General features: G+C 63.1%; 55 protein-coding genes and 1 tRNA gene (1 of these 56 cut by a window edge). 33 read left to right on the top strand and 23 right to left on the bottom strand.

The features are described from left to right. Positions 1-962: the 3' portion of an alkane 1-monooxygenase gene (locus BMI89_RS09330; protein ID WP_078570709.1), read on the top strand. It extends 181 nt beyond the left edge of the window; 962 of the gene's 1,143 nt are visible here — the last part of the coding sequence; its start codon lies off the left edge, out of view; it ends in the stop codon at positions 960-962. 66 nt (positions 963-1,028) lie between these two features. Here BMI89_RS09330 and BMI89_RS09325 read toward each other — a convergent pair whose 3' ends face one another. Beyond that, the gene (locus tag BMI89_RS09325) at positions 1,029-1,664 is read right to left on the bottom strand and encodes an alpha-ketoglutarate-dependent dioxygenase AlkB (protein ID WP_078570708.1); all 636 of its coding nucleotides are present in this window, start codon (positions 1,662-1,664) and stop codon (positions 1,029-1,031) included. Between the two features lie 182 nt (positions 1,665-1,846). Between BMI89_RS09325 and dnaK the strand changes: the two genes are divergently transcribed. The 3 genes from dnaK (at position 1,847) to radC (ending at position 5,857) form a co-directional block, all read left to right on the top strand. Then, the gene (gene dnaK, locus BMI89_RS09320; RefSeq protein WP_078550926.1) at positions 1,847-3,763 is read left to right on the top strand and encodes a molecular chaperone DnaK; all 1,917 of its coding nucleotides are present in this window, start codon (positions 1,847-1,849) and stop codon (positions 3,761-3,763) included. A gap of 74 nt (positions 3,764-3,837) precedes the next feature. Beyond that, positions 3,838-5,001, top strand: a complete 1,164-nt coding sequence (gene dnaJ, locus BMI89_RS09315) for a molecular chaperone DnaJ (protein WP_078570707.1) — start codon at positions 3,838-3,840, stop codon at positions 4,999-5,001. A gap of 115 nt (positions 5,002-5,116) precedes the next feature. Further along, entirely contained in the window at positions 5,117-5,857 is a 741-nt protein-coding gene (radC, locus tag BMI89_RS09310; RefSeq protein ID WP_246832004.1) for a DNA repair protein RadC, read from the top strand. On the opposite strand, the gene BMI89_RS09305 is transcribed toward radC, so the two are convergent. Further along, positions 5,848-6,810 (bottom strand): hypothetical protein, encoded by a 963-nt coding sequence (locus tag BMI89_RS09305; protein ID WP_143593870.1) that lies wholly within the window; start codon positions 6,808-6,810, stop codon positions 5,848-5,850. The genes radC and BMI89_RS09305 overlap by 10 nt on opposite strands. Positions 6,811-7,044: 234 nt before the next feature. After that, the gene (secA, locus tag BMI89_RS09300) at positions 7,045-9,756 is read right to left on the bottom strand and encodes a preprotein translocase subunit SecA (RefSeq protein ID WP_078570705.1); all 2,712 of its coding nucleotides are present in this window, start codon (positions 9,754-9,756) and stop codon (positions 7,045-7,047) included. Between the two features lie 181 nt (positions 9,757-9,937). Between secA and BMI89_RS09295 the strand changes: the two genes are divergently transcribed. From BMI89_RS09295 to BMI89_RS21220, 4 genes are all read left to right on the top strand, one after another. Beyond that, positions 9,938-10,852 (top strand): peptidylprolyl isomerase, encoded by a 915-nt coding sequence (locus BMI89_RS09295; protein WP_078570704.1) that lies wholly within the window; start codon positions 9,938-9,940, stop codon positions 10,850-10,852. Between the two features lie 20 nt (positions 10,853-10,872). After that, the gene (gene argJ / locus BMI89_RS09290) at positions 10,873-12,252 is read left to right on the top strand and encodes a bifunctional glutamate N-acetyltransferase/amino-acid acetyltransferase ArgJ (protein WP_078570703.1); all 1,380 of its coding nucleotides are present in this window, start codon (positions 10,873-10,875) and stop codon (positions 12,250-12,252) included. Continuing rightward, positions 12,249-12,647, top strand: coding sequence for an 8-oxo-dGTP diphosphatase MutT (gene mutT, locus BMI89_RS09285; RefSeq protein ID WP_078522238.1), 399 nt, complete (start codon positions 12,249-12,251; stop codon positions 12,645-12,647). The genes argJ and mutT overlap by 4 nt, the downstream gene beginning before the upstream one ends. Positions 12,648-12,796: 149 nt before the next feature. After that, positions 12,797-12,925: a hypothetical protein gene (locus BMI89_RS21220; protein ID WP_256365680.1), complete on the top strand. Its 129-nt coding sequence runs from the start codon at positions 12,797-12,799 to the stop codon at positions 12,923-12,925. An 80-nt stretch (positions 12,926-13,005) separates the two neighbouring features. Here BMI89_RS21220 and infB read toward each other — a convergent pair whose 3' ends face one another. The 6 genes from infB to pip form a co-directional block, all read right to left on the bottom strand. Next, positions 13,006-15,522, bottom strand: a complete 2,517-nt coding sequence (infB, locus tag BMI89_RS09280; RefSeq protein WP_078570702.1) for a translation initiation factor IF-2 — start codon at positions 15,520-15,522, stop codon at positions 13,006-13,008. After that, complete coding sequence (locus tag BMI89_RS09275) at positions 15,519-16,148, bottom strand: RNA-binding protein (protein WP_078541598.1); 630 nt, start codon at positions 16,146-16,148, stop codon at positions 15,519-15,521. The genes infB and BMI89_RS09275 overlap by 4 nt, the downstream gene beginning before the upstream one ends. 29 nt (positions 16,149-16,177) lie before the next feature. Continuing rightward, the gene (gene nusA / locus BMI89_RS09270) at positions 16,178-17,797 is read right to left on the bottom strand and encodes a transcription termination factor NusA (RefSeq protein ID WP_078570701.1); all 1,620 of its coding nucleotides are present in this window, start codon (positions 17,795-17,797) and stop codon (positions 16,178-16,180) included. Between the two features lies 1 nt (position 17,798). Beyond that, positions 17,799-18,380, bottom strand: a complete 582-nt coding sequence (rimP, locus tag BMI89_RS09265) for a ribosome maturation factor RimP (protein ID WP_078541597.1) — start codon at positions 18,378-18,380, stop codon at positions 17,799-17,801. Between the two features lie 139 nt (positions 18,381-18,519). Further along, positions 18,520-18,987, bottom strand: a complete 468-nt coding sequence (locus tag BMI89_RS09260; protein ID WP_078570700.1) for a TspO/MBR family protein — start codon at positions 18,985-18,987, stop codon at positions 18,520-18,522. 29 nt (positions 18,988-19,016) lie between these two features. Then, a complete protein-coding gene (gene pip, locus BMI89_RS09255; protein ID WP_078570699.1) occupies positions 19,017-19,988 on the bottom strand; it encodes a prolyl aminopeptidase in 972 nt (323 codons plus the stop codon). Between the two features lie 67 nt (positions 19,989-20,055). Here pip and ubiG point away from each other — a divergent pair, with 67 nt between their 5' ends. Then, positions 20,056-20,799 (top strand): bifunctional 2-polyprenyl-6-hydroxyphenol methylase/3-demethylubiquinol 3-O-methyltransferase UbiG, encoded by a 744-nt coding sequence (gene ubiG, locus BMI89_RS09250; protein ID WP_078570698.1) that lies wholly within the window; start codon positions 20,056-20,058, stop codon positions 20,797-20,799. A 130-nt stretch (positions 20,800-20,929) separates the two neighbouring features. Here the strand turns inward: ubiG and mog are convergent, their stop codons facing one another. The 3 genes from mog to BMI89_RS09235 form a co-directional block, all read right to left on the bottom strand. Then, complete coding sequence (gene mog, locus BMI89_RS09245) at positions 20,930-21,466, bottom strand: molybdopterin adenylyltransferase (protein ID WP_078550935.1); 537 nt, start codon at positions 21,464-21,466, stop codon at positions 20,930-20,932. Beyond that, positions 21,463-22,692 (bottom strand): argininosuccinate synthase, encoded by a 1,230-nt coding sequence (locus BMI89_RS09240; protein ID WP_078570697.1) that lies wholly within the window; start codon positions 22,690-22,692, stop codon positions 21,463-21,465. The genes mog and BMI89_RS09240 overlap by 4 nt, the downstream gene beginning before the upstream one ends. A gap of 105 nt (positions 22,693-22,797) precedes the next feature. Continuing rightward, positions 22,798-23,913, bottom strand: a complete 1,116-nt coding sequence (locus BMI89_RS09235) for a DUF3450 domain-containing protein (RefSeq protein WP_168176787.1) — start codon at positions 23,911-23,913, stop codon at positions 22,798-22,800. Between the two features lie 224 nt (positions 23,914-24,137). Here BMI89_RS09235 and BMI89_RS09225 point away from each other — a divergent pair, with 224 nt between their 5' ends. Next, positions 24,138-24,941 (top strand): hypothetical protein, encoded by an 804-nt coding sequence (locus BMI89_RS09225; RefSeq protein ID WP_078570695.1) that lies wholly within the window; start codon positions 24,138-24,140, stop codon positions 24,939-24,941. Positions 24,942-24,979: 38 nt separating this feature from the next. Continuing rightward, positions 24,980-26,227 carry a threonine ammonia-lyase IlvA gene (gene ilvA / locus BMI89_RS09220; RefSeq protein ID WP_078570694.1) on the top strand — a complete coding sequence of 416 codons (1,248 nt, stop codon included), beginning with the start codon at positions 24,980-24,982 and terminating at the stop codon, positions 26,225-26,227. Between the two features lie 213 nt (positions 26,228-26,440). On the opposite strand, the gene BMI89_RS09215 is transcribed toward ilvA, so the two are convergent. Then, positions 26,441-26,770, bottom strand: coding sequence for a histidine kinase (locus tag BMI89_RS09215; RefSeq protein ID WP_078570693.1), 330 nt, complete (start codon positions 26,768-26,770; stop codon positions 26,441-26,443). Positions 26,771-26,920: 150 nt separating this feature from the next. On the opposite strand from BMI89_RS09215, the gene BMI89_RS09210 reads away from it, so the two are divergent. Beyond that, positions 26,921-28,231: a SpoIIE family protein phosphatase gene (locus tag BMI89_RS09210; protein ID WP_078570836.1), complete on the top strand. Its 1,311-nt coding sequence runs from the start codon at positions 26,921-26,923 to the stop codon at positions 28,229-28,231. A gap of 55 nt (positions 28,232-28,286) precedes the next feature. Here BMI89_RS09210 and BMI89_RS09205 read toward each other — a convergent pair whose 3' ends face one another. Continuing rightward, the gene (locus BMI89_RS09205) at positions 28,287-28,727 is read right to left on the bottom strand and encodes an NUDIX hydrolase (RefSeq protein ID WP_078570692.1); all 441 of its coding nucleotides are present in this window, start codon (positions 28,725-28,727) and stop codon (positions 28,287-28,289) included. A gap of 97 nt (positions 28,728-28,824) precedes the next feature. On the opposite strand from BMI89_RS09205, the gene BMI89_RS09200 reads away from it, so the two are divergent. From BMI89_RS09200 to BMI89_RS09175, 6 genes are all read left to right on the top strand, one after another. Further along, a complete protein-coding gene (locus BMI89_RS09200; protein ID WP_078570691.1) occupies positions 28,825-29,853 on the top strand; it encodes an Hsp33 family molecular chaperone HslO in 1,029 nt (342 codons plus the stop codon). Further along, on the top strand, positions 29,846-30,439 hold the full coding sequence (locus tag BMI89_RS09195; RefSeq protein WP_078570690.1) for a CoA pyrophosphatase: 594 nt from the start codon (positions 29,846-29,848) through the stop codon (positions 30,437-30,439). The genes BMI89_RS09200 and BMI89_RS09195 overlap by 8 nt, the downstream gene beginning before the upstream one ends. Next, on the top strand, positions 30,436-31,575 hold the full coding sequence (locus tag BMI89_RS09190) for a CCA tRNA nucleotidyltransferase (RefSeq protein ID WP_078570689.1): 1,140 nt from the start codon (positions 30,436-30,438) through the stop codon (positions 31,573-31,575). The genes BMI89_RS09195 and BMI89_RS09190 overlap by 4 nt, the downstream gene beginning before the upstream one ends. A gap of 43 nt (positions 31,576-31,618) precedes the next feature. Then, a complete protein-coding gene (locus BMI89_RS09185; protein ID WP_078570688.1) occupies positions 31,619-33,445 on the top strand; it encodes an ABC transporter ATP-binding protein in 1,827 nt (608 codons plus the stop codon). 39 nt (positions 33,446-33,484) lie between these two features. Then, complete coding sequence (locus tag BMI89_RS09180) at positions 33,485-34,705, top strand: class I SAM-dependent RNA methyltransferase (RefSeq protein ID WP_078570687.1); 1,221 nt, start codon at positions 33,485-33,487, stop codon at positions 34,703-34,705. A gap of 62 nt (positions 34,706-34,767) precedes the next feature. Next, a complete protein-coding gene (locus BMI89_RS09175) occupies positions 34,768-35,268 on the top strand; it encodes a L,D-transpeptidase family protein (RefSeq protein WP_078570686.1) in 501 nt (166 codons plus the stop codon). A 72-nt stretch (positions 35,269-35,340) separates the two neighbouring features. On the opposite strand, the gene BMI89_RS09170 is transcribed toward BMI89_RS09175, so the two are convergent. Beyond that, positions 35,341-35,856, bottom strand: coding sequence for a CAP domain-containing protein (locus tag BMI89_RS09170; protein WP_078570685.1), 516 nt, complete (start codon positions 35,854-35,856; stop codon positions 35,341-35,343). 168 nt (positions 35,857-36,024) lie between these two features. On the opposite strand from BMI89_RS09170, the gene BMI89_RS09165 reads away from it, so the two are divergent. Continuing rightward, a complete protein-coding gene (locus BMI89_RS09165) occupies positions 36,025-36,630 on the top strand; it encodes a L,D-transpeptidase (protein WP_078541579.1) in 606 nt (201 codons plus the stop codon). A 76-nt stretch (positions 36,631-36,706) separates the two neighbouring features. On the opposite strand, the gene BMI89_RS09160 is transcribed toward BMI89_RS09165, so the two are convergent. After that, positions 36,707-37,027 carry a hypothetical protein gene (locus tag BMI89_RS09160; protein WP_078570684.1) on the bottom strand — a complete coding sequence of 107 codons (321 nt, stop codon included), beginning with the start codon at positions 37,025-37,027 and terminating at the stop codon, positions 36,707-36,709. Between the two features lie 147 nt (positions 37,028-37,174). Beyond that, positions 37,175-38,230, bottom strand: a complete 1,056-nt coding sequence (gene hemH / locus BMI89_RS09155; protein ID WP_078570683.1) for a ferrochelatase — start codon at positions 38,228-38,230, stop codon at positions 37,175-37,177. 113 nt (positions 38,231-38,343) lie between these two features. On the opposite strand from hemH, the gene otsB reads away from it, so the two are divergent. Further along, positions 38,344-39,090 (top strand): trehalose-phosphatase, encoded by a 747-nt coding sequence (gene otsB / locus BMI89_RS09150; RefSeq protein WP_078522212.1) that lies wholly within the window; start codon positions 38,344-38,346, stop codon positions 39,088-39,090. A 14-nt stretch (positions 39,091-39,104) separates the two neighbouring features. Further along, positions 39,105-40,451 (top strand): trehalose-6-phosphate synthase, encoded by a 1,347-nt coding sequence (locus BMI89_RS09145; RefSeq protein WP_078570682.1) that lies wholly within the window; start codon positions 39,105-39,107, stop codon positions 40,449-40,451. On the opposite strand, the gene BMI89_RS09140 is transcribed toward BMI89_RS09145, so the two are convergent. Further along, positions 40,443-41,279 (bottom strand): methyltransferase domain-containing protein, encoded by an 837-nt coding sequence (locus BMI89_RS09140; RefSeq protein WP_078570681.1) that lies wholly within the window; start codon positions 41,277-41,279, stop codon positions 40,443-40,445. The genes BMI89_RS09145 and BMI89_RS09140 overlap by 9 nt on opposite strands. On the opposite strand from BMI89_RS09140, the gene BMI89_RS09135 reads away from it, so the two are divergent. Genes BMI89_RS09135 through BMI89_RS09120 form a run of 4 tightly spaced genes read left to right on the top strand, consistent with a single transcriptional unit; the run spans position 41,278 to position 43,604 of the window. After that, complete coding sequence (locus BMI89_RS09135; RefSeq protein ID WP_246832003.1) at positions 41,278-42,036, top strand: ComF family protein; 759 nt, start codon at positions 41,278-41,280, stop codon at positions 42,034-42,036. The two genes, BMI89_RS09140 and BMI89_RS09135, sit on opposite strands and share 2 nt — an antisense overlap. 35 nt (positions 42,037-42,071) lie before the next feature. Beyond that, positions 42,072-42,329, top strand: coding sequence for a glutaredoxin 3 (grxC, locus tag BMI89_RS09130; protein WP_078570679.1), 258 nt, complete (start codon positions 42,072-42,074; stop codon positions 42,327-42,329). 4 nt (positions 42,330-42,333) lie between these two features. After that, complete coding sequence (locus tag BMI89_RS09125; protein WP_078570678.1) at positions 42,334-43,161, top strand: carbon-nitrogen hydrolase family protein; 828 nt, start codon at positions 42,334-42,336, stop codon at positions 43,159-43,161. Between the two features lie 53 nt (positions 43,162-43,214). Then, a complete protein-coding gene (locus tag BMI89_RS09120) occupies positions 43,215-43,604 on the top strand; it encodes a MarR family transcriptional regulator (RefSeq protein WP_078541755.1) in 390 nt (129 codons plus the stop codon). Positions 43,605-43,844: 240 nt separating this feature from the next. Here BMI89_RS09120 and BMI89_RS09115 read toward each other — a convergent pair whose 3' ends face one another. The 3 genes from BMI89_RS09115 to BMI89_RS09105 all read right to left on the bottom strand — a co-directional run bounded on the left by BMI89_RS09115 (position 43,845) and on the right by BMI89_RS09105 (position 46,352). After that, positions 43,845-44,948 carry a site-specific DNA-methyltransferase gene (locus BMI89_RS09115; RefSeq protein WP_078550956.1) on the bottom strand — a complete coding sequence of 368 codons (1,104 nt, stop codon included), beginning with the start codon at positions 44,946-44,948 and terminating at the stop codon, positions 43,845-43,847. 113 nt (positions 44,949-45,061) lie between these two features. Continuing rightward, entirely contained in the window at positions 45,062-45,697 is a 636-nt protein-coding gene (locus BMI89_RS09110) for a ribonuclease HII (protein ID WP_078570677.1), read from the bottom strand. A gap of 103 nt (positions 45,698-45,800) precedes the next feature. Beyond that, positions 45,801-46,352 (bottom strand): hypothetical protein, encoded by a 552-nt coding sequence (locus BMI89_RS09105; protein WP_078522204.1) that lies wholly within the window; start codon positions 46,350-46,352, stop codon positions 45,801-45,803. 168 nt (positions 46,353-46,520) lie between these two features. Here BMI89_RS09105 and BMI89_RS09100 point away from each other — a divergent pair, with 168 nt between their 5' ends. From BMI89_RS09100 to BMI89_RS09080, 5 genes are all read left to right on the top strand, one after another. Further along, on the top strand, positions 46,521-46,802 hold the full coding sequence (locus BMI89_RS09100) for a hypothetical protein (RefSeq protein ID WP_078541754.1): 282 nt from the start codon (positions 46,521-46,523) through the stop codon (positions 46,800-46,802). Beyond that, on the top strand, positions 46,774-47,478 hold the full coding sequence (locus BMI89_RS09095) for a hypothetical protein (protein WP_246832002.1): 705 nt from the start codon (positions 46,774-46,776) through the stop codon (positions 47,476-47,478). Before BMI89_RS09100 ends, BMI89_RS09095 begins: the two co-directional genes overlap by 29 nt. A 62-nt stretch (positions 47,479-47,540) precedes the next feature. Further along, the gene (gene nspC / locus BMI89_RS09090; protein ID WP_078570675.1) at positions 47,541-48,635 is read left to right on the top strand and encodes a carboxynorspermidine decarboxylase; all 1,095 of its coding nucleotides are present in this window, start codon (positions 47,541-47,543) and stop codon (positions 48,633-48,635) included. Between the two features lie 51 nt (positions 48,636-48,686). Continuing rightward, positions 48,687-49,934, top strand: a complete 1,248-nt coding sequence (locus tag BMI89_RS09085; RefSeq protein WP_078570674.1) for a saccharopine dehydrogenase family protein — start codon at positions 48,687-48,689, stop codon at positions 49,932-49,934. 130 nt (positions 49,935-50,064) lie between these two features. Next, positions 50,065-50,682, top strand: a complete 618-nt coding sequence (locus BMI89_RS09080) for an outer membrane beta-barrel protein (protein WP_078570673.1) — start codon at positions 50,065-50,067, stop codon at positions 50,680-50,682. Between the two features lie 56 nt (positions 50,683-50,738). Here BMI89_RS09080 and BMI89_RS09075 read toward each other — a convergent pair. Next, positions 50,739-50,815, bottom strand: a tRNA-Arg gene (locus BMI89_RS09075). A 329-nt stretch (positions 50,816-51,144) separates the two neighbouring features. Between BMI89_RS09075 and BMI89_RS09070 the strand changes: the two genes are divergently transcribed. Further along, on the top strand, positions 51,145-52,173 hold the full coding sequence (locus BMI89_RS09070; protein ID WP_256376242.1) for a LacI family DNA-binding transcriptional regulator: 1,029 nt from the start codon (positions 51,145-51,147) through the stop codon (positions 52,171-52,173). A 33-nt stretch (positions 52,174-52,206) separates the two neighbouring features. Here the strand turns inward: BMI89_RS09070 and BMI89_RS09065 are convergent, their stop codons facing one another. Continuing rightward, entirely contained in the window at positions 52,207-53,028 is an 822-nt protein-coding gene (locus tag BMI89_RS09065; protein ID WP_078522201.1) for an ABC transporter permease, read from the bottom strand. A 131-nt stretch (positions 53,029-53,159) separates the two neighbouring features. Here BMI89_RS09065 and cysQ point away from each other — a divergent pair, with 131 nt between their 5' ends. Together cysQ and BMI89_RS09055 are read left to right on the top strand one after the other, a co-directional pair. Further along, on the top strand, positions 53,160-53,954 hold the full coding sequence (gene cysQ, locus BMI89_RS09060; protein ID WP_078570672.1) for a 3'(2'),5'-bisphosphate nucleotidase CysQ: 795 nt from the start codon (positions 53,160-53,162) through the stop codon (positions 53,952-53,954). Beyond that, complete coding sequence (locus BMI89_RS09055; protein ID WP_078570671.1) at positions 53,954-54,754, top strand: manno-octulosonate cytidylyltransferase; 801 nt, start codon at positions 53,954-53,956, stop codon at positions 54,752-54,754. Before cysQ ends, BMI89_RS09055 begins: the two co-directional genes overlap by 1 nt. The last annotated feature ends 64 nt before the right edge of the window (positions 54,755-54,818 follow it).

The following is a 54,818-nucleotide window of genomic DNA, read 5'->3' as shown; positions in this document are numbered from 1 at the left end:
AGCCCGACACCGAGACGCCCGAAGCCGAGCTGTTCTGGTATCGCGCGATCACACTGATCTGGTTCCCGATACAGGCGACAGTGATCTTCGGCACGATCTGGTGGGTGACGCATACCGATCACCTGAACGACTTCGAGATCGTCGCCCTGATGTTCGGCACAGGCGTGATCTCGGGCACGATCGGCATCGTCTACGCCCACGAATTGCTGCATCAGAAAAGCAAGCTGGAACGCTGGCTGGGCGATCTGCTGCTGGCGAGCGTCCTTTACTCCCATTTCCGGACCGAGCATCTCCTGGTCCATCACCTCTGGGTCGGCACGCCGCGCGATGCGGTCTCGGCGCGCTACAACGAGGGGTTTCACCGCTTCTTCTGGCGGGTGATTTTTGAGTGCCCCCGCTCCGCATGGAAGGCGGAGAAACTGAAGTTGAAGCGCGCGGGTCGCCCGGTCTGGCACCGCTCCAACCCGTTCTGGCGCTACGGCACATTGCAGGCGCTGGCGCTGATCGTGGCGGCGCTACTGGGTGGCTGGATGGGGCTCGGTCTGTTCCTGCTGCAGGCGCTCTTCGCGGTCTGGCAGCTGGAGCTGACCAACTATGTCGAGCATTACGGCCTGACCCGCCAATACAAGGGCGAGGGGCGCTATGAGCATGTTCTGCCCCGTCATAGCTGGAACGCCGATCACATGGCCTCGAACTGGCTGCTGATCAATTTGCAGCGCCATTCGGATCACCATTACAAACCCGACCGCCGCTTCCCGCTCCTGCAGACCTACGATGCCGAAGAAGCCCCGCAGCTGCCCTTCGGCTATCCCGGCATGACGGCGCTCGCGATGATCCCGCCGCTCTGGCGTCGCCGGATGAACCCGCGCGTCCGGGCGTGGCGGCGCAAATACTACCCCGATGTCGAGGACTGGACGCCCTACAACAAGGGCACCACCCCGCTGCCGCGCGGCTCTTTCTGAGGCGCCCCTTCCTCTTGGCAGAAATATCCCCGCCGGAGGCTCCTGCGGCTGCAACACGCGCAGGCGTCAGGTCACGACGCGCATCGTCAGGTTGATCCGCCCGCCCTTCGGCATCAGCGGCGAGGTGCCGGGCTTCACGCGGTCGATTCCATGATAGAGCAGCCGCGCCTCGCCCCCCATCACCATCATGTCGCCCGAGTGCAGCCAGATACTTTCGGTCTTTCCCCCTCGCGTGCGGTTGCCGATGCGAAACAACCCGTCATCGCCCAGCGAGACCGAGACCACGGGCTGATCGAAATCCTGCTCGTCGCGGTCCTGATGCATCCCCATCTTCGCACCTTCGCCGTAAAAATTGATCAGGCAGCATTCGGGGGCGCGGGGCGTGCCCGAAACCGCCTCCCAGATATCGAGGATCGGCTGCGGGATCTCCGGCCAGGGCTGGCCGTCGGGATGGGTCTCCGAATAGCGGTAGCCGCGCCGGTCGGAGATCCAGCCGAAGCGCCCGGCGGAGGTCATGCGCACCGACATCGGCTTGCCGTAGGGTGTCATCGGCGAGAACAGCGGCGCCTGCGCCACGACGCCGCGCAGCGTCTCGATCAGCGCCTTCTGCTCGTCGAGGTCCAGCCAGCCGGGATAATGCCGGAAGCCGCGAATCTCCTGCGGATCGGGCCGAGATATTGCGTGTTTCGGATTTTCTGTCATTTTCTCACCCTCTTCCTCGGGGGAGCCTTCTTGCAGCCCGATTTTCCCCTCCTTATATACGCTTCGAAGCCGAAGGCGGCTCACACCGCCAGATAGCAGAACATGAAACCGAAACCCAAGGGATAGGGGCCGGGGGCCTGAATGGACCCGTTCCCCGTCATATCGCCAAGAGAGGTAACATCATGGGTAAAGTCATTGGTATCGACCTCGGGACTACGAACTCCTGCGTCGCCATCATGGATGGCGCACAGCCCCGAGTGATTGAAAACTCCGAAGGGGCGCGCACCACCCCCTCGATCGTCGCCTATACGGACGACGAACGTCTGGTCGGCCAGCCGGCGAAACGTCAGGCGGTCACCAACCCCTCGAACACCGTTTTCGCTGTTAAGCGTCTGATCGGTCGCCGCACCACCGATGCGGAAGTCGAGAAGGACAAGAAACTCGTTCCTTACAACATCGTCGACGGCGGCAATGGCGACGCATGGGTCGAAGTGAAGGGCGACAAGTACTCCCCCGCACAGGTTTCGGCCGTGATTCTTCAGAAGATGAAGGAAACCGCCGAGAGCTATCTGGGTGAGGAAGTCACGCAGGCCGTCATTACCGTGCCCGCCTACTTCAACGACGCTCAGCGTCAGGCCACCAAAGACGCCGGCAAGATCGCCGGTCTCGAAGTGCTGCGCATCATCAACGAGCCGACCGCGGCTGCGCTGGCCTATGGCCTCGACAAGAAAGAATCGAAAACCATCGCGGTCTATGACCTTGGCGGCGGTACCTTCGACATCACCATCCTCGAGATCGACGACGGTCTCTTCGAAGTGAAATCGACCAACGGCGACACGTTCCTCGGCGGTGAAGACTTCGACATGCGCATCGTCAACTACCTCGCTGACGAGTTCAAAAAAGAGCATGGCGTCGACCTCACCAAAGACAAGATGGCGCTGCAGCGTCTGAAGGAAGCTGCCGAGAAAGCGAAGATCGAGCTGTCGAGCTCGAGCCAGACCGAGATCAACCAGCCCTTCATCTCGATGGGCAAGGACGGCACCCCGCTGCACATGGTCATGAAACTGACCCGTGCGAAGCTGGAAAGCCTCGTGGGCGACCTGATCAAGGCCTCGCTGAAGCCCTGCGCCGCCGCGCTCAAGGATGCCGGCGTCTCCAAAGACGAGATCGACGAAGTCGTGCTCGTCGGCGGTATGACCCGTATGCCGAAAGTCGTGGAAGAAGTGACCGGCTTCTTCGGCAAAGAGCCGCACAAGGGTGTGAACCCGGATGAGGTCGTGGCGCTCGGTGCGGCCATTCAGGCCGGCGTTCTGCAAGGTGACGTGAAAGACGTCGTCCTGCTCGACGTGACCCCGCTGTCGCTCGGCATCGAGACGCTGGGTGGCGTGTTCACCCGCCTGATCGATCGCAACACGACGATCCCGACGAAGAAGAGCCAGGTGTTCTCCACCGCGGAAGACAACCAGAACGCAGTGACGATCCGGGTCTTCCAGGGTGAGCGCGAGATGGCTGCCGACAACAAGATGCTCGGCATGTTCAACCTCGAGGACATCCCGCCGGCCCCGCGCGGCATGCCGCAGATCGAAGTGACCTTCGACATCGACGCGAACGGCATCGTGTCCGTTTCGGCGAAGGACAAGGGCACCGGCAAGGAGCAGAAGATCACGATCCAGGCGTCCGGCGGTCTGACCGACGACGAGATCGAGAAAATGGTTCAGGACGCCGAGGCGAATGCCGACGCGGACAAGTCCCGCAAGGAACTGGTCGAAACCAAGAACCAGGGCGAATCGCTCCTGCACTCGACCCGCAAGTCGCTCGAAGATCACGGCGACAAGGTCGATGCCTCGACCGTCGAAGCGATCGAACTGGCGGCCAACGCGCTTGAGGAAGCCCTCAAGACCGAGGAAGCCGGCAAGATCAAAGGCGCGATCCAGAACCTGACGGATGCGGCGATGAAACTCGGCGAGGCCATCTACAAGGCCGAGCAGGAGAAAGCCGGTCAGGGCGAGAGCTCCAACGACGAAGACAGCCCGCGCGATGTCGATGAAGATATCGTCGACGCTGACTTCGAAGATCTGGGCGAGGACGAGCGCAAGTAATTGCGCATGGAATGTCGGGCGGGCCTGCCTTTTCTAAGGGCGGGCCCGCCTGCGTTCCGCCAAGGGGGTAACCAATGGCAAAACGCGACTATTACGACGTTCTGGGAACTGCCAAAGGCGCCTCGGCCGAAGAGATCAAGAAAGCCTATCGCAAGAAGGCGAAAGAGCTTCATCCCGATCGCAATTCCGACAATCCCGATGCCGAGGCCCAGTTCAAGGAAGTGAACGAGGCTTACGACGTCCTCAAGGACGCCGAAAAGAAAGCAGCGTACGACCGGTTCGGTCATGCGGCATTCGAAGGCGGCATGGGCGGCGGGCGTCCGGGCGGCGGCTATGGCGGCGCGGGCGGTCAGGGCGACTTCGCCTCGGCCTTCTCCGACGTCTTCGAAGACCTGTTCGGTGATTTCATGGGCGGCGGCAGAGCCGGTCCCGGCGGTGGGCGTTCGCGCGCGCAGCGGGGCTCCGATCTGCGCTACAACATGCGCGTCACGCTCGAAGAGGCGTATCGCGGCACCCACAAGACGATCAACGTGCCAAGCTCGGCCGCATGTACCGAGTGTAACGGCTCCGGTGCGGAAGGCGGCTCCGAGCCGCAGACCTGTCCGACCTGTTCGGGTCTGGGCAAGGTGCGCGCGCAGAACGGCTTCTTCACGGTCGAGCGGACCTGCCCGACCTGTGGTGGCCAGGGCCAGGTGGTGAAGAACCCCTGCAAGGTCTGCCATGGTGCAGGCCGGGTGGAGGTCGATCGCCAGCTTCAGGTCAACATCCCTCCGGGGGTCGAGACCGGCACCCGCATCCGTCACGCCGGCGAAGGCGAGGCGGGGCTGCGCGGTGGTCCGTCGGGCGATCTCTACATCTTCATCGAGGTCCAACCGCACGCGATCTTCGAGCGCGAAGGCACCGATCTGCATTGCCGCGTGCCCGTCAGCATGGCGACCGCAGCCCTTGGCGGCGAAGTCGAAGTGCCGACGATAGATGGCGGCCGAAGCCGTGTGAAAATCCCGGCCGGCAGCCAATCGGGTCGGCAGATGCGCCTGCGTGGCAAAGGGATGCCCGCGCTGCGCGGCGGCGGGGCCGGCGACATGTTCATCGAACTGGCCGTCGAAACCCCGGTGAACCTGACCGCACGGCAGAAGGAAATCCTCAAGGAGTTCCAGGGGATCGAAGCCGAGAACAACCCGGAAGGCGCGAGTTTCTTCAAGAAAGTCAAAAGCTTCTGGGATGGCATGACCCAGTGATCATTTGGAAAAGGCGCCTTCGGGCGCCTTTTTTCTTGTCCGGCTCGCAATCGATTAAGGCTTTCTTCAATCCGAATCGTTCATGGTCTGTTTCATGGACCAGATGCCCCATCATATGCAGGAACCTCCGCTGCCGTTGTTCAACGGCGGCACCGCGATCCGTCCGCCGCCGGGCGCGTCCAAGCCGTCCTATCTGTTCGATCATCGACAACGGCTGCGCACGCGGTTCATGGAAGGCGGCGCGCAGGCCCTGCCCGATTACGAACTGCTCGAACTGGTGCTGTTTCGCGCGATCCCCCGGCGGGACGTCAAACCCCTCGCCCGTCGCCTGATCGAAACCTTCGGCGATTTCGGGCGGGTGGTCTCTGCCCCGCCTCACCGCCTGCGCCAAGTGACCGGCGTGGGCGAGGCCGTGGTGATCGAGCTGAAGCTGGTGGAGGCCTCGGCGCAAAGGCTCGCACGCTCGAAGGTGATGCATCGACCGGTGCTCAGCTCGTGGCAGGCGCTCGTCGATTACTGTCACATGGCAATGTCCCATGCCGAGACGGAGCAGTTTCGCCTTCTGCTGCTGGACCGGAAGAACGCGCTGATTGCGGATGAGGAACAGGGCCGCGGCACGGTTGATCATGTTCCCGTCTATCCGCGCGAGGTGATGAAGCGCGCGCTGGAGGCCAATGCCTCGGCGCTGATTCTGGTGCATAATCACCCCTCCGGAGATCCGACCCCGTCGGAGGCGGATATCGCCCTCACACGGCAGATCGACGAGGCGTCGAAACTCTTCGGCATCGTGCTTCACGATCACCTGATCCTCGGTAAGGACTGCGAGATCAGCCTGCGGTCGGAGGGTTACTTCTGAGCGGTCAGGCCCTGAGACTCGAACCCGTCAAGCGGCAGAACCACCGCGCCGCCATCGGAGGGACAGGCGGGCAGATCGAGAGAGATCGGCATCGCCGCGGTCCCGGTGCCATGCATCCGCATCAGCCGACCGCCGACCGACTTGCCGCAATCGTCAACTGACAGCGTCGCCTCGAGTTGCAGCTTGAGCGCGGTGAGCGTCTTGGGGGCGGTATAGATTTCGATGCGTTTGCCGTCTGCGGAGGTGAAGCTTTGCATATAGCCGCCCAGCGAGGTGTCCGGCGTGCGCGGCTTGGTCACGTCGAGATGGCCTGCATCGTCGAACTGCGCCCCGTTCTCATAGGCGTTCAGATGCAACGGGCTTTGTGCATCGGTCACCCAGATCGCGCGGTTGATCTTATCGAGCCCCGACGCCGCGGCCTCGACCTGTGCGATCGTCGATCCACCGGTGGTGACTTTCAGCGACGTCGTCGGCGCGAGCAAAGGCAGGATAGCCGAGAAAGCCCCGGACTTATCGGTTTGCCCGGCGATCGAGAGCGACGCATCGCGGATCGCCAGTTTCGTATCGGGATGGCACGGCGCGCTCAGCTCAAGCTTGGTCAGCCCATCGCCTGCGGGGGTCACCGACAGGACGGCATGCCCGCAATCGGCCGCGTCGGTTTTCAACGGCATCGGTTGCGGAAGCGAAGAGGTGAACCGGTCGCCCGATGTGCGCACCGTCGCAGGCACGATGCCGACGCCGGAATCCGTCGCGAAATGATAGACGGGAGGGTTGCGAAGTACGGTTTTCGAAATGAGCTGAACGCGCGGTTCCTCCCGCGGCTCGACCCGATTTCTCCAAGTCTCGCGGCTGACCGAGCTTGCCACCAAAGACGCACCGAGTTGCGGACGTGGACCCACGCTTTGCATCACATGACCCGTCGCGGCGGCGAGCAGGAACGTCGCTCCGATCATGGATATCTTGCGAATGGTGCGCATCGCCGCCTCGAACTGGGGTCTGTCTTAGAAAACTGCTTAATAATTTTCTAATGACCGAAAGCGGCGAAGCTGCGGCGCGAATTGGGAAATAGTGCCTCTCACGCGGCTGGCGCAGGGGGTGAACCTGCCAAGAGAGTCAATGACTCCAACAAGATATGGAAAAGGCGGCCGAAGCCGCCTCAACTTTGCCACATTCGCGTCAGAGTTGTGTCAAACTAGCTGCCCGTGGCAATGCTTGAACTTCTTGCCCGACCCGCAGGGGCAAGGATCGTTGCGCGAGGGATCGCCCCAGGTCGCCGGATTCGTCTCGTCGAATCCCGGCAGCGGTTCGCCCACCACCTCGACCTCGGGCACCGCCTCGGCCTGGACTTCCGCCGACGCTTCGGTCGGTGCGGGCTGCTGCTGTTGCGCCTGCATCATCTGCGCCTGCTCTTCTTCGGTGAGCGGACGGATGCGGGCCAGCTGCTGCGTCACGTCCGAGCGCAGGCTGTCGAGCATGATCTCGAACAGCTGGAAGCCCTCGGTCTTGAATTCCGACAGCGGATCGCGCTGCGCATAGCCGCGGAAACCGATGGTCTGGCGAAGCTGATCGAGCGTGACCAGATGCTCGCGCCATTTCGCGTCGATGATCTGCAGCAGGACCTGCTTTTCGATCATCTGCATCGTGTCGGCGCCGAACGCCTCGGCCTTCTCGGCCATCAGCGTATCGGTCGCTTCCTCGAGACGCTCGGTGACAACTTCCTGATCGACGCCCTCTTCCTCGGCCCATTCCGCAAGCGGCACGTCGAGGTTCAGCTGTTCGATCACCTCTTGATGCATGCCTTCGACATCCCATTGATCGGCATAGGATTTCGGCGGCATGTAGCGGTCCACGAGATCCTCGATCACCTGCACGCGCATGTCGCGGGTGATCTCGCCGACCTCTTCGGTTTCCATGATTTCGCGACGCTGCGAGAAGACCGCTTTCCGCTGGTCGTTCATCACGTCATCGAATTTCAGAAGCTGCTTACGGATGTCGAAGTTGCGGCCCTCGACCTTCGCCTGCGCGCGCTCGAGCGACTTGTTCACCCACGGGTGGACGATCGCTTCGCCCTCTTTCATGCCCAGCTTGGACAGAACCGAATCGAGCTTGTCGGAGCCGAAGATCCGCATCAGATCGTCTTCCAGCGAGAGGAAGAACAGCGAGCGGCCCGGGTCGCCCTGACGGCCCGAACGGCCGCGGAGCTGGTTGTCGATGCGGCGGCTTTCGTGGCGCTCGGTCGCGAGAACGAACAGGCCGCCCGCTTCCAGAACCTTCGCCTTTTCCTCGGCGGTCGCCGCGTCGATCCGCTTGCGAACCTCTTCGGGATCCGCATCGGGATCCGCCGCGAGTTCGTCCTGCACGCGCATCTCGACATTACCGCCGAGCTGAATGTCGGTCCCGCGGCCTGCCATGTTGGTCGCGATGGTCACCGCGCCCAGACGACCGGCCTCGGCGACGATGGTCGCTTCCTGCTCGTGCTGGCGGGCGTTCAGGACGTTGTGCTTGATGCCGGCCTTCTTGAGCATGTCCGAGAGCATCTCGGACTTCTCGATCGAGGTGGTGCCGACGAGCATCGGCTGACCCTTCTCGTTGGCTTTCTTGATCGCCTCGACCACGGCGTCGTATTTTTCCTGCGCGGTGCGGTAGACGCGGTCGTGTTCGTCTTTCCGCGCGATCGGGCGGTTGGTCGGGATCTCGACCACGCCGAGCGAGTAGATCTCGGCGAATTCCTCGGCCTCGGTGGCCGCGGTGCCGGTCATGCCGCCGAGCTTGTCGTAGAGGCGGAAGTAGTTCTGGAAGGTGACCGAGGCCAGCGTCACGTTCTCGGGCTGAATCTCGACGCCTTCCTTGGCTTCGATCGCCTGATGCAGGCCTTCCGAAAGGCGGCGGCCCTTCATCATGCGGCCGGTGAATTCGTCGATCAGCACGACCTCGCCCGATTGCACGACGTAGTTCTGATCCTTGAAGAACAGCTTATGGGCGCGCAGGGCCTGGTTCACGTGGTGCACGATGGTCGTGCTTTCCGGATCGTAGAGCGACTGGCCCTCGGGCAGAACGCCCCCCTCCAGGAGGATGTTCTCAAGGAAGTCGTTGCCCTCTTCGGTGAAGGTCGCGGTGCGGGCCTTCTCGTCGATGGTGTAATGCTCTTCGCTCAGGCTCGGGATGAACTTGTCGAGCGTGATATACAGCTCCGAGCGGTCGTCGGAGGGACCCGAAATGATCAGCGGCGTCCGCGCCTCGTCGATCAGGATCGAGTCGACCTCGTCGATGATCGCGTAGAAATGGCCGCGCTGCATCATCTGGTCGACCGAGGTCTTCATGTTGTCGCGCAGATAATCGAAGCCAAGCTCGTTATTCGTCGAATAGGTGATGTCGGCGGCGTAGGCCTGCTTCTTCTCGGGCTCGGCCTGGAAGGGCACGACGACGCCGGTGGTCAGACCCAGCGCGCCATAGACCTTGCTCATCCATTCCGCGTCACGTCGTGCGAGATAGTCGTTCACGGTGACGACATGTACGCCCTTGCCGGCGAGCGCGTTCAGATAGGCCGGGAAGGTCGCGACGAGGGTTTTCCCTTCGCCCGTCTTCATCTCGGCGATGTTGCCCTGATGGAGGAAGATGCCGCCGACGAGCTGCACGTCGAAGGCCCGCAGGCCGAGTGCACGCTTCGCGGCTTCGCGACAGTTGGCGAAGGCTTCGGGCAGGATCTTGTCGAGGCTTTCGCCCTCTTCCTGGACGCGGCGCTGAAACTCGCGGGTCTTTTCGATGATCTGTTCGTCGGAGAGGGCTGCGAACTCCTCCTCCAGCGCGTTGATCTTGGCCACCAGCGGGCGCACCGATTTCACCTTACGATCATTCGACGTGCCGAAGACCTTCTTCGCGAGTGTTCCGATGCCGAGCATGTAATCTCCGAGGGTAGCTGACCAGATCGTTATTCCCTGTGCCTTGTCGCATAGGGTTTGCTTGCCTAGAAGAGCTAGCGAAACAAGGCCGAAATGGCTCTTACAGGCCCTAGGCGATGTAAGGGGCGGCTGCCAGACTGTCAACGCCGCCTAGAGACGCGGCAGAAAGGAAGTGGCAAGGATGCCGAATCTGACGAAACTGTTCGCGAGTGTCGCGATCTGCGCAATGACTGCCGGGATCGCACAGGCCGATGACGCGAAAGCGCCTGCCGCCGCTGCGGATGCCGCGAAATCGGAAACCGCCGCCAAGCCGCGCACCGACCTGAGCGCCGACACCGTGGTCGCCACCGTGAACGGTCAGGATATCACGCTGGGCATGATGCAAACGGTACGCGACGGCCTGCCCGCGCAGTACCAGCAGCTGCCCGATGACAAGCTGTTCCAAGGCGTTCTGGAGCAGCTGATTCAGCAGACCGCGCTTGCCCAGCTGGAAGAAAAGCGCATCACCCAGCGCGACAAGATCGCTCTCGAAGTGCAGAAGCGCGCGTATCTCTCGGGTGCGATGCTGAACTACACCGCTGACAAGGCCGTGACCGACGAGGCCGTGCAGAAGGCCTATGACGCGAAATACGCCAAGGCCGAGCCGACCAAGGAATATCACGCGGCCCATATCATCGTGAAAACCAAGGAAGAGGCCGAGAAGATCAAGAAAGAGATCGACAACGGCGGCGACTTCGCGGAACTGGCGAAGAAGAACTCGACCGATGGTGCTGCGGCCAATGGCGGCGATCTGGGCTGGTTCAAGCTCGATGCGATGGTCAAGCCCTTCGCCGATGAGGTTGCAGGCATGAAGGACGGCGAAGTCGCCGGTCCGATCCAGACCCAGTACGGCTGGCATGTCGTGAAGCTGCTCGGCACCAAGATGGTCGACGCACCGAAACTGGCCGATGTGCGCAAGAAGCTCGAAGGCGATATTCGCCAAGAGGCTGTCCAAAACCGCGTAAAGGCTGTTGTGGACGAAGCCAAAATCGACAAGATGACCGACGGGATTGATCCGAGCGTTCTGAAAGATCAGTCCATCTTGGGTAGCAACTGATCGATCAAAAGGCGGGCGCGATGGCGAAGAAAAAGTCGAAGGACACCAAGGAGTTGAAGACCAAGGTCAAGAAGCTCCGCGCCAAGGTTAAGGCGTTGAAGTCCGACCTTTCCACCGCGCCCGCCGCTGCCGCTTCTGCGGCGCAGACCAAGGCGAAATCGGAAACGATTTCGCCGCTTGCCCCCGCGAAATTTCCCGATCTTCCGGAAATCGCGGGGGTCGAATTCGCCTCCGCCGCGGCGGGGGTCAAATATGCCGGCCGCACCGATGTGATGCTGACGCGGGTCGCGCCGGGATCGTCGATCGCGGGCGTGTTCACCACCTCCTCCACCCGCGCGGCCTGCGTTCTCGACTGTCAGGAAAAGCTCGCGATGCGCGCGCCTGCCGAGACGGGCGCCGCGATCATCGTCAACTCGGGCAACGCCAACGCCTTCACCGGGAAAAGCGGTCAGGAGAGCGTCGACAAGGTGACCGGAGCGGTGGCTCAGGCGCTCGATATGCCGATCAGCCGCGTGTTCTCGTCCTCCACCGGAGTCATTGGCGAGCCGCTTCCGCATGACAAAATCGTCGCGGTGATCGACGGCCTGACGCAGCGCCTCTCCCCTGCCGGCATCGAGGATGCCGCGCGCGCGATCATGACGACCGACACCTATCCCAAAGGCGCCTTTGCCGAAGTTCAGGGCGAAGGCGGCAAGATCAAGATCGCCGGGATCGCGAAGGGCTCTGGGATGATCGCGCCGAACATGGCGACGATGCTGGTCTACATCTTCACCGACGCGAAAATCACGCCTGCACGGCTGCAGAAGATGCTGTCGCGTCAGGTCGACGACACGTTCAACGCGATCACCGTGGACAGCGACACCTCGACCTCGGATGCGCTGATCGTCGCGGCGACCGGGAAATCCGACGCCGCCGAAATCGCCGATCTGCGCTCGGAGCCTGCGAAGGCGTTCGAAGCCGGGCTGCGCGAGGTGATGATGGATCTCGCGCATCAGGTCGTGAAAGACGGCGAAGGGGCCACGAAATTCGTCGAGATCCGCGTGACGCGGGCGCGCTCGAACGAGGATGCGCATAAGATCGCGATGTCGATTGCGAACTCGCCGCTGGTGAAGACCGCGATCGCCGGCGAGGACGCGAATTGGGGCCGCGTGGTGGCGGCTGTCGGCAAGTCCGGGGCCGAGGCCGATCGCGACAAGCTCAAGATTTCCTTCGGGGACATGGTCGTGGCCGAGAAAGGCTGGCGCGTGCCGGATTACTCCGAGGAGGCCGCGAGCGCCTATATGAAGAATGATGAACTCGTGATCGGCGTCGATCTCGGTCTTGGCCGCGCGTCGAAATCGGTTTGGACCTGCGATCTGACCCACCGCTACATCGACATTAACGCGGATTATCGTTCGTGAAGATGGTTCTAGTATCCGCCGTCGCCCTGATCGACGCCGACGGGCGCGTGCTTCTGGCACAGCGCCCCGAAGGCAAGTCGATGGCAGGTCTGTGGGAGTTTCCCGGCGGCAAGGTCGAGGCAGGCGAGACGCCCGAAGCCGCGCTGATCCGCGAGCTGGACGAGGAGCTGGGCATCCAAACCCATCAGAGCTGCCTCGCGCCTCTGACCTTCGCCAGCCACGCCTATGACGACTTTCACCTGCTGATGCCGCTGTTCGCCTGCCGGAAGTGGGAGGGGATCGTCAGCCCGCAAGAGGGGCAGACCCTCGCCTGGGCGCGGGCGCGCGATCTGCGCGACTACGAGATGCCGCCGGCGGATATCCCCCTGATCCCGATCCTGCGCGATTGGCTCTGATTGGGGTTAATCTCTGATCGAGGTTACCGCGCGATTAACCTTCGTGACCTTTTCTCCCAACTCTCGCCTCCGACGCGGCGGGATCCCCGTTTCCATTTGCCGTTCCTTAACGCCTTGCGCTTCTAATGAGCGCTCAAGGGAGGAACCAAATGCTCAGAACCATTCAGATCGGCAGCAGCGTCTTCGTTCAGGGAGTTTACGAACGGACGCTGGATTGCGGGCGCATCCTCGTGCGCGTCGGCGATGCGCTCTTTGCCGGGCGTCCCGTCAATCGCTGACGCAGCCGAATGACAGCCACAGATGTAAAACGGGGGCCCGAAGGCCCCCGTTTCTATATTCGTAAATCGGTCCCGAAGGATCAGAGCGTCCGCTCGACCTCTTCGCGCTCGAAGATCTCGATGACATCGCCGGGGCGGATATCGTCGTATCTCTCGAAGGCCATGCCGCATTCCTGACCGGAGGGCACTTCCTTGACCTCGTCCTTGAAGCGCTTGAGCGTCTTCAGCGTGCCTTCGTGGATCACCACGTTGTCGCGCAGCAGGCGCACGCCAGCCGAACGGCGGGCCACGCCCTCGGTGACGATACAACCCGCGACCTTGCCGACGCCGGTGACCTTGAACACTTCCTTGATCTCGGCATAGCCGATGAAGTGCTCGCGGATCTCGGCCGACAGGAGGCCCGAAGCGGCGGCTTTGATGTCGTCCACCAGATCATAGATAATCGAGTAGTAGCGGATCTCGACGCCCTTCTGGTTCGCGGCGTTGCGCGCAGGCGCATTGGCACGAACGTTGAAGCCGATGACCGGCGCGTTGGACGCCTCGGCCAGCGTGATGTCGGATTCGGTGATTGCACCGACGCCCGAATGCAGCACGCGCACGCGCACCTCTTCGTTGCCGACCTTCTCGAGCGCCTGAACGATCGCTTCCGCCGAGCCCTGCACGTCGGCCTTCACCAGCACGGGCAGTTCGGTGACGCTTTCGTCGGCCTTGGCTTTCGCCATCAGCTGCTCCAGCGTCGTCGCGGCACCGGCAGCGGCGCGTTTGTCCTTCGCGGCCTGCTCGCGGTATTCGGCGATCTCGCGGGCCTGCGCCTCGGTCTCGACGACGTTGAGAACGTCGCCAGCCTCGGGCGTGCCGTTGATGCCAAGCACCTCGACAGGAACCGACGGACCGGCCTCATCGACGCGGTCGCCCTTGTCGTTGATCAGCGCGCGGACCTTACCCCACTGCTCGCCGACGACGAAGATGTCGCCTTTGCGCAGCGTGCCGTTTTGCACCAGAACCGTCGCGACCGGGCCACGGCCCACGTCGAGCTTGGCTTCGATCACCGCACCTTGCGCGGCGCGATCGGGGTTGGCCTTGAGTTCGAGCAGTTCGGCCTGAAGCGCGATGGCTTCGAGCAGCTGATCGAGGCCTTTGCCGGTCTTGGCCGACACTTCCACGTCCTGCACGTCACCCGACATCTCTTCGACGACGACTTCGTGCTGCAGAAGCTGGGTGCGGACCTTCTGGGCATCCGCATCGGGCTTGTCGCATTTGTTGATCGCAACGATCATCGGAACGCCAGCGGCCTTCGAGTGATTGATCGCTTCGATCGTCTGCGGCATCACCGAGTCATCGGCTGCCACCACGAGCACCACGATATCGGTGACATTGGCACCGCGGGCACGCATCGAGGTAAAGGCCGCGTGGCCGGGCGTATCCAGGAAGGACAGCGTCGCGCCGCTCTCGGTCTGCACCTGATAGGCGCCGATATGCTGCGTGATCCCGCCAGCCTCGCCGGAGACGACGTTCGCCTTGCGGATCGCGTCGAGCAGCGAGGTCTTGCCGTGGTCAACGTGGCCCATGATCGTGACGATCGGCGGGCGCGGCTGCAGATCTTCTTCCTTGTCGTCGACCTGATCGATGACCTGTTCGACATCCGCATCGGAGACGCGCACGGACCGGTGACCGAATTCCTCGATCACGAGTTCCGCGGTATCGGCGTCGAGCGTCTGGTTCGCGGTGACCATCATGCCCATCTTCATGAGCGTTTTGACCACATCGGCCGCGCGCTCTGCCATACGGTTGGCGAGCTCCGACACGATGATCGTCTCGGGAAGCTGCACTTCGCGCGACTGCTTTTCAGCACGCTGCGAGCCGCCCATCGCCTTCTGACGGGCCTTCTCCTGCTTGCGCTTCATCGCAGCAAGCGAACGCTGGCGGCCTTCGCCACCCGAGAGCGCATCGCTCAGCGAGAGCTTGCCCGAACGGCGGTTGCCGCGGTCATTGCCCTTGTTGTTGCGATCGTTGCGCGTGTCACGCTCACGATCCGTCTTGCGCGGACCCGAAGCGGACACACCCTTGGTCTCGGCGCGGGCGGCAGCAACCTCCACGGCAGCCTGATCGACCGGAGTGTCTTTCTTCGGTCCGCCCTTGCGGATCTCTTCTTTCTTCTTGTCGCGAAGTTCGGCCTCGCGCTTCTTGCGCTCGTCCTCTTCAGCCTTGGCCTTCAGGGCCGCTTCGCGTTCACGCTCCTCGCGCTCCTTGGCCTCTGCCTCGGCGCGACGACGCTCACGTTCTTCTTCGCGGGCTTTTTCCTCGGCCTCGCGGGCGGCGGCCTCTTCGACCTCACGCGCCTTCGCGGCCTGAAGCGCCTTCAGGCGACGCTCCATCTCGGCGTCGGAAATCCCGGCGGGGCGCTTCGACGGATCGCCAAGGGAAGTTTTGTTACCCCCTCCCTTACCAGCGCCTGCCGCCGGTTTGTTCAGCACCCGCTTCTTGCCTTTCGTCTCGACCACGACGTTCTTGGTGCGCCCGTGCGAGAAGCTTTGCTTCACCTGCCCGGGGCGCCCGCCGCCCAGTCCGAGAGTCTTTTTGCCGTCCGTATCGCTCATGCCGTCTTCGTATCCTTCATGGCGGTCTTGCCGCCGTCCTGCTTGCGTACGCCCGCAAGCCTCGATGCGTCTTCAATTACGCGCCGGGTGAGGCCACCGGCTGCAAGCGCGCCGTGTATCGCACGATCGCGGCCGAATGCCAAACCCAATTCCTGAGAGGTGAGGCAGCCGAACCAGCGCCCGCCTTCGGGCGTCCACAGCTTGCCCTTGCCCCTGTCCGAGCCGTCGCTTGCCTGTAGCAGCACTTTCGCGCGCCCCTCGGCCAGCCAGCCCTTGACCTTTTCGAAGCCGACAACCGCTTTGCCAGCCTTCCGCTCCAGAGAAATAAGCTCCACAACGCGAGAGGCAAGGGCCAGTTCCACCAATTCCACCAGATTTTCTGGGGTTTTGGCCGCCTGCTTCGCTGCGCGAGCAAACAATCCCTTTTTCATCGCCGTCTCAATGACGCCGCGTTCGGAGGTGACCCAGATTCCGCGGCCGGGCAGCTTGCCTGCCACGTCCGGATAGATCATCCCATCGGGTCCGAGCACGAAGCGGACAAGCCCCGCCTTCGGCTGAACATCGCCGGTGACGATGCAGCGCCGTTCGGGGTCGTCGTTGGTTTTCGGCTTTCCGCCGCGACTCATCTAAGCTCCTCTCCGGTCGGGACCGAGGCTTACGCCTCGGCCTCCTCCTCGGTTTCCTCTTCGCCTTCGTCTTCCGCGTCGCTTTCCAGCTCGGACGGGTCGACCCAGCCCAGCTGAATACGCGCGGTCATGATCAGGTTCTGCGCCTCTTCGAGGCTCACGTCGAATTTCTCGAGCAGACCGTCATCCTTCACGCGCTGACCGTCGACCGTGGTCCAGCCACCGGCCAGTTCCCAGTCGGCGCAGGTCGCGAAATCTTCCAGCGTCTTGACGTCGTCTTTCGCGAGCGCCTCGATCATCTGCGGGGTCAGGCCTTCGAAGTCGAACAGCGACTGCTCGACGCCCATTTCCTTCGCCGCTTCCAGCGCCTTGCGGTTCTGCTCTTCGATCACGTCGCGGGCACGGGCCTGCAGTTCGCCTGCGGTGTCCTCGTCCACGCCTTCGATCGACAGCAGCTCGTCCATGTCGACATAGGCCACTTCCTCGAGCGAGGTAAAGCCCTCGGCCACGAGCAGCTGCGCGAAGAACTCGTCGAGGTCCAGCGCGTCGACGAACAGCTTGGTGCGCTCGGCGAACTCGGCCTGACGGCGCGCCGATTCCTCGGCTTCGGTCAGGATGTCGATGTCGAGACCGGTCAGCTGCGAGGCCAGACGCACGTTCTGACCGCGACGGCCGATGGCGAGCGACAGTTGCTCGTCCGGGACCACGACTTCGATCTTCTGCGCTTCCTCGTCGATCACCACTTTCGACACTTCGGCCGGCTGCAGCGCGTTCACGAGGAAGGTCGCCTGATCTTCGTTCCACGGAATGATGTCGATCTTCTCGCCCTGAAGCTCGCCGACGACGGCCTGCACGCGCGAACCGCGCATACCGACACAGGCACCGACCGGGTCGATCGAGTTGTCATAGGAGATCACGCCGATCTTCGCGCGCGAACCGGGATCGCGGGCCACGGCCTTGATCTCGATGATGCCGTCGTAGATTTCCGGCACTTCCATCTTGAACAGCTCGGCCATGAATTCCGGCGCGGTGCGGCTGAGGAAGATCTGCGGGCCACGGGTCTCGCGGCGCACGTCTTTCACATAGGCGCGGATGCGGTCGTTCGGGCGGTAGCTTTCGCGGCCGATCTTTTCGTTGCGGCGCAGGATCGCTTCGCCACGGCCCACATCGACGATGATGTTGCCGTATTCCTCGCGCTTGACGGTGCCGTTGATGATCGTGCCGATGCGGTCCTTGAACTCTTCGTACTGGCGATCACGCTCTGCTTCGCGGACCTTCTGCAGGATGACCTGCTTGGCCGATTGCGCGGCGATGCGGCCCAGATCGACCGGCGGCACCTCGTCGACGATCTGATCGCCGACCGAGGGGTTGTCGAGATACTGCTTCGCCTGCTCGACGGTCAGCTCTGCCTGATAGTTCTCCAGCTCCTCGTCTTCGACGACGGTGCGGACGCGGGTGAAGGTCGCCTTGCCGGTCTTGCGATCGATCGAGACACGGATGTCCATCTCCGCGCCGTAACGCGACTTCGCCGCGCGCGCGAGGCTTTCTTCCATCGCCTGGATCACCAGATCCGGGTCGATCATCTTTTCGCGCGCCACCGCCTCGGCGGTCTGCAGAAGCTCAAGCTGGTTGGCTGCCGTGATGGCCATCTCAGTTCTCCTCCTCGGGGGAATCGTCAATCTCGTCAAATTCAGCTTCGTCGACGCCTTCGGTCGCCTTCTTCTGGCGCAGCATCTCGTCGATCAGCTCATCGGTCAGCACCAGCTTCGCATCCGCGAGCCAGTCGAACTGGAGGCCGATCACGACGTCTTCGCCGTTCTCGTCCAGCTCGATCAGGATTTCCGAGCCTTCGGTGCCGCGCAGGATACCCTTGAAGCGCTTGCGTCCGTCGATCTGCTCGGAGGTCTCGATCTTCGCCTCGTAGCCTTCCCAGATGTCGAAATCCTTAAAGCGCGTCAGCGGCCGGTCGATCCCGGGCGACGACACTTCCAGCGTATATTTGTCCTCGATCGGGTCTTCCACATCGAGAGCCGCGGACACGGCGGTCGAGATCGCGGCGCAATCGTCCACGATGATCCCGCCATTGGGGCGGTCTGCCATGATCTGAAGCGTGGCCGTCTTGCCGCCCTGCAGCCGCAGCCGCACGAGCTCGAAGCCAAGCCCCTCGATCACGGGGGTCACGATCTCGGCCAGACGCCGGTCGATGGCGGTCTTGGCGATCAGGTCGGTCATGTCTCTCTTTCCGATCCTACAAAAACAAAAAACGGGCCGTTGCGGCCCGTCACACGTTTCCGGTGGGCGTCAGGTTTGGACCCCGGCGCGCCGCTGTTGATGGCGATATAGTCCTGTATTGCAGATTCCGCAAGTGGAATCAGGTTTGGGCCCCCGCCCGCGGATTGTCGCGCCAAACGCGGAAGTTCAGCGCACCCGCCAATGTCAGCCAAACGAGATAGGGAAAGACCAGCAATCCGGCCAACATATCGAGCTGCAGGAAGGCCAGCATCATCGCCGCAACGGCGACCCAGAGGCAGATCAGGACCAAAAGCCCGAGCCACAGCCGATGCGCCCCGAAGAAGACCGGCGTCCAGAGCGTATTCAGCGCGATCTGCACCGCGAAGAGAGCGAGCGCGATCTGGCTGCCCGCCTCGGGGGCGATGCGCGCCGCGGCATAGGCCACCGAGACATAGAGATAGGTCCAGGCGACCGGGAAGACCCAGTTGGGCGGCGTGAAGCCGGGCTTTTTCAACCCGACATACCATGCGCCCGGCTTGAAGATAATGCCCGTCGCAGCGGCGGCCGCGGAGGCCACGAGAAACAACAGGAAATAGGTAAGCGTCATGGCGGCCCCGATCGAAATCTTTTGCTAGATCAGGATCTAAGCTCATCCATCGCGCGGACAAGCCCGGCGGTGATCCCCGGCTCGGAGAGCGCATGCCCCGCCATCGGCACCAGCTGAAGCTTCGCCATCGCCCAGCCCTGCGCCAGCCGATAGGCCGAGGTTGGCGGGCAGATCATATCGAGCCGCCCCTGTACGATGGTCGTCGGGATATGCTCGATCTTGTGGCGGTCACGCAGGATCTGACCGTCCACTTCAAGGAAGGCCGCGTTCTGGAAATAATGGTTCTCGAGCCGGGCGAAAGCACGGGCATAATCGGGCGAGGCTTCGCCGGGCGGGCCGTCATAGCGCACCGAGGCCAGCGCGTTTTCCCACATCGCCCAGTGCCGCGCATAGCGCGCTTCGGCCATGTAGTCGCCCGAGAACAGCCGCTTGTGATAAGCCCCGATCAGATCGTGCTGCTCGTCTTCCGGAATCGGACGCCGGAAATTCGCCCAGAGATCGGGATAGAAATTCCCCGCGCCGCCGCCGTAGAACCAGTTGAGCTCGGCCTGCGTCGCAAGGAAGACGCCGCGCAGAATCAGGTTCGACGCCCGGTCGGGATGCGTCTGCGCATAAAGCAGCGCCAGCGTCGCCCCCCAGCTACCGCCGAAGACCATCCAGCTGTCGATGCCGAGCGTCCGGCGGATCTGCTCCATATCCGCGATCAGATGCCAGGTCGTGTTATCCGCGACGCTGGCATGCGGGCGCGAGAGACCGCAGCCGCGCTGATCGAACAAGATGACCCGGTAATGCTGCGGATCGAAGAATCGCCGCATCGTGGGTGAACAGCCGCCCCCCGGCCCGCCATGGCACACCACGACCGGCTGCCCCTCGGGATGACCCGATTGTTCGACGTAAAGAACATGGCCATCGCCCACGTCGATCCGGCGCTGATCGAAGGGTTCGATCGGCGGATAAAGATGGGCGCCCGATGCGCGCTTTTGCCCTGCAGTTCTGTCCATGTCTGGACTATATAGAGCAAAAGGCGCGCCCGCCATGGGCTGCCCGAAAATCAATGCGAGGAGAGCAATGGCAGATCCGGCAAACAGCATCGACCCGTCCGAAGTCGCCAAATTCGAGGCGATGGCCGCCGAATGGTGGGACCCGAACGGCAAGTTCAAACCGCTGCATATGCTCAACCCCTGCCGGCTCGATTACATCACCACCCAGATCGCCACGCAGTTCGGCCGCGACCTGAAAGCGCCGCGCCCGTTCGAGGGGCTGCGCCTGCTGGATATCGGTTGCGGCGGCGGGCTTCTGTCCGAGCCGATGGCGCGGCTTGGCGCCACGGTCGTGGGCGCGGATGCCGCCGAGGGCAACATCCCAGTGGCGCGGCTGCACGCCGAACAGTCGGGGCTCGAGATCGACTACCGCCATTGCGCGGCGGAAGATCTGGCCACGAAGGGTGAGCAGTTCGATGTCGTCCTCGCGATGGAGATCATCGAACATGTCGCCGACCCGCAGGGCTTCGTGAACACGATCCAGAGCCTGATGAAACCGGGCGGGCTGATGATCTGCTCGACGCTGAACCGCAACCCGAAAAGCTACATGGTCGCGATCATCGGTGCCGAGCGGGTGATGCGCTGGCTGCCCGTGGGCACGCATGAATGGTCGAAATTCGTCACCCCCGACGAGCTCTACGAGCTGTCGCGCAAGGCGGGGCTCGACCCGGTCGACCGCCGCGGCATGGTGTTCAATCCGCTGGCGTGGACCTGGTCGCTCTCGGAGCGCGATCTTTCGGTGAATTACGCCATCGCAGCGGTGAAGCGGTAAGGGGCGCTGCCCCTCTTCGCCTGCGCGAATTCACCCCGGGATATTTCAGCCAACACGAAGAGAGGCGATTTTCGCCTTGGGTCAAATATCCCGGGGGAGTCTCTGAAAGAGACGGGGGCAGCGCCCCCTCTTACTTTTTCTTCGGACGGAAGGCTTTGATCCGGGCCGGATCGGTCTCGATATAGCCCGCGCCGATCAGGTCGAGGCAATAGGGGACGGCAGCGAAGACCGCATCGAGGCAGGTCGCGATGGCCGAGGGTTTGCCCGGCACCATGATGATCAGCGATTTGCCCGCGATCCCCGCCGATTGGCGCGACAGGATGGCGGTCGGCACTTCCAAAAGGCTCGCGCGGCGCATTTCTTCGCCGAAGCCCGCAAGTTCCTTCTCGATCACGTCGAAGCAACCCTCGGGCGTCTCGTCGCGCGGCGCGGGGCCAGTGCCGCCGGTGATCAGGATCAGATCGGCTTCCGCATCGACCAGTTCGCGGAGTTTCGCCGCGACCGACTCGCGACCGTCGGGGATGATGTGACGCTCGATCTCCAGCGGCGAGGTGACCACGCCGCGCAGATAGTCCTCGCAGCCCGGACCGCCCTTGTCCTCGTATTCGCCGCGCGACGCGCGATCGGAGACGGTGACGATGGCGGCCTTGGGCTGCGAAAAGCTCATTTCTTCACTCGCGCGTTGCGGGTGGCGATCAGTTTCAGTCGCAGCGCGTTGAGCTGGATGAAGCCCGCCGCGTCCTTCTGATCGTAGGCGCCAGCGTCTTCCTCGAAGGTCACATGGGCCTCGGAATAGAGCGAGTAATCCGACCACCGCGCCACGGTGCGGGCCGCGCCCTTGAACAGCATCAGCTTCACCGTGCCGGTGACATATTCCTGCGTCTTGTCGATCAGCGCCTGCAGCGCCTCGCGCTCAGGGCTGAACCAGAAGCCGTTATAGATCAGCTCCGCGTAGCGCGGCATGATCGAGTCCTTCAGGTGGCCCGCGCCGCTGTCGAGCGTGATCTGCTCGATGCCGCGGTGCGCTTCTAGCAGGATCGTGCCGCCGGGGGTCTCGTAGACGCCGCGCGACTTCATGCCGACGAAGCGGTTCTCGACGAAATCGAGACGGCCAATGCCGTGGGTCTTGCCGTATTCGTTGAGCTTGGTGAGGATCGTCGCCGGGCTCATCGCCTCGCCGTTGATCGACACCGCGTCGCCCTTCTCGAAGCCGATCTCGATGAATTCAGGCTCATCGGGGGCCTGCGTGATCGGATCGTCGGTGCGCTGATAGACGTAATCGGGCGCCATGTCGGCCGGATCTTCCAGAACCTTGCCCTCCGACGAGGTGTGCAGAAGGTTCGCATCGACCGAGAACGGCGCTTCGCCGCGCTTGTCCTTGGCGATCGGGATCTGGTTCGCCTCGGCGAATTCCAGCAGCTTGGTGCGCGAGGACAGGTCCCATTCCCGCCACGGCGCGATCACCTTGATCGACGGGTCGAGCGCATAGGCCGACAATTCGAAGCGGACCTGATCGTTGCCCTTGCCGGTCGCACCATGCGCCACCGCATCGGCGCCATGCTTATGCGCGATCTCGACGAGATGCTTGGAGATCAGCGGCCGCGCGATCGAGGTGCCCAGCAGATAGAGCCCTTCATAGACCGCATTGGCGCGGAACATCGGGAAGACGAAATCGCGGACGAATTCTTCACGCGCGTCGAGAATATGGATATTCTCCGGCTTGATGCCGAGCATCTCGGCCTTCTTGCGCGCCGGCTCGAGCTCCTCGCCTTGGCCGAGATCGGCGGTGTAGGTGATGACCTCGCAGCCGTATTCGGTCTGCAGCCATTTCAGGATGATCGAGGTATCGAGGCCGCCCGAATAGGCAAGCACGACTTTCTTGGGCGCGGACATGCGGCATCTCCCGGTTTTCTTGTTCCGCGACGGAATAGAAGCTTTTTTTCCAATGAACAAGGGCCGCCCCGAAGGACGGCCCTTTCACATGTGCTCAGCGAGAGATCAGCTCTCGGTGGACGGGTCCACGAGCGGATCGGTCGTGGTGTCCCCGCTCGAGGCGAGATCGCCATCGACCGTGGTCCCGTCGCCCGTCGTGCCGTCGCCGGTCGCCACATCGCCATCCGCAGGAGGCTCTTCCGTTGCCGTTTCCGGCGGCGGCAGGTCGAGCAGTTCGTGCAGGTAGGCTTTGGCCTCGGGCGAAAGATCGCGCCCGTTGGATGCGGCGAGAAGGGAGTCCGCCTGCATCTGATCGGCTTCCGCGACCTGTTTCTCAAGCTCGGTGACCTGATCCTGAGCCGTCGCGAGATCCGTCTGATAGGTCTCCGCCGCCTGCTTTTCAGCTTCGAGCGTGTCGAGCTGGCTTTGGTAGTCCTCTGCCTCGGGATCGAGATTGTCGATGTCAGACTGTATCGCTTCGGGCGTGCGAACATCCTGCGCCTCGAGATCCGAGAGGGTCTGCTGCGCGGTCGCGAGATCTTCTTCTGCTTGCGCCGCCCCGACGACAGAGTCGCGATAGGTCGCGATCCGGCCCACCTGACTGTTCGGCGAGGCGTTGGCGAGCGCGGTCGCGCTTGCATGGGCCGCGTTCAGACCCTTCAGCTCGGAGGCCAGTGCGCCGTGATTGCGCAGCTCATCCTCGCTCAGGCTCGGCTTGCCGTTCGGGCGCGGCGACTCGTTGACCGCATATTTGGTTGGGGTGGTCGAGCGCGTCTTCGTCGCGGTGGTGCCGCGCGACGCCGTTTTCACACTGGAGCGGGTCGTATGCTGCGATTTCGCCTGCCGCTTACCCGAGAACAGATCGTCGAGGAATTTCGCGGGGCCGCCGCCATGCGCAGCAGCCTTGCCGGAATTTCCGGGGCTCGTTGCACGCCCGGCCGATGCGGATTTGCCCGCCGCGCCGGAATTACCGCCTGCGTTGCTTTTGCCTCCGCCATTGCCGCCACTATTTCCGCCGCCGTTGCCGCCACCGTTTCCACCGCCGTTGCCACCGCCATTACCGCCACCGTTGCCGTTCTTGGCAAAGGCGGCATCCGCACCGGTGAAATGGCTGGTCGCCACCGGGGCGACGACGAAGCTCGCCGCGACAAGGGCGACAATCGAAGTTTTTCTCAGGCGCATGCGGCCCTCCTCTTTTGTTGCTCGCAACACAGTTTCAGCACGATTAGCGTCGAAAGTGGGCAAAAAAGCGGCAGCCTTTGCAAAATGCGCAAGGCTTCGCTCAAAGCGAAGGTGAGCCGGCGGTGACTCGCTCTTTTCCACCTCGATCACACGGAGAATTCAACCAAGGCGCGCCGAACGTGCTTTGACTGCGGTGAGATCGAGCCCCAACGGTGAATTGTTAAATGACATTCTTTGGGGGCAAAGTGATGAATGTATTGGGAGTTTTCGGACACTCGTTCCGGCAGGTCTTTGGAAATTGGCGGCAGACCCTTCGAATCTCGGCGCTTCTTCTCTTGATCATGATCATCGGGCAGCAGTGGCTTATCGAGAGCGTGATGCAGGCCGGAGCATCGCAACACCAGAGTTTCGAAAAATCACTGTTCATATTGGTTTTCAACACGTTCATCCTGCCGATCCCGATGATCATCGCGGCAGTGAACTGGCACAGGTTCATCCTGCTCGGCGAGCGCGTCGGCTGGCTGCCGCGGATTCATCTGCGCCGCGACGTGAGCTATTTCTGGCGTGGCATAGTGATCACGCTCTGTGCCATGGCGATGATGGTTCTGGGAGCCGCGATTGTCTTTCTTTTCGCCCTCGCGGCACAGGAAATCATTCCGAACCAGACCGCTGAAGCCGTTCTACTTGCCGTGGTGGGGCTGGCATTCTTCATTGCCCTGTATGCCTTCATGCTCCGTCTCGGAGTATCCCTGCCCGGGGCCGCGATCGGCGGCGCCACGATCCGCGACAGTTGGCGCGCGACTCGCGGCCACTGGCGTGGCTTCGCTTTGCTCACTCTGCTGGCATGTCTCGTGGTACTCCCTTTCGTTGCGGTGAACATGCTTTCGATACAAGCGCCACATGACCTCGCGGATGATATGGTCGTGGTCGCGCTCAAGCTGCTTTTCGCTGTGCCCACCGTGATGCTGCTGCTGTCGATCCTAACGACGCTCTACGGTCATTTTGTCGAGCAACGCGCCCTCGTCTGAGCTTGCCAAAGCGGGCGGCGCGCGTCACATCTGGCGGTATGAGTGAGTTCGCCCTTTCCGCCCAAGCCGCCACCCGCGCGCTGCGTGCGCTCTTCGAGCCCACGCCGCTGCAACTCAATGCCCATCTGTCGAAACGCTTCGACGCCGAGGTCTGGCTCAAGCGCGAGGACCTGACGCCGGTGCGCTCCTACAAGATCCGGGGCGCCTTCACCGCGATGCGCAAATTGCGCGAGCGCGATCCGTCGGCGGCGCATTTCGTCTGCGCGAGCGCCGGGAACCACGCGCAGGGCGTGGCCTTCGCCTGTCGGCATTTCGGGGTGAAAGGCACGATCTTCATGCCGGTGACCACGCCGCAGCAGAAGATCTACAAGACCAAGACCTTTGGCGGCGACGCGGTCGAGATCGTGCTGACGGGCGATTATTTCGACGATACGTTGGCTTCGGCGCAGGAGTTTTGCCGTGAGGCCGGGGCGCATTTCCTCGCACCATTCGACGATCCGGATGTGATCGAGGGGCAGGCGTCGGTCGGGGTGGAGATCCTCGACCAGTTGGGCGGCGCGCCGGATATGGTCATCCTTCCCGTCGGCGGCGGCGGTTTGGCTGCGGGCGTCACCGGTTATCTGCGCGCGACCGCCCCCGATACGGAATTTCGCTTCGTCGAGCCTTTGGGCGGCGCGAGCCTCACCGCTGCGGTCAAGGCGCATGAGCCCGTGACGATCTCGCAGGTGAACAGTTTCGTCGATGGCGCCGCGGTTGCCCGGATCGGCGCGCGCCCCTTCGCGGAGCTTGGTTGGGTCACGCCCGAGCAGGTTCATCTCGCACCGGAGGATCGCATCTGCATCACGATGCTTGAGATGCTGAACGTCGAGGGCGTCGTGCTTGAGCCCGCCGGCGCGATGTCTGTCGACATCCTGCCCGAACTCGCCGAGACGATCCGCGGCAAGCGCGTGGTCTGCGTGACTTCGGGCGGCAATTTCGATTTCGAACGGCTGCCAGAGGTACGCGAACGCGCCCAGCGCTATTCGGGGATGAAGAAGTACTTCATTCTCCGCCTGCCGCAGCGCCCCGGCGCCCTGAAGGATTTCCTGCAGATGCTTGGCCCTGACGACGATATCGCGCGCTTCGAGTATCTGAAGAAATCGGCGCGGAACTTCGGCTCGGTCCTGATCGGGATCGAAACGAAACGCGCCGAGAACTTCACAGAACTTTTCGCGAAGCTCGACGCCGAGGGCTTCGTCTGGCGCGACATCACCGAAGACGAAACCTTGGCTGAGTTTCTTATCTGAGGCCTTCAATTCGATAGAGCGGCCTCCAGACGGGCGAAACACACTGGTCTTTCGCCGTTTTTGCACTGTGGAGCCTTTTCTACATCCTCAACTCCTGCGCTCACACCCCGCGATAGGCACGCCAATTCCCAAAATATGGCCGCACCCGCGCCCAACGGGTGCAACTTGGTGCAATATGTGCTCGGCGCAGCTCAATCTGCTCAGCACCTCGCATTATGCTGCCGGAGTGAACTCCGATAGCCGCCCCATGAATTGCGTCTTGGACAGGCTATAGGTTTCGCGGATCGCGCCCAGATCGACCTCCACGGCGCGTCCGGCAGCGGCCATTCGTTCTCCCTGCTGACAGGCCCCGCCGAAATCGCGGAACCCGAGATTCCAGGCGGACCCTTTCAAGAAGTGCAAATCCTCTTCGACCCGGTCGGGACGTCCGCCAAGGCCCATCACCACGGCTTCGACCTCGTCGAGGAAAAGGTCCACGACCTCCGCAAAACCATCGGCGCCAATTTCAGAACGCAATTCTTGTACCCGTTCCCAATCAATCATCGCGCCCTCCAGGCCACTCGATCCGCCTCCACCCGAGACTGATCTTAGCGCCGCACCCTTTCGATTTTCTTAACGTCTGATCCGGGCCGGTTTTCACCGAATCTTAGGAAGTTCGGGGTTTCTTGGCGGCAGAGGTTTCGGATGATGCAGATGTTGCAAAGACAAGAGGTCCCCGCAGATGCGGGCCGACGACCATTGGCGGGCGCTGCGCGGCACGTTCTCGTCGTGGACGACAGCCGTATGCAGCGCCGTATCCTCTCGGCGCAGCTTTCTCGCTCCGGCTATCAGGTGAGCGAGGCTGAAAGCGCGGAAGAGGCGATCGCGATCTGCGCCCAATGCGAGCCCGATATCGTGATCTCTGATTGGATGATGGCGGGCATGAGTGGCCCTGAATTCTGCCGCGTCTTCCGGGGCTTACCGCGGCGAAGCTACGGGTATTTCATCCTTCTGACCTCCAAGGCCGAGAAGACGGACGTTACGCGTGGATTGGAAAGCGGCGCCGATGATTTCCTGTCGAAACCGGTCAACGGAGCGGAGCTTCGGGCGCGACTGAGCGCGGGCGCTCGTATCCTGACTATGCAAGAGGAGTTGAGCGAAAAGAACCGCCTCTTGCGCGAGGCACAGGAGGTGATCGACCGTGACCTGCAAGAGGCGCGCAAACTGCAGCAAAGCCTCGTGCGGACACGACACGCTCGGTTCGAGGCGGCGGATGTCTCGCTACTCTTGCGGCCCGCAGGCCATGTCGGCGGCGACCTCGTCGGGTTCTTTCCGATCAATGAACGCCGGGTGGGCCTATACGGCATCGACGTGTCGGGTCATGGAATCACCTCGGCCCTGATGATGGCGCGGATCGCGGGCTACTTCTCCGGCACCACCCCCAGCCAGAACCTCGCGATTTACCGCAACGCACAGGGCGAATTGCGCGGACGACGCCCAGCGGAGCTCGCGCAGCGCCTCAACGATCTCGTGCTGAGTGAAATGAGCACCGAGAGCTATTTCACGCTGATCTACGCCGATGTCGACCTGCGTACCGGCAAGGCCGAATTGGTTCAGGCAGGCCACCCCTACCCGGTCCTGCAACGGCGCAACGGCACGGTCGAGATTTTCGGAGAGGGCGGGCTCCCGATCGGCCTGATCGAAGGCGCCGAATACGAAACGCTTACGGTTCAACTGACCCCGGGCGACCGGCTGGTGCTGGTCTCGGACGGGATTACCGAAGCCAGCGACCGCAGCGGCGAGATGATCGATCAAACCCGGCTGGCCCGGATGCTTCGCAAGTTTTCCCAGATGCCGGGGTCCGGGCTTTTGGATGCGCTCTATTGGGCGACCGAGGCATTCGCGGAGGGTGAAATCGGGGACGATGTCTCGGCTGGCGTTTTGGAATTTCACGGCCCCGGCAGCACCGAGCGACGTTCGAAGCTTGGGTCAGACAGCAGAGACCATCCCCCCGGGGAGACTTGAGAGGAGAACGCACCAGCCCAGCTACATCTGAGGCGAACGAAACGCGCAAGACTATTCAGCGACGGACGAACCGTTCGAAAAACGCGCGCTCGCCTTGATTCGCGAGCAGTTCGAGCGCTTCTTCGGGATCGGCCCAATGCGCCGTGTGGTGCGGCTCCGGCGGCAGACCGCGCTTCAGCACCGGGCGCGCGAGCCAGACGGAGCAGAGCTTTTCCGCCCAGAACTCATACTCGGGCATATAGGTGAATCGCCGATAGGCTCCGAGGCGGCGCAGCCCCGTGATCGCCCAGCCGGTCTCCTCGAAGACCTCGCGATGCAGCGCCTCGATCGGCCCCTCGCCCGGATCGATCCCGCCGCCGGGCAATTGAAACTCCGGTATCGGATGGGCCTGATGGGTCAGCAGCACCCGCCCGTCGCGGATCAGGATCGCATAGGCACCGGGGCGCAAACGATACTGCTGACCGGATTTCACCCGCTCTCCGAACCTCGCGATCATGTGCTCTCCCTTGGGTCTGCGGTTGCCGCGCCTATATTGGGGCTGTATGGCAGGCTCCGCGCTGCCCGAAAACCCCTCTGAGCCCCTCAGGAGCACCATGTCCAAGCTATCCCAAATCGCATGGGACGATACAGTTCTGCCGTTTCAGCTCGACCGCTCTGACATCCGCGGCCGGGTTGCCCGCCTCGACGGCGTGCTCGACACCGTCCTGTCGCAACATGATTACCCCCGCGCGGTCGAAATGCTGGTGGCCGAAGCCGCCCTTCTGACCGCGCTGATCGGTCAGACCGTCAAGCTGCGCTGGAAACTGTCGCTGCAAATCCGCGGCAACGGCCCGATCCGCATCATCGCCACCGATTACTACGCCCCCGAGAAGGAGGGCGCGCCGGCCCGCATCCGGGCATGGGCGAGCTTCGATGACGAGAAGCTCGATCCCAAGGCCGACCCGTTCGAACAGATCGGGCAGGGCTATTTCGCGATCCTGATCGATCAGGGCAAAGGCACGACCCCTTATCAGGGCATCACGCCGCTGTCCGAAGGCTCGCTGCGCGCCTGCGCCGAAGCCTATTTCGCGCAGTCCGAACAGCTGCCCACGCGGTTCTCGCTGTCCTTCGGGCGCTCGATCCTGCCGGGTCAGGGCGAAAGCTGGCGTGCGGGCGGCGTGATGCTGCAGCATATGCCGCCGGCCTCGCCCTTCGCCGCTCAGGAAGGCTCGGGCGATCAGGGCCTGCTGACCGCCGACGACATTCTCGACGGCGAGGAAGGCGAGAACTGGGCGCGCGCCAATATCCTGCTCGACACGGTCGAGGATATGGAGCTGATCGGCCCGACCGTGCAGCCGACCGAACTGCTGGTGCGCCTGTTCCACGAAGAGCGACCGCGCGTCTTCGATCCGCAGCGGGTGGAGTTCGGCTGTACCTGTTCTGCCGATCGCGTGCGTCAGTCGCTCTCGATCTACTCGGCGCGCGACATCGCGCATATGACCACCGATGAGGGCACGGTCACCGCCGACTGCCAGTTCTGCGGCGCGCATTACATTTTCGATCCGCTGACGCTCGGCTTCGAGGCGCAGAAGAACCCCGACGGGTCGCTGCGCGAAGCGGGGGACGAGGGATCGAATGAGTGATCCTCTCGCCTCGGTTCTCGACGCCTTGGCGCGACCGGGGCGGCCCTCTTCGGATTACGATCTGAACCCGGAAGTGATCCTGCCCGAGGGCCGCAAGCTGCGGCCCGCGGGCGTTCTCGTCGCCTTCGACACGTTCGGGCCGGAACCGCGCCTGCATCTGACGAAGCGCAGCTCGCATCTGCGCCATCACCCCGGCCAGATCGCCTTTCCCGGCGGCAAGGTCGATCCCGATGACGAAGGCCCGGTCGGTGCGGCTCTGCGCGAGGCGCAGGAAGAGATCGGCCTGCCCCATGCCCACGTCGAGGTGCTGGGCACGCTCGATCCGCATGAGACCGTGACGTCCTTTCTGGTGACGCCGGTGCTGGCCCGCATTCACACGCCCTTCGAGGTCATCCCCGAAGCGGGCGAGGTGGCCGAGGCGTTCACCGTGCCGCTCTCGCATATCACGCCCGGGAATTTCCGTGTCGAATCGCGCCGCTGGCGCGGCTCCCGGCGCAGCTATTTCGTGGCGCCTTACGGGCCCTATTACATCTGGGGCGCCACCGCGCGTATATTGCGCTCATTGGCGGACCGGATGGCGGAATGAGACTGACCGGAGACTGGATCGAGGCAGAGCCGACCCAACGCGTGCTGAAGATGCTCGAAGAGGGCGGGCATCAGGCGCTTCTGGTGGGCGGCTGCGTGCGCAACAGCGCCTTGGGCGCGCCGGTCAACGATATCGACATCGCCAGCGATGCGCGCCCCGAGCGGGTGATCGAGCTTGCGAAGGCGGCCGGTTTGAAGCCGGTGCCGACCGGCGTCGATCACGGCACGGTCACGGTCGTCGCGGACGGTCATCCGCATGAGGTCACGACCTTTCGCCGCGATGTGGAGACGCATGGGCGGCATGCCACGGTCGCGTTTTCCGACGATATCGCGGAGGACGCGGCGCGGCGTGATTTCACGATGAACGCGCTCTATGCCCGCTCGGACGGCACGATTCTCGACCCGCTGGGAACGGGACTGGAAGATCTGGCGGCGCACCACGTGCGCTTCGTCGGCGAGGCCGAAGAGCGCATCCGCGAGGACTACCTGCGCATCCTGCGCTTCTTCCGCTTTACCGCGTGGTATGGGCACGATCTCGACCCCGACGGGCTGGCCGCCTGCGCCGAGAATATCGCCGGAATAGAGACGCTTTCGCGCGAGCGGCTTGGCGGCGAGATGCGCAAATTGCTGGCCGCGCCAGATCCCGTGCGCGCGGTGGCGGCGATGGCGCAATGCGGAGTTCTCAATGCCGTTCTGCCCGGCGCGGATGTGACCGCGCTCGGGCCGCTCGTCCATCTCGAAGATCGCCCCGCCGATCCGATCCGCAGGCTGGCCGCGATTGGCGGCGAAGGGGTCGCTGAGCGGCTGCGACTGTCGAAGAAGGACACAAGGCAGCTCGAGGCCCTGCGCGCCTCGCTGTCCGACGGTGATGACGCGGCGGTTCTCGGGTATCGTCTGGGCGCCGAAACCGGGGCCGATGCGTTTTTGCTGCGCCATGCGCTGATGGGGCAGGAAATGCCGGAAGGCTGGCAAAACAGGGTCTATTTCGGCGCAAAACAGCAATTCCCGGTACAAGCGCGCGACCTGATGCCCCGCTATGAAGGCAAGGCATTAGGAGATACGCTGAAGACGCTCGAGGCGCGCTGGATCGCCTCCGGTTTCACGCTGACGCGCGAGGATCTGCTCGCCGCGCTTTGATCCGCGCCGCAACCGCCTATATCGGGAGAGGAAAGAGAGACTCATGTTCGATCCCTTCTCCCCCGCCGAAGGCGCCCCGCCGCGCCAGCTTGGCGCCTTCTTCCGCTGGTGCCTCAAGGGCAGCTGGGGCGCGATTGCCGTGGCCAGCTTTGGGACGACCATCGCCGGGGTGATGGAGGTCGTCTCCGCCTGGCTTCTGGGTCAGGTGATCGACGCGGCGCTGAACAGCGACCGCGCTGCGGTGATCGGGGCCAATGTCGGGCTTCTCGTTCTGTTCGTCGCGTTCTTCCTGCTGATCCGTCCCCTGACCTTCGGCATCAGCTCCGCCACCAACAACCTGCTGATCAGCCCCAACGTGATGCCGCTGGTGCTCTCGCGGCTGCATCGCTGGACGATGGGCCAATCGGTCACCTTCTTCGACAATGACTTCGCGGGACGCATTGCGCAGAAGCAGATGCAGACCGCCCGCGCCGTCACCGACACCGTCACCGAGATCATCAATACCGGCCTCTTCGCGCTCGCCTCGATCGTCGGCTCGCTGATTGTTCTGGCGCAGATCGACCGCTGGGGAGCCGTTGGTCTCGTGTTCTGGACCTTCGGGCTTTACCTGATTATCCGCCTTTTCCTGCCGCATATCCGCGGACGCTCGCGCGAGCGGGCTTCGGCGCGGGCGATGGTGACGGGGCAGGTCGTCGACACGGTCACCAACATCAAGACGGTGAAGCTGTTCGCCCATGCCGAGCACGAGGATCGCGCGGCGCTGGAGGCGATGCAGAAGTTCCGCCAGAAAACCTATTCCTTCGGCATGGTCCAAAGCCTCTATCGCGTGGTGCAGATGGCCTATGCCGGGATCGTTCCGGTGATGCTGGTGGGCGGCGCGATCTGGCTCTGGTCGCAGGGCGAGGCGACTGCGGGGGCCATCGCCACGTCGGGCGCCATCGCGATCCGGCTGTCTCAGATGTCGGGCTGGGTGAGCCAGGCGCTGATGTCCGTCTGGACCCATATCGGCGAGGCCGAGGACGGGATGCGGACGCTCGCGCATATGCACGACCTGACCGATGCGCCCGATGCTCGGACATTGCGCCACGTGGAAGGTGAGATCCAGTTCGACAATGTCGATTTCGCCTATGGGCGCCGCAGCGGCGGGATCGCGGATATCAATCTGACCATCGCGGATGGCGAGCGGATCGGGATCGTCGGGGCCTCCGGCGCCGGGAAATCGACGCTCGTGGCGCTGCTGCTCAGGCTCTATGATCCCGAAAAAGGCTCTATTCTGATCGACGGGCAGAACATTCGCGAGGTCACGCAGGAGAGCCTGCGCCGCAATATCGCGATGGTCACGCAGGAGACCGCGATGTTCAATCGCTCGGCACGGGAGAACATCCTTTACGGTAAGCCCGACGCCACCGAGGAGGAGATGATCGCCGCCGCGCAACAGGCCGAAGCGGACCACTTCATCCGCGGCCTCGCCGATCACGAAGGCAATCGCGGTTATGACGCCAAGCTGGGCGAGCGCGGGGTGAAGCTGTCGGGCGGCCAGCGCCAGCGGATCGCCCTTGCCCGCGCCTTCCTGAAGAACGCGCCGATCCTTGTGCTGGATGAGGCGACTTCGGCGCTTGATTCCGAGGTGGAGGCGCAGATTCAAAGCGCCCTGCACCGGGTGATGGCGGGCAAGACCGTGCTGGCGATTGCCCACCGCCTCAGCACCATCGCCGAGATGGACCGGATCGTGGTGCTGGAGGAAGGCCGGATCGTCGAGCAGGGAAGCCATGACGAGCTGCTGGCGATGAACGGGCTCTACGCACGCTACTGGGCACGCCAGTCCGGCGGCTTCCTGACCTGCGATGACGCGGAGGATGCGGCGGAATAGGGTCTTTTCTGACCCGCGCCGCGCAGCTAGAGAAGGCGCATGACCTACGAAATCGAGCGACTGTCCCTGCATGCCGACGGCGTGACCCATGGCCCCGAGGGGACCGTGCATGTCGCCATGGCGCTTCCCGGTGAGGTGGTCGAGGGCGAGGTGGTCGACGGCCGCATCGCGCAGCCGAAGATCGTGATGCCGTCGCCCGAGCGGGTAAAAGCGCCCTGCCCGCATTACCGTTCCTGCGGGGCCTGTTCGATGCAGCACGCATCCGAGGCGTTCACCGCCGAATGGAAGATGGACGTGGTGCGTCAGGCACTGGCCGCGCGCAACCTGCCCGTGCCGGAGATGACCATCGCGACCTCGCCGCTCAATTCCCGCAGGCGGGCGACGCTTTCGGGACGGCGCACGAAGAAGGGCACCTTGGTCGGGTTTCACGCCCGCGCCTCGGACACGGTCGTCGAGATCCCGAACTGTCTGATCCTGCGGCCCGAACTGCTGGCCGCGATCCCGATGCTGCACGAGGCCACCGCGATCGCAGGCTCGCGCAAAGGCGAAATCGCCTTCACCCTGACCCTGTCGGAGGCCGGGCTGGAACTGGCCGCACAGGGCGGAAAAGACCCTGATACGGCCCAATTCGAGGCTTTGTCGGGTCTGGCGCGCAGCCACGATCTCGCCCGGCTCAGCTGGAACGGACAGGTCATCGCGGGCCGCCGCCCGGCGATCCAGCAATTCGGAAAAGCGAAAGTCGTGCCGCCACCGGGCGCTTTCCTGCAAGCGACCCATCACGGCGAAGCGGTGCTGACCGCCTTCGCGAAAGCGGCGATCGGCAATGCGAAAAAGGTGGCCGATCTCTTCGCAGGCTGCGGCACCTTCTCGCTGCCGCTGGCCGAGCTGGCCGAGGTGCATGCGGTCGAAGGGGTCGCGGCGATGACCGAGGCGCTCGATCAGGGCTGGCGTCAGTCGCAGGGCCTGCACCGGGTCTCCACCGAGGCGCGCGACCTGTTCCGCCGTCCGCTTCTGCCCGACGAGCTGGCGAAGTTTGACGCGGTGGTGATCGACCCGCCGCGGGCTGGCGCGCAGGCCCAGATCGCCGAGATCGCGGCGTCGAAGCTCAAGCGGCTCGTCCATGTCTCCTGCAACCCGGTCACCTTCGCACGCGACGCAGAGACGCTGATCGCGGCGGGCTTCACGCTCGACAAGCTGCTGGTGGTGGATCAATTCCGGTTTTCCGCTCATGTGGAGCTTGCGGCCCTTTTCACCCGCTAGATGCGACGGCGAAAATCGGGTAGAAAGGCTGCAAAACAGCAGTCTCCGAATACAGGCCGAACATGAACCGTCGAACCCTCCTCTTGGGCGGATGCGCCCTCGCAACGCTCGCCGCCTGCGGCGATTCCACCAAATTCAAATCCTATAACGGCCCTGCCGTGACTCAGATCCAGCTCTTCAAGTCGCAGCGGATGATGTATCTGCTGCATGGCGACGAGGTGCTGGAGAAGTACAAGGTGGGCCTGGGCGGCGATCCGGTCGGGCCAAAGCGGTTCGAGGGCGACGGCAAGACCCCGGAAGGGCTCTATTACATCAATCGGCGCAATCCGAACTCGGCCTATTACCTGTCGATCGGCATCAGCTATCCGAATCCGCAGCAGGTGGCCTTCGCGGAATCGCAGGGCAAGAAGGCGGGCGGCGACATCTTCATCCATGGCCGCGACGGGAAGAACAAAGGCAAGGGTCGCGACTGGACCGCGGGCTGCATCGCGGTGAAGGACAAGGAAATCCGCGACATCTACGCGATGGTCCGCGACGGCACGCCGATCTTCATCTTCCCCTGATCGCAGCGCCCCCCCCCAGAAATGACAAAGGGCCCCGCGTGGGGCCCTTTTTGCTTGCGGCGGGTCTTCGGCTCAGTTGCCGGTGACCATCGTCCACCAGATCTTGCCGGACGGCTCCTGATACCAGGAGAAGCCCATCTGCGTCGCCGCGGGGTTCAGGATCACATCGCGCGTATCGGCGACCTTCATCCAGGCCGAGAGGGTCTCCATCTCCGTCTCGTAGGTCTCGGAGATATTCTCGCCCAGCACCTGCCCCGGATAGCCGGCGCGCTGCGCCCGGCTCAGCGGCGAGGAGCCGTCGGAGCCCCAGTGCCACGGACGGTTCTGCGCCGCCATGTCCTTGGAATGCGCGAGCGCCGCCGTGGTCAGCGCGTCGTTCAGCACCAGCGGCGCGGCACCACGCGCCGAACGCAGGCTGTTCACCGATTCCAGCACGCGCTGCGGGATCACCGAGCGATCGCTCGCGGTGATGTTGTAGACTTTCGGCAGCGGCAGGCCATCGGGCCCGAGTTTGGGCTGCGTGTCGGTCGGCTGGCAAGCCGCCAGAGCCACAATCGCGGAGACCGCAAATACAGAAGCGCGCAACATCTTTGGTCCGTCCCTCGTTAAAACGTCAATCTGCATTACACGCTTGTCCCCAGCCGCGCAAACCCCTCTGTCGCTTTGCGGGCACATCCCCGCCAGTTTGATTTGCCGCCGCCGCACGATCACATTATATTTATCGCAATTGACCCCATCGCGAACCCGGAGCCCGAGATGCCCAATACGCGCAAGCCCTTCGATCGCCGCGCCTTCCTCGGCGCCGCCGCCTGCCTTGGTGCGGGGCTCGCGCTGCCCGCCCGGGCGCAAACGCCCGATTACGGTCAGGAGCAGTTCGAAACGAACGCCTATACGAACCAGCGCCGCAATATTTCGAGCTTCCAGAACCGCGACTGGCAGCCCTACTTCTCGAACCTCCGCGGTGGGGCGATCCTTGTGGATACCCATTCGCGGGCGCTGCATTACTGGTCGGCGGATCAGTCGATCTACCGTCTCTATCCGACCTCGGTACCGGTCTCGGAAGAGCTGACGCGGCGCGGCCGGACCTCGGTGATCCGCAAGGTCGAAGGGCCGAGCTGGGCGCCGACCCCCTCGATGAAGAAGCGCAATCCGGAATGGCCCGATTACGTGCCGCCGGGTCCCGATAACCCGCTGGGGACCCATGCGCTCTATCTGTCGTGGCGCTATTACCGCATCCACGGCACGCATGACACGCGCAAGATCGGCCGCAAAAGCTCGAACGGCTGCATCGGTCTGTACAACGAACATATCCAGGAGCTGTTCGGCTTCGCGAAGATCGGCACGCAGGTGCTGCTGATCTGAGCCACGCCACCCATCGGACAAAGTAAAACCCCCGGGACTACGCAGTCCCGGGGGTTTTCAATTCATGGGACAGCGATCAGTGGTTGCCACCTTTGCCGCCGCCATGGCCGGACCCGCCGCCCGAACCACCAGCGCCGCTGCCCGAACCCGAACCGCCGCCAGTACCGCCGCCCGACCCCGAACCGCCCGCCAAGCCCTCGAGCTTGCCGTGGGCGCTTCGTACCATGACGCCGAGCATCTCGTCTTCGCCGGGCGTATCGATGGATTTCACGAGGTTATCCTCGTGCTCTTGGTTGTAGATCACGTCGTCCTCTGTCGCCCAGGGATTTGCGTGCCCGGCCCAGGACGCGCCAGCATAGAGAGCCGCCAAGGCGACCAGTCCCATAGTCTTGAGCATTCTCTTTCCTTTCTGCTCTGAGCGGCCCGGTCGTTGCCGGTCCGCAGGGTACGCCTTCACGGCGATCCCTTGCCCCCGCGTCAGAACATATAGGAAAAGACACTCACGAATCTGTGAGGCAGGACGTCGCAGATCGCGACAGTTTTATCAGTCGATCCAACCGGCGAGGTTTTCTCCGACCACCTCCATCAGCGCCTTGATGTGCAGATCGTCGTCGTTGAGGCACGGAACATAGGTGAATTTCTCGCCACCGGCTTCCTCGAAGGCCTCGCGGATTTCGCCGTTGATCTCTTCGAGCGTCTCGATGCAATCCGCGCTGAAGGCGGGCGAGATCACCGCGATGTTCTTCTTGCCCTGTTTCGCCAGCTCCGCGACATGCTCGACCGTGTAGGGCTTGAGCCATTCCTCGGTGCCGAAGACCGACTGGAAGGTCGTGTCGATCCCGTCCTTGTCCCAGCCGAGCCGTTCGCGCAGCAGGCGCGAGGTCTTCTGGCACTGGCAGTGATAGGGGTCGCCTTCCATCAGATAGCGCTTGGGCATCCCGTGATAGGAGGCGACCAGCACGTCGGGCTTCTCGTCGAGCGTGGCATAGACCCGCTCCACCGATTGCGCGAGTGCGTCGATATAGGAGGGCTTGTCGAAATATTCCGGCGCGACGCGTGCGGCGGGCTGGCGCTTTTGCTTCATCAGCGCGCGGAAGAACTGATCGTTCGCGGTGGCCGAGGTGGCGCCCGCATATTGCGGATAAAGCGGCAGGAACAGGATCTTCTCGCAGCCCTGCTCGACCATCCGGTCGACGACGGACTGGGTCGAGGGATTGCCGTAGCGCATGCAGTAATCGACGACGACCTCCTGACCGTAGCGCGCCGAGACCGCATCGCGCAGCTTCGCGACCTGCTGCTTGGTGATCGTCATCAGGGGGCTTTCGCCCGCCTCGTTGTTCCAGATCGTCTTGTAGTTCGCACCCGAGGTGAAAGGCCGCTTCGACAGGATGATGAGCTGCAGCAACGGCTGCCATTTCCATGCCGGGTAATCGATCACGCGCCGGTCCGAGAGGAACTCGTTCAGATAGCGACGCATCGACCAGTAATCGGTGTTGTCCGGGGTTCCGAGATTGGCGACGAGCAGGCCGATCTTCGCTTCCTTGACGGGCGGGTGATCGGCGGGGGCATAGGCAAGGCGCGTATTTGCGGCGTTGGTCATCGTGTCACTGTCCTGTCGTCATTTATCGCGGAACTTCCACCCGACTTAACGGGTTTCCCGATCTGTGCCAATGCGGCCTATTCAACCGGGACAGGATCACTTACGGTCTTCACATGGCAATGGATGACATGACCGGGAAAAAACCGGCCCCGCCCGCTCTCGACCCGTCGCGAGACGCGTTGTTCCTAGATTTCGACGGATGTCTGGTGGACATAGCGCCCCGCCCGGATGCGGTGATCGTGCCGCAAAATCTGCCGCGTTTGCTCGAACAACTCTCGGAGGCGCTCAACGGGGCGCTTGCGGTTGTCTCGGGGCGATCCCTGCACGAGCTGGAACGTTTCCTCGACGGGTTCGACGGGCTGATGGTTGGCTCCCACGGCTCGGAAGCGCGCGGAATGGAGCCGCCGATGGCCGAGACCCCACAACATCTGGGCGCGGTCAAAGAGGATCTGGCCGGGTTCGCTCAGGACCACGATCTCATTTTTGAAGACAAGAGCCACGGCGCCGCGATCCACTTCCGCTCCAACCCCGCCAAGCAAGGCAAAGTGGAAGCCTTCACCGAAGAGCTGACCGCGCGCTATGACGGTTTCACGATCCAGCCCGCGAAAATGGCGGTCGAAATCCGTCCCGAGGGGTTCTCGAAGGATGGCGCCCTGGCGATCCTGTCCGACCTCGTGCAGTTCGGCGGTCGCAATCCGGTCTATGCGGGCGACGACACGACCGACGAGCCCGCATTGGCCTGGGCAGAGGCGCATGGCGGCTTCGGCATCAAGGTCGGTGACGGAGAGAGCGTCGCGCGCTATCACCTTGACGAACCGATGGATGTGCGCGCCTGGCTCGCCGCTGCCGTGGCACGCTGAATGAGGAACGTCGAATGGGCCGCCTGATCTGCATCTCGAACCGTATTCCCACCGGGGCCAATCCCTCCGGCGGGCTGGTCGTGGCGCTTGGCGATGTGCTGGAGGAGACCGGCGGTATCTGGATCGGCACCTCGGGCGAGATCGCCGACACGCCTGCCGCAGAGTTGCGCGAGATCGAGGGCGGACCGTTCAGGCGCTACTGCTTCGATCTGACTCAGGAAGAGCAGGACAACTATTACGCGGGCTATTCGAATTCGGTGCTCTGGCCGCTGTTCCACGGTCGCGCCGATCTGATGGATATCCATCAGGAATATCTGGGCGTCTACAAGCAGGTGAACCGGCGGATCGCGAAGCTCGTGGCGCCGTTCCTGAAGCCCGACGACCGGATCTGGGTGCAGGACTATCACCTGCTGCCGCTGGCCTACGAGCTGCGCCTGATGGGCGTGACCAATCCGATCGGCTTCTTCCTGCACACGCCTTTCCCCGGCCCGACCGCAATGCAGGCCCTGCCCAACGGGCGCGAGGTCTGCCAGTGGATCGCGAATTACGACCTCGTGGGCCTTCAGGCAGAGCGCGACGTGCGTGCCTGTCTCCACTCGATGATCGAGATCGCCGACGCCTCCAATCTCGGCGCGGGCTACGTGCATCTCTCGCCCCGTCAATGCCGGATCGCCGCGTTCCCGATTTCGATCGACGCGCGGGAGTTTCAGGAACTCGCGGAGGCCGAGTTCGATAAACTGCCCGCCGGGATCGTGAAGGATCATCGTCGGCTGATGATCGGCGTCGACCGGCTGGATTATTCCAAAGGTGTGCCGCATCGTTTCCGCGCCTTCGGCGAGTTTCTCGAGCGGCACGAGGATTGGCACCGCTACGTCTCGCTCTTGCAGATCTCGCCGCCGACCCGCGAGGGCGTGCAGGCCTATGACGATATTCGCGAAGAGACCGAGCATCTCTCGGGCCGCATCAACGGCCAGTTCGCCGACATCCAGTGGGTCCCGATCCGCTTCATCAACCGCGCAGTGCCGCGCGAAGTGCTGGCGGGGCTTTACCGCGCCTCGCATGTGGCACTCGTGACGCCGCTGATGGACGGGATGAACCTCGTGGCGAAGGAGTTCATCGCGGCGCAGAACCCCGACGATCCCGGCGTTCTGATGCTGTCGCAATTCGCGGGCGCCGCCGAGCAGATGGATGCGGCGCTGATGGTGAACCCGCACGATCCCGAACAGGTCGCGACCTCGATGCTGACCGCGCTGATGATGTCGCGCGGCGAACGGCGGGAACGCTATCGCTCGCTGATGACGGGGCTGACCACCTATGACGTGCATTGGTGGTCGAAGTCTTTCCTCGACGCGCTAGGCTGAGCCGGGCTTGTCGCCGCTCGGGCGCTCGGTGGTGCCCAGCGCATCGGCGAGCCGCTGTGCCGCAGATCCCGGACGCAACGGTTTTTGCTGATCGGGATGCGGCTTCCAGCCGGTAAGCCAGACCATGTCGAAGGTCGCGCGCACCCGGCCATCGGGCTCCTGATAGGTCTCGATATAAAGCCGCAGCGCCTCGGTCAGCACGTCACGGCGCAGGAAGCGGCGATCGCGGGCGGCAAGCGCATTGGTCTCGCCCATCGCGCGCAAGTCCGACAACAGCCGCAGTGGCGTCTCGTAGGTCACCTTGCGTGTCACGGCATCGGCCACCGGCAGCGCCAGCCCCGCCCGCTGGATCAGCGCCCCGAGATCGCGAATTTCGCCCATCGGCACGATCCGCGGGCTCAAACCTCCGGTGATCGCAGCCTCGGCCTGCGCCAGCGCCGCGCGCAGCTCACTCAGCGTCTGACCGCCGAACATCACGCCGATGAAAAGCCCGTCGGGTTTCAGCGCACGCGACGCCTGCACCATCTGCCCGACCGGATCATTCGCCCAATGCAGACACAGCGCGTGGACCACCAGATCATGCGCGCCTTCCTCGAGATCGAGCACATCCGTATCGGCCACGATCTTCGCCTCGGGAAGAATTTCGCGCCACGGCTCGGGAAAAGCGGCGATCAGCGCGGGCTCCGTAAAGGTTCTGTTAACCTCTAGCAGCCTTTCCTCAAGCTCAGCCGCCGCGTCCTCGTGCAAGAACAGTTCGGGGGCGCGGGCGGCGCGAACTCTGTGGCGCTCGAGCGCGGCGCGGTCGGTCAGAAGGGGCGGCGTATCCATGGCAGAAACCCTTAACGAGGTTCGGAGCCGGATGCTAGCGGCGGGACGTCTGGGATTGCGCGCGCTCTTCCCGCCGCGCTGCATCGCCTGTGGCGACGCGGTCGGTACGGATTTCGGGCTCTGCGGTGCGTGCTGGTCCGAGGCCACTTTCGCGCGCGGAACGGTCTGCGACGCCTGCGGCACGCCCCTTCCGGGCGAAAGCGACACGGCCATCCTTTGCGACGATTGCCTCACCCATCCGAGGCCCTGGGCGCAGGGCCGCACGGTGATGCATTACGCAGGCACCGGGCGCGATCTGGTGCTGGCGCTGAAACATGGCGACCGGCTCGATCTGGTGCCGCCGCTGGCGGATTGGATGGCGCGGACCGTGGAGCCGCTTCTGACGCCCGACACGCTGATCGCACCGATCCCGTTGCACAGGTTGCGCCTGCTGCGACGGCGCTACAATCAGGCGGCGGAGCTGGCCCGCGCACTGGCCCGCCGCACCGGGCACGCCTATTGCGCCGATCTCTTCACTCGCGCCCGGCCCACCTCGAGCCAAAAGGGCAAAACCCGCGATGAGCGGCACGCCAATCTCGACGGCGCGATCACCGTCACGCCGCGCCACGCCGCGCTGCTGCGCGGGCGCCCGCTCCTGATCGTCGATGACGTGATGACCTCGGGGGCGACACTATCCGCCGCGACGGAGGCGGCGTTGAGCGCAGGTGCAGAGCGGATCTGCACTGTGACACTGGCACGCGTTGCGAAGGCACCCTAAATCCCTATAGTCTCGCAGACCAAAGGGAATTGAGAATGAAACGCGTCGAAATCTACGTCACCAGCACCTGCCCCTTCTGCATCATGGCCAAGCGCCTGTTGGACAAGAAGGGCATCTCCTACGAGGAAACCGATGTCGGCCGCGAGCCGCAACTGCGCGCCGCGATGACCCAGCGCGCCAATGGCCGCCGGACCGTCCCGCAGATCTTCATCGGCGACGAGGCGATCGGCGGCTGCGACGAGCTGCACGCGCTCGAACATTCGGGCAAGCTCGATCAGATGCTGGCGAGCTGACGCGATGAAGGCGGCGCTCGTTCAGCTTTCGGTCACGGATGATCCGGCACAGAACCTGCCGGTCACGCTCGACTTCATCCGCGATGCCGCGTCGAAAGGTGCGCAGCTGATCGCGACGCCGGAATGCACCAACCTGATCTCGTCGGATCGCGCCCATCAGAACGCGGTCCTGCATCACGAGCATCACGACCCGACGCTGGAGGCGCTTTGCAACGAGGCAGAGCGCCTCGGCGTCTATATCCTGATCGGCTCGCTCTGCCTGAAATCCGGAGACGATGCGCGCTTCGCCAATCGCTCTTTCCTGATCGGGCGCAAGGGCAATATTAAAGCCCGCTACGACAAGATCCACATGTTCGACGTTGACGTGTCCGAGACCGAACGCTACCGCGAATCTGAGGCCTACCGCCCCGGGCGCGAGGCGGTTCTGGGCGCGACGAAATACGCCCAGCTCGGCCTGTCAGTCTGCTACGACCTGCGCTTCCCGCATCTCTACCGGACGCTGGCGCAGGCCGGGGCGCAGGTGCTGACGATCCCGGCGGCGTTCAACGACACGACCGGGGCCGCCCATTGGGAGGTTCTCGTGCGTGCCCGCGCGATCGAGAATACCTGCTTCGTGCTGGCGCCCGCGCAATGCGGCACCCATGCCGCGCATGGCGGTCGGCCGCGCCGGACCTGGGGCCATTCGCTGGCGGTCGATCCGTGGGGCAAGGTGCTGGCCGATGGCGGCACCGAACCCGGCGTGACCCTCGTCGATCTCGATCTCGATCAGGTGGACGCGGTGCGCTCGCGCCTGCGGTCCCTGTTCCATGACCGGAGCTTCGACGGACCGTGAGCACCCCGCCCGAGAACGACCCGCTCGCCGCGACGCTGTTCGCCGAGGTCTTCATGGCCGATCAGCTGGCGCGCAACGTGGTGAGCCGTGCCCTGCCGAAGGGCATGGAGATCTCGCATTTCTCGGTGCTCAACCTGCTGGCCCATATCAACGAAGAGCGCACGCCCGCCCAACTGGCCGAGGCGCTGCATGTGACCCGCGGTGCGATGACCAACACGCTCGCCAAGCTGGAATGGGCGGGACATGTGCATATCCGGCCCGACTGGGACGATGCGCGGCGCAAATGGGTATCGCTCTCGCCCTCCGGTCGGCGGGCGCGCGATGCGGCTCTGGCCTCGCTGATGCCGATCATCGGAGGGATCGTGCGCGATCTCGGCCCCGATAAGGTCCGCGCCACCCTGCCGGTGCTGCGCGAATTGCGCGCTCGCCTCGGCCAGGCCTGAATGCGGCAGGGGCTCTGCCCCTCTGGCCTGCGGCCATTCACCCCGGGATATTTCCGCCAAGCCGAAATCCGGCTCTTTGTTCTTGTTCAAATATACCCGGGGGCGCGGTGGGGCAGGCCCCTTTTCATCGTCAGCACAAACGAAAAGACCCCGCCGTTTCGCACGGCGGGGCAAGGCGCGTGCCGAGGAGCGGCCCTCGGCACCGGCGGTAACTTCTAATTCTTGAGAGAGGGCCGAGCCTCAGTTCATCTCGGCGCGGATTTGCTGGCGCAGCAGGTCGATCGGGACCTGTTTGCCATCGCGCTTGAACGTCCAGTAGGTCCAGCCATTGCAGCTCGGCGCGCCTTCGAGATGGGCGCCGACCTGATGGATCGAGCCTTTCACGTCGTCGCCGATCAGCGTGCCGTCGGCGCGGACCTTGGCCTTGTGGCGACCGTTGAGCGAATACAGCTCCTCGCCCGGGCGCAGCATCCCGCGTTCGACCAGCTGGCCGAAGGGCACGCGCGGCTCGGCGCGTTTCGAGGTGGAGACTTCCAGCGCTTCCTTGTCGAATTTGCGGATCTTGGCGAGGCGCTTGAGCGCGACTTCGCGATACGCCTCTTCGCGCTCGATGCCGATGAAATCGCGGCCCAGCATCTTCGCCACAGCGCCGGTCGTGCCGGTACCGAAGAACGGGTCGAGGATCACGTCGCCGGGATTGGTGGTGCCGACGAGGACACGGTGCAGCAGCGCCTCGGGCTTTTGGGTCGGGTGAGCTTTCTCGCCGTTCGAATCCTTCAGACGCTCGCCGCCATTGCAGATCGGGATCACCCAGTCGGAGCGCATCTGCACCCCTTCGTTGAGCGATTTCAGCGCCTCGTAGTTGAAGGTGTATTTCGCGCCTTCGGATTTCGACGCCCAGATCAGCGTCTCATGCGCGTTGGTAAGGCGCTTGCCGCGGAAATTCGGCATCGGGTTCGACTTGCGCCACACGACGTCGTTGAGGATCCAGAAGCCCTGGTTCTGCAGCTCTGCGCCCATGCGGAACACGTTGTGATAGGAGCCGATCACCCACATCGCGCCATTCGGCTTGAGGATGCGGCGCGCGGCCTTCAGCCAGTCTCGGGTGAAATTGTCGTAATGCGCGAAGGAGCCGAACTGGTCCCACGCGTCATCGACCGCGTCGACCTTGGAATTATCGGGGCGGTGCAGGTCACCGCGCAACTGTAGATTGTAGGGCGGATCGGCGAAGATCAGGTCCACACTGTCCTCGGGCAGCGAGTTCATCATTTCGATGCAATCGCCATCCAGAATTTCGTTCAGGGGCAGTGCATTGCGCACCACCGGAGTCTTGGTCTTTGCCATTTTTAGCCTCTTAACTGCCCGCCTCAGGGCCCAATATCTGGGAGCCGGCTTTGTGCCGATCTATGGCTATAAAAATGAGTCAAAGGCGATTCATCGTCAATTTCTTTTTTGAATCAAGGGGTTATATAATTAGCTTGGCACAAGATATTGTGGACCGGCTTGAAGCTTCGTCTATGAACGGGGGTGACCCCTAAATCTAGAAGCGCCTGCAGATGGTCCTTGGTCGGGTAGCCCGCATTCCGCTCCCAGCCGTAGCCCGGATACTGTTGCGCCAAATCCACCATGAGCAAATCGCGGGCCTCTTTCGCGAGGATCGAGGCCGCCGCGATCGACAAAGAACGGGCATCGCCCTTCACGATCGGTTCGCTGGACAACTTAAGGTCGCGCGGTACGCGGTTGCCATCGACAAGCACATGATCGGCGGTGCGGGTCAGCCCTTCGACCGCTCGGCACATCGCGAGATGCGAAGCGTGGTAGATATTGAGTTCGTCGATCTCCTCGACGCTGGCATGGGCCACGCAGAACTCGGCGCAGTCCATGATCTGCGCGGACAGATCGGCGCGGCGCTTTGCGGTGAGCTTCTTCGAGTCGTTGAGCCCTTCAGGAATGCGGGCGGGATCGAGAATGACCGCCGCTGCCGTCACCGGACCGCAAAGCGGACCGCGGCCCACCTCGTCCACGCCTGCAACGATTGTCAGGCCGCGCGCGAAGGCGGCTTCTTCGAAAGAGAAATCGGGGTTCTGTGCCATTTCTTCGGAATGCCCCGGAACGGCAGGTCTGTTCAATGAAAAAGCGGGGACCCGAAGGCCCCCGCACTGCTCGACGACGCTCTTATGGCGTCTGCCGCATCACTTAACGCCGGCTGAGACGAATCCCGCGATCTTCCAGGCAGTTGCTGCCATAGACTTTCTCGACGCCGTGACGGCCGGTCTTCATCGTGAAGGCGCAATTGGCGGGCAGGCGGCGTTCGGTGCGGCGATCGAGGCAGGAGGCGGAAACCACCTCGCCCCAGCCCCGGCCGGTCTTCACGCGCTGCACGCATTGCGCGGGCAGACGGATGCGGTCGCGGTCATGGCTATAGCGACGGTGGTCGCGGTCGTAGCGCTCCTGCGCGCGCTGGCGGCGGGCCTCGGCTTCTCGGCGCTCGCGCTCGCGGCGTTCGCGCTCAAGACGGCGCTGGCGGTCCTGCCAGCTCTCGTAGCGCGGCTGCGCCTTCTTCGCCTTGTGATCCTTCTTGTTCATCCCGTCGAGGAGCAGCGCAGCAGCCCCGACCCCAAGCAGGATGCTCAGCGCCTGACGGTCCTTCTTGCCCAGCGCGGCGGCGGGCGTAGCACTGATTGCGACGGAGCCCAACGCGAGGGCGAGGGCGGTGATGGCGGCGGTGGCCTTGGTCTTGAGGCTCATGGCTTCGGTCCTTTCACTCGGCAGCCCGAAGGCCGCATGACGTCGATGAACCAAGATTGGGCCGAGGGGCGAAAGTCAGGCAATAACGCCCCCCTGCTATCGGATAACAGGCGGGCCAACCCCCTTTGGCTATTGAATAACACGGGCGTTGAGCGCAGCGTGTTCCACATGAAACACGTAGTCCTCATATTGGCGTTTCTCGCCTCTGCCTCGGCCGCGCAGGCCGAGTGCTATGCCGATTACAAGGCCAAGCGCGACAACCCGTTGCAGCTGCAATACGGGGTAGCGCAGGTCTCGGACTCGGCCTGTTCGAAAAAGGCGGCGGCGCGCGAATTGGCGCCGAAGCTGAAAGCCGATGGGTGGACCTTGCTGACGGTTCTCTCCACATTCGGCCCCGATGGCTTGGAGCAAAGGAAGGCCAGTGCCGGACAATATTTCCTCCGTTACTGATAGTTTACGACTCGGTTCGCGCGCAGTCGTGGGCGGGATCGTGGCCGTGGTCGCGATTCTCGCCGTGGCCGCGGTGCTGCTGTTCGCGAATCTGCCGAACGCGGATGCGTTCAACGCGCGGGTCGAGCAGATCTTCGTGCAGAACGACAATCTGACCTCACAAGCCGAGATCAAGCTGCTGGAGGTGCTGGCACAGTCGGGCACCGCGTTCTCGGATGTGCTGGCGAATTACCGGGTGATCATCTTCATTCTGCTGATCTTCGCCGCCGCGCTTCTGATCGCGACGATCGTCTTCCTTCTGCTGCTGATCGCGCTGAACAAGCGGATGACCGAGATTCGCCGCGCCGGGATCGAAGTGCAGTCCTTACGCATCCTGCGGGGCGAAAACGCGGTGATGCTCAACGATATGGGCTTCACCCTGACCCCGGCGGCGATCGAGACGCTGTCGGTGCTGGCCGAGGCGCGGATGGACAACGACATCCTCACCGGCGTGCAGATCGAGGCGATGATCTCGGGCCGGGACGAGGCCGATTGCGACGAGGCGGCAGGCGCCACACGGATCAAACGCCTGCGCGACAGCCTCGGAAACCAGCTCGTCAGCGAGCTTCTCGTGCGCAACATTTCCCGCAAAGGCTATGCACTTAGCGTGGCCAAGGATGCGATCCGAGTCGACTGATCCGGTTGCGCCACTGTCACATGCGCCCTATATCGCAGGGTCTGTTGACCCGAGGGAGAGCCATGTCCGACACGCCCTTCTACCTGATCGACGAGGCGCGCCTGCGCGAGAACATGCGCAAGATCGAGCGTCTGCGCGAGCGTTCCGGCGCGAAAGCCCTGCTGGCGCTGAAATGTTTCGCGACCTGGTCGGCCTTCGACATCATGAAGCCCTACATGGATGGCACGACCTCCAGCTCGCTGTTCGAGCTGCATCTGGGGCGTGAGAAATTCGGCAAGGAAACCCATGCCTATTCGGTCGCCTGGGCCGATCACGAGATCGACGAGGCCATCGGTTACGCCGACAAGATCATCTTCAACTCGCTGAGCCAGCTGGATCGCTTCGGTGACAAGGCCGCGCATATCGAGCGTGGGCTGCGCCTGAACCCGCGGTTTTCGACCTCCGGCTTCGATCTCGCGGACCCGGCACGGCCATTCTCGCGTCTGGGCGAATGGGATGCGGAGCGGCTGGAGGCGGCGATGGACCGCATCTCGGGCGTAATGATCCACTACAATTGCGAGAACGCGGATTTCGCGCTGTTCGATCATCAGCTTTCCCGCATCGAAGCCGAGTTCGGCGATATCCTGAAGCGTCTGAAATGGGTCAGCCTCGGCGGCGGCATCCATTTCACCGGCGACGATTACCCGCTCGACGCGCTCGCCGACCGGCTCAAGAAATTCTCCGAGGATTTCGACGTGCAGGTCTATCTCGAGCCCGGCGAGGCGTCGATCACGCAGACAGCCTCGCTCGAGGTGACGGTGCTCGACATTCTCGACAACGGCAAGAAGATCGCCATCGTCGACAGCAGCATCGAGGCGCATATGCTCGACCTGCTGATCTATCGCGAGACCGCCAAGCTGCCGCAGCAGGGCGAATTCGAGTACCAGATCGCGGGCAAGACCTGCCTCGCGGGCGACATCTTCGGCGAGGCGCGGTTCGACAAACCGCTCGAAATCGGCGACCGTATCTCGATTGCCGATGCCGCCGGTTACACGATGGTCAAGAAGAACTGGTTCAACGGCGTGGCGATGCCCGCCATCGCCATCCGCCGCGAAGATGGGAACATCGACCGGATTCGCGACTTCACCTATGAGGATTATCGCGCCTCATTGTCCTGAGGGCCCACAAGAGCCCCCTTCCCCTGTCCGCAGAAAAAGGAGACAGCCGAAGTGAAAAAGAACGTGCTCATCATCGGAGCGGGCGGCGTCGCCCAGGTCGTGGCGCATAAATGCGCGCAGAATAACGACATCCTTGGCGATCTGCATATCGCCTCGCGCACCAAATCGAAATGCGATGCCATCATCGACAGCGTGCGTGAAAAGGGCGCGATGAAGGTGGACGGCACGTTCGAGGCGCATGAGGTGGATGCGACCGATTCCGAGGCGGTGGCCGCGCTGATCCGCGAGACCGGATCCGAGATCGTGATCAACGTGGGCACCGCCTTCGTGAACATGCACGTGCTCGACGGCTGCATCGCGACGGGCGCCGCCTATATCGACACCGCGATCCATGAAGAGCCCGACAAGATCTGCGAAACCCCGCCGTGGTATGCCAATTACGAGTGGAAAAAGCGCGATCTTTGCACCGAGCATGGTGTGACCGCGATCCTCGGCGCAGGCTTCGATCCGGGTGTGGTTAATGCCTATGCGCGCTTCGCCATCGACCAGATGGACGAGGTGAAGTCGATCGACATCGTCGACATCAACGCAGGCTCGCACGGCAAGTATTTCGCGACCAACTTCGATCCCGAGATCAACTTCCGCGAATTCACCGGCGTCGTCTATTACTGGGAAGACCAGCAGTGGAAAGAAACGAGCATGTTCGCCTCGGGCCACAACTGGGATCTGCCCGTCGTCGGCCCGTCGCAGGCCTATCAGTCGGGCCATGACGAGGTGCATTCGCTGGCGACCAACTATCCGCAGGCCGATGTACGCTTCTGGATGGGCTTCGGCGATCACTACATCAACGTCTTCACCGTGCTGAAGAACCTCGGCCTTCTCTCCGAGCAGCCGGTGAAAACCGCTGAGGGTCTAGAAGTCGTGCCGCTGAAAGTGGTGAAGGCCGTGCTGCCCGACCCGTCGAGCCTCGCGCCCGATTACACCGGCAAGACCTGCATCGGCGATCTGGTGAAAGGTACCAAGGACGGCAAGGACGTGGAGTATTTCGTCTATAACGTCGCCGATCACAAAGAGGCCTATGAGGAGGTCGGCTCGCAGGGCATCTCCTACACCGCGGGTGTGCCGCCGGTCGCCGCCGCGATCCTGATCGCCCAAGGCGACTGGGATGCGAAGACGATGAAAAACGTCGAAGAGATGGACCCCAAGCCCTTCTTCACCCAGCTCGACCGCATCGGCCTTCCGACCCGCGTGATGGTCGGTGGCCTCAAGGGCGAGGACAAGGCCTGGACCGAGGTTTGAGGGCAACGGCTACGTTGCAGCAATGACACAGATGTGAGCCGGCGTGACCCGTACGTCATGCCGGCTCTTTCTTTGCACGTGCAGCAAAGGAAATAAGACCCTGGGATAAGTGAAGTTTTGGGGTTTAACGATGAAGAAACTGTTCAGCGCTATCGCAATGATCGCCCTCTCGAGCACGGGCGCGATGGCGGAAAACTGGAACGGCTCCTATGCCGGCGCCGCGATCAGCTACAACAACACCGATCTGACGATCACCGAGCCGTTCTTCGGCTCGATCAGTCAAGATGCGAACCGGCTCTCGCTCACCGCGTTCGGCGGCCACAACTGGCAAAAAGGCGCATTCGTATATGGCGTTGAAGGCCGTTTGACGAGCCATGGTGAACGCGAAGAAATGACGAGTATTCCCGGGCCGGGCGCTTTTGAGAGCGGCATGGGAACCCATGGTGCGCTCTTGCTTCGCGCCGGCTACGACGCCGGGAACTACCTGCCCTTCGTGACGTTCGGTGTCGCGGCAGCGCGCCTGAACACCTACTACCCGGGCGGCGATGTGCATCGGAACGGCACCATCGCGGGTCCGATGGTAGGGATCGGTGCGGATGCCAAACTCGGCAAGAACCTGTTCCTTCGCGGTTCGGTGGATGCGAGCTTCTACAACGACAAGACGTTCGAATATTGCGGCTTCGGCTGCATTCTGTCGCACGACACGCGCAACATCAGCGCGTCGATCGGCGTCGGCTACAAGTTCTGAGCCACAGGTATAGTGAGACTTTGAAACGCGGGCCCATGTGGCCTGCGTTTTTGTTTTGGCGATCCCGGCAGGATTCGAACCTGCAACCTGCCCCTTAGGAGGGGGCTGCTCTATCCAGTTGAGCCACGGGACCGCACTGCGCCTTTGATGCCGCCAAAGAGCCTATGGTGCAAGTCCATCGCTGCGCTGCAACAGAAAACCCCGCGCATATTCCTATGCATGCGGATCTTGCAGAAGTTTCAGGATTCCGGGGGAAAGGAAAGAAAAGGGAGCGCAAATTGGCCCACTGCGCCCCCTTTCGCATCCCTCGCCGTGACGAATCCGACACCGGCGCGGGTCGTTCCAAGTATCGGGCGGAGATTATCCGACCCTACAACCGTTAACGCTAACATACTTGGCATCATTCGCTTGCGCAAGGGAAATGTTTGGCGCTAACAAGAGGAGAACCTTGAGGAACCGCCCTTGTCTCGCCCTATCGAAACCCGCCGTCCATTGACCCTGCGCGATGTCTCCGAAGCCTCCGGCGTCTCGGAAATGACCGTCAGTCGCGTGCTGCGCAATCGCGGCGATGTCTCTGATGCGACACGCGAAAAGGTCCTGCAGGCCGCGAAAGCGCTTGGCTATGTGCCGAACAAGATCGCGGGCGCGCTGGCCTCTCAGCGGGTGAACCTCGTGGCCGTGATCATCCCGTCGCTGTCGAACCTCGTCTTTCCGAAAGTGCTGTCGAGCGTGTCCGACGAGCTCGAGGATACCGGGCTGCAGCCGGTCGTCGGGGTGACGAATTACTCGCCCGAGAAGGAAGAGCAGGTTCTGTATGAGATGCTCTCGTGGCGCCCCTCGGGGGTGATCATCGCGGGGGTCGAGCACACGCCCGCCTCGCGCGCCATGCTGCAGAATGCGGGCATTCCGGTGGTCGAGATCATGGATGTCGATGGCGAGGGGATCGACTCGGTCGTGGGTATTTCGCATCGCCGCGCCGGGCTGCATATGGCCGAGGCGATCATCGCCGCCGGCTATCGCAAGATCGGGTTCCTTGGCACGAAAATGCCCGAGGATCACCGGGCGCGCAAACGGCTCGAAGGGTTCAAGGAAGGGCTCGCCAAAGCGGGGATCGAACTGGCCGATACCGAGTTCTACGCGGGCGGATCGGCGCTCGCGAAAGGGCGCGAGATGACGGAAACGATGCTCAAGCGCTCGCCCGATCTCGATTTCCTCTATTACTCCAACGACATGATCGGCGCGGGCGGTCTGCTCTGGTGCCTCGATAACGGCATCGACGTGCCGAACAAGATGGGTCTGGCCGGGTTCAACGGGCTGGAACTGCTCGACGGGCTGTCGGTGCGACTCGCCACGATGAATGCCTGCCGCGCTGAAATCGGCCGCAAGGCGGCGCAGATCATTTCGGGGCGCTCGCAAAGCGGGATGATCGGCGGCGAAGTGATCGAGCTGGAGCCGACCCTCGATCCGGGCGACACGATCCGCAAACGCTGATCCCAAGGCGGCGGCGCAAGCACTGCCTGCCTTTTAGCGCCGCGCACCCCAGCTGAGCGACGCGTATTGGCGCGTGTAGAACTCGCCCAGAAGGCCGATCATCAGGATCGCAAGCCCGACATAGAGCGGATATTCCCAGTTCGAGAAATGCGGATTGTAGTTGATGAAGGTGTAGCCCCGCGCCTGATCGATCGTGTGAAACAGCGGGTTCCAGTTGAACAGGATCAGCATCTTGTGCGGCAGATTGTTGGCTAGGAACATCTTGCCCGAGGCGATCATGTTGGCGCGGGTATAGACCTGCTGGATCACGCTTACCACTTCGGGCGCCCAGGGCTTCGCCGCAAGCAGCACGACACCGACCGCGAGCCCCGTGAACCAAGCCAGCAGCACCATCGCGAACGCGCCGACCCAGTCGTAGATCTCGATCGGTTTGAAGGCCGCGTGGTAGATGTAGAGCACCGTCACCATCGACAGCACCTGGATATACAGCGCGCTCAGCGCCGCCGACGCGATCGAGATCGCCGTGGTCATCGGCGCGTGTTTCATCATCGCCGATGTGGGCCCTTCCGACCCGAAGACCGCGCCAAGGGTCTTGGTGTGGGTCATGTAAAGGAAGATGCCCGTCATGATGTAGAGCAGGAAATCGCCCCGCACCGAGCTCGACCGCATCCCGAGTACGCTGAACATGATGTAGAAAGAGATGACCAACAGCATCGTCTGAAACATGTTCAGCAGCAGACCGATCAGCGCGTTCCCGTGGTTCTTGCGCAGATTGCGCACGGTGGCGTGATAGATCAGCTCCAGTAGGCTGAAGGTCGTGCCGAGCTTGGTCGATTTCGTCTCTGGTCTGAACATGTCCCTGCCGATTCGGGCATCGTTGCGGCCCAAGCTAGGTCGGATTGCTTGCTCAACCCTTATCGCCGCATCATAAGGGGGGAGTTGGAGCATAGCAATTGGGCCTTAACAAGGCCGGGAGAGGCGTGACGATGGATTTCGAACATCTGATGCGAGTGATGCGGCGGCTGGCGCTCGAAGCAGGCGACAAGATCATGGAGATCTACGACTCGCCCGATTTCGAGGTGAAGTCGAAGTCGGATAACTCGCCGGTGACCGAGGCCGACGAGGCCGCCGACGCGTTGATTTCCGCAGGGCTGCGCGCCGAATTTCCCGAAATGCCGCTCGTCACCGAAGAGCAGGCCGCGAGCCATTCGCAGGAGGTCTCGACCTTCCTGATCGTCGATCCGCTCGATGGCACCAAAGAATTCGTCAAACGCCGCGGCGATTTCACCGTGAACATCGCCTATGTCGAGAATGGAAAGCCCGTGCGCGGCGTGGTCTACGCTCCCGCCAAGGGACGTCTCTTCTACACGCTGGCCGAGGGCCGAGCGGTCGAAGAGGACGGCCCCTTCGACAAGGAACGCCCCGGCAAGCAGCATCCGATCACCGTCTCGATGCCCGACAATCGCGGCTTGATGGTGGTCGCGTCGAAATCGCATCGCGATCAGGCGACCGACGATTACATTGGCAAATACGCAGTGAAGGACATGGCCTCGGCCGGGTCGTCGCTGAAATTCTGCCTTGTCGCGACGGGCGAGGCCGATCTCTATCCGCGCCTCGGGCGCACGATGGAATGGGACACGGCAGCCGGTGACGCGGTTCTGCGCGGCGCGGGCGGCGAAATGATCCGCTTCGACGATCACGCACCCTTCACTTATGGCAAGCCGGGCTTCGAGAACCCGTTCTTCATCGCCTATGCCCCCGGCGTTCTCTTGGTGAAGTAATGTCGGTCCTAATTGTTATCCCGGCGCGCTACGCGTCGAGCCGCTATCCCGGAAAGCCTCTGGTCGAACTGACCGGCGCCACGGGCGAGAAAAAGACCCTGATCCAGCGCAGCTGGGAGGCGGCGACGCAGGTCGGCGGCGTCGACAAGGTCGTGGTAGCGACCGATGACGACCGTATCCGCGAGGCCTGCGAAGCCTTCGGCGCCGAGGTGGCGATGACCTCCGAGAGCTGCCGCAACGGGACCGAGCGCTGCGCCGAAGCGGCGGCGACCCTTGGCGGCGATTTCGACATCGTCGTGAACTTGCAGGGCGACGCACCGCTGACCCCCGCTTGGTTCATCGAAGACCTCGTCGCCGGGCTGCGCGCCAATGACTGGGCCGAGCTGGCCACCCCGGTGCTGCGCTGCGAAGGCGCGACGCTCAACAGCCTGCTGGAAGATCGCCAGAACGGGCGCGTCGGCGGCACGACGGCAGTGTTCGGCGCCGGCAATCGCGGGCTCTATTTCTCGAAAGAGGTTATTCCCTTCACCTCCGAGACTTACGCGGACGAAGCCCCCACGCCGGTGTTCCACCATGTGGGCGTCTATGCCTACCGGCCGGACACGCTGGCAGCCTATGCGGGCTGGCCGATCGGGCCTCTGGAAACCCTCGAAGGTCTGGAGCAGCTGCGCTTTCTGGAGAACGGTCGCGCAGTGCTCTGCGCAGAGGTCGAGTCGCGCGGACGGCAGTTCTGGGAACTCAACAATCCGTCAGATGTGGCCCGGATCGAATCCATGATGCTGCAGATGCAGCTTCCCTGAACGCACGCAATTTATCGCCTATCGCACTAAAAATGCGGTTTTTCACGGCATTGCAGGAAACAAT

It is taken from the genome of Thioclava sp. F36-7, from assembly GCF_002020075.1.
In the GTDB taxonomy this organism is placed as follows: Bacteria; Pseudomonadota; Alphaproteobacteria; order Rhodobacterales; family Rhodobacteraceae; genus Thioclava; species Thioclava sediminum.
This window is presented reverse-complemented; position numbering and strand designations above follow the sequence as displayed.

What these genes read in the sequence shown, in the direction of transcription:
- mog (WP_078550935.1), bottom strand. Translation starts at nt 21,466, where the DNA reads ATGAGCTTTTCGCAGCCCAAGGCCGCCATCGTCACCGTCTCCGATCGC.
- BMI89_RS09190 (WP_078570689.1), top strand. Translation starts at nt 30,436, where the DNA reads ATGAGACTGACCGGAGACTGGATCGAGGCAGAGCCGACCCAACGCGTG.
- secA (WP_078570705.1), bottom strand. Translation starts at nt 9,756, where the DNA reads ATGCTCGGCATCGGAACACTCGCGAAGAAGGTCTTCGGCACGTCGAAT.
- BMI89_RS09180 (WP_078570687.1), top strand. Translation starts at nt 33,485, where the DNA reads ATGACCTACGAAATCGAGCGACTGTCCCTGCATGCCGACGGCGTGACC.
- BMI89_RS09065 (WP_078522201.1), bottom strand. Translation starts at nt 53,028, where the DNA reads ATGTTCAGACCAGAGACGAAATCGACCAAGCTCGGCACGACCTTCAGC.
- BMI89_RS09200 (WP_078570691.1), top strand. Translation starts at nt 28,825, where the DNA reads ATGTCCAAGCTATCCCAAATCGCATGGGACGATACAGTTCTGCCGTTT.
- BMI89_RS09170 (WP_078570685.1), bottom strand. Translation starts at nt 35,856, where the DNA reads ATGTTGCGCGCTTCTGTATTTGCGGTCTCCGCGATTGTGGCTCTGGCG.
- BMI89_RS09195 (WP_078570690.1), top strand. Translation starts at nt 29,846, where the DNA reads ATGAGTGATCCTCTCGCCTCGGTTCTCGACGCCTTGGCGCGACCGGGG.
- dnaK (WP_078550926.1), top strand. Translation starts at nt 1,847, where the DNA reads ATGGGTAAAGTCATTGGTATCGACCTCGGGACTACGAACTCCTGCGTC.
- rimP (WP_078541597.1), bottom strand. Translation starts at nt 18,380, where the DNA reads ATGACCGACCTGATCGCCAAGACCGCCATCGACCGGCGTCTGGCCGAG.
- BMI89_RS09235 (WP_168176787.1), bottom strand. Translation starts at nt 23,913, where the DNA reads ATGCGCCTGAGAAAAACTTCGATTGTCGCCCTTGTCGCGGCGAGCTTC.
- BMI89_RS09100 (WP_078541754.1), top strand. Translation starts at nt 46,521, where the DNA reads ATGAAACACGTAGTCCTCATATTGGCGTTTCTCGCCTCTGCCTCGGCC.
- BMI89_RS09110 (WP_078570677.1), bottom strand. Translation starts at nt 45,697, where the DNA reads ATGGCACAGAACCCCGATTTCTCTTTCGAAGAAGCCGCCTTCGCGCGC.
- grxC (WP_078570679.1), top strand. Translation starts at nt 42,072, where the DNA reads ATGAAACGCGTCGAAATCTACGTCACCAGCACCTGCCCCTTCTGCATC.
- BMI89_RS09295 (WP_078570704.1), top strand. Translation starts at nt 9,938, where the DNA reads ATGCCGAATCTGACGAAACTGTTCGCGAGTGTCGCGATCTGCGCAATG.
- BMI89_RS09175 (WP_078570686.1), top strand. Translation starts at nt 34,768, where the DNA reads ATGAACCGTCGAACCCTCCTCTTGGGCGGATGCGCCCTCGCAACGCTC.
- BMI89_RS09055 (WP_078570671.1), top strand. Translation starts at nt 53,954, where the DNA reads ATGTCGGTCCTAATTGTTATCCCGGCGCGCTACGCGTCGAGCCGCTAT.
- BMI89_RS09080 (WP_078570673.1), top strand. Translation starts at nt 50,065, where the DNA reads ATGAAGAAACTGTTCAGCGCTATCGCAATGATCGCCCTCTCGAGCACG.
- BMI89_RS09210 (WP_078570836.1), top strand. Translation starts at nt 26,921, where the DNA reads ATGTTGCAAAGACAAGAGGTCCCCGCAGATGCGGGCCGACGACCATTG.
- pip (WP_078570699.1), bottom strand. Translation starts at nt 19,988, where the DNA reads ATGGACAGAACTGCAGGGCAAAAGCGCGCATCGGGCGCCCATCTTTAT.
- BMI89_RS09215 (WP_078570693.1), bottom strand. Translation starts at nt 26,770, where the DNA reads ATGATTGATTGGGAACGGGTACAAGAATTGCGTTCTGAAATTGGCGCC.
- hemH (WP_078570683.1), bottom strand. Translation starts at nt 38,230, where the DNA reads ATGACCAACGCCGCAAATACGCGCCTTGCCTATGCCCCCGCCGATCAC.
- dnaJ (WP_078570707.1), top strand. Translation starts at nt 3,838, where the DNA reads ATGGCAAAACGCGACTATTACGACGTTCTGGGAACTGCCAAAGGCGCC.
- BMI89_RS09125 (WP_078570678.1), top strand. Translation starts at nt 42,334, where the DNA reads ATGAAGGCGGCGCTCGTTCAGCTTTCGGTCACGGATGATCCGGCACAG.
- BMI89_RS09260 (WP_078570700.1), bottom strand. Translation starts at nt 18,987, where the DNA reads ATGACGCTTACCTATTTCCTGTTGTTTCTCGTGGCCTCCGCGGCCGCC.
- BMI89_RS09325 (WP_078570708.1), bottom strand. Translation starts at nt 1,664, where the DNA reads ATGACAGAAAATCCGAAACACGCAATATCTCGGCCCGATCCGCAGGAG.
- BMI89_RS09160 (WP_078570684.1), bottom strand. Translation starts at nt 37,027, where the DNA reads ATGCTCAAGACTATGGGACTGGTCGCCTTGGCGGCTCTCTATGCTGGC.
- BMI89_RS09115 (WP_078550956.1), bottom strand. Translation starts at nt 44,948, where the DNA reads ATGGCAAAGACCAAGACTCCGGTGGTGCGCAATGCACTGCCCCTGAAC.
- BMI89_RS09205 (WP_078570692.1), bottom strand. Translation starts at nt 28,727, where the DNA reads ATGATCGCGAGGTTCGGAGAGCGGGTGAAATCCGGTCAGCAGTATCGT.
- radC (WP_246832004.1), top strand. Translation starts at nt 5,117, where the DNA reads ATGCAGGAACCTCCGCTGCCGTTGTTCAACGGCGGCACCGCGATCCGT.
- BMI89_RS09165 (WP_078541579.1), top strand. Translation starts at nt 36,025, where the DNA reads ATGCCCAATACGCGCAAGCCCTTCGATCGCCGCGCCTTCCTCGGCGCC.
- BMI89_RS09275 (WP_078541598.1), bottom strand. Translation starts at nt 16,148, where the DNA reads ATGAGTCGCGGCGGAAAGCCGAAAACCAACGACGACCCCGAACGGCGC.
- infB (WP_078570702.1), bottom strand. Translation starts at nt 15,522, where the DNA reads ATGAGCGATACGGACGGCAAAAAGACTCTCGGACTGGGCGGCGGGCGC.
- cysQ (WP_078570672.1), top strand. Translation starts at nt 53,160, where the DNA reads ATGGATTTCGAACATCTGATGCGAGTGATGCGGCGGCTGGCGCTCGAA.
- BMI89_RS09120 (WP_078541755.1), top strand. Translation starts at nt 43,215, where the DNA reads ATGGCCGATCAGCTGGCGCGCAACGTGGTGAGCCGTGCCCTGCCGAAG.
- argJ (WP_078570703.1), top strand. Translation starts at nt 10,873, where the DNA reads ATGGCGAAGAAAAAGTCGAAGGACACCAAGGAGTTGAAGACCAAGGTC.
- ilvA (WP_078570694.1), top strand. Translation starts at nt 24,980, where the DNA reads ATGAGTGAGTTCGCCCTTTCCGCCCAAGCCGCCACCCGCGCGCTGCGT.
- BMI89_RS09185 (WP_078570688.1), top strand. Translation starts at nt 31,619, where the DNA reads ATGTTCGATCCCTTCTCCCCCGCCGAAGGCGCCCCGCCGCGCCAGCTT.
- ubiG (WP_078570698.1), top strand. Translation starts at nt 20,056, where the DNA reads ATGGCAGATCCGGCAAACAGCATCGACCCGTCCGAAGTCGCCAAATTC.
- otsB (WP_078522212.1), top strand. Translation starts at nt 38,344, where the DNA reads ATGGCAATGGATGACATGACCGGGAAAAAACCGGCCCCGCCCGCTCTC.
- BMI89_RS09305 (WP_143593870.1), bottom strand. Translation starts at nt 6,810, where the DNA reads ATGATCGGAGCGACGTTCCTGCTCGCCGCCGCGACGGGTCATGTGATG.
- nusA (WP_078570701.1), bottom strand. Translation starts at nt 17,797, where the DNA reads ATGGCCATCACGGCAGCCAACCAGCTTGAGCTTCTGCAGACCGCCGAG.
- BMI89_RS09225 (WP_078570695.1), top strand. Translation starts at nt 24,138, where the DNA reads ATGACATTCTTTGGGGGCAAAGTGATGAATGTATTGGGAGTTTTCGGA.
- nspC (WP_078570675.1), top strand. Translation starts at nt 47,541, where the DNA reads ATGTCCGACACGCCCTTCTACCTGATCGACGAGGCGCGCCTGCGCGAG.
- BMI89_RS09105 (WP_078522204.1), bottom strand. Translation starts at nt 46,352, where the DNA reads ATGAGCCTCAAGACCAAGGCCACCGCCGCCATCACCGCCCTCGCCCTC.
- BMI89_RS09240 (WP_078570697.1), bottom strand. Translation starts at nt 22,692, where the DNA reads ATGTCCGCGCCCAAGAAAGTCGTGCTTGCCTATTCGGGCGGCCTCGAT.
- BMI89_RS21220 (WP_256365680.1), top strand. Translation starts at nt 12,797, where the DNA reads ATGCTCAGAACCATTCAGATCGGCAGCAGCGTCTTCGTTCAGGGAGTT.
- BMI89_RS09135 (WP_246832003.1), top strand. Translation starts at nt 41,278, where the DNA reads ATGGCAGAAACCCTTAACGAGGTTCGGAGCCGGATGCTAGCGGCGGGA.
- BMI89_RS09145 (WP_078570682.1), top strand. Translation starts at nt 39,105, where the DNA reads ATGGGCCGCCTGATCTGCATCTCGAACCGTATTCCCACCGGGGCCAAT.
- BMI89_RS09140 (WP_078570681.1), bottom strand. Translation starts at nt 41,279, where the DNA reads ATGGATACGCCGCCCCTTCTGACCGACCGCGCCGCGCTCGAGCGCCAC.